Source organism: Cryobacterium sp. Hz9 (assembly GCF_004402825.1).
GTDB classification, from domain to species: domain Bacteria; phylum Actinomycetota; class Actinomycetes; order Actinomycetales; family Microbacteriaceae; genus Cryobacterium; species Cryobacterium gelidum.
Genome location: NZ_SOFC01000027.1, coordinates 1 through 51,273, shown reverse-complemented (window position 1 = coordinate 51,273; position 51,273 = coordinate 1). Strand labels below are relative to the sequence as shown.

At 65.5% G+C, this 51,273-nt stretch carries 44 protein-coding genes and 2 pseudogenes; 18 read left to right on the top strand and 28 right to left on the bottom strand.

All coding sequences use genetic code 11. From position 1 onward, the window contains the following. Window positions 1–533: 533 nt before the first annotated feature. Window positions 534–746 (top strand): DUF4158 domain-containing protein, encoded by a 213-nt coding sequence (locus E3N85_RS17210; protein WP_134465034.1) that lies wholly within the window; start codon window positions 534–536, stop codon window positions 744–746. A gap of 76 nt (window positions 747–822) precedes the next feature. Here the strand turns inward: E3N85_RS17210 and E3N85_RS16125 are convergent, their stop codons facing one another. Both E3N85_RS16125 and mmsB read right to left on the bottom strand, forming a co-directional pair. Continuing rightward, entirely contained in the window at window positions 823–2,307 is a 1,485-nt protein-coding gene (locus E3N85_RS16125) for a CoA-acylating methylmalonate-semialdehyde dehydrogenase (protein ID WP_134465018.1), read from the bottom strand. Window positions 2,308–2,366: 59 nt separating this feature from the next. Then, window positions 2,367–3,311, bottom strand: coding sequence for a 3-hydroxyisobutyrate dehydrogenase (gene mmsB, locus E3N85_RS16120; protein ID WP_134465016.1), 945 nt, complete (start codon window positions 3,309–3,311; stop codon window positions 2,367–2,369). A gap of 156 nt (window positions 3,312–3,467) precedes the next feature. Here mmsB and E3N85_RS16115 point away from each other — a divergent pair, with 156 nt between their 5' ends. Then, window positions 3,468–4,376: a LysR family transcriptional regulator gene (locus tag E3N85_RS16115; protein WP_134465032.1), complete on the top strand. Its 909-nt coding sequence runs from the start codon at window positions 3,468–3,470 to the stop codon at window positions 4,374–4,376. Window positions 4,377–4,887: 511 nt separating this feature from the next. Here the strand turns inward: E3N85_RS16115 and E3N85_RS16110 are convergent. From E3N85_RS16110 to thiM, 3 genes are all read right to left on the bottom strand, one after another. After that, entirely contained in the window at window positions 4,888–6,270 is a 1,383-nt protein-coding gene (locus tag E3N85_RS16110) for an MFS transporter (protein ID WP_304991385.1), read from the bottom strand. Between the two features lie 299 nt (window positions 6,271–6,569). Continuing rightward, entirely contained in the window at window positions 6,570–6,887 is a 318-nt protein-coding gene (locus E3N85_RS16105) for a bifunctional hydroxymethylpyrimidine kinase/phosphomethylpyrimidine kinase (protein WP_255453915.1), read from the bottom strand. Window positions 6,888–6,947: 60 nt separating this feature from the next. Beyond that, window positions 6,948–7,712 carry a hydroxyethylthiazole kinase gene (gene thiM, locus E3N85_RS16100; RefSeq protein WP_134465014.1) on the bottom strand — a complete coding sequence of 255 codons (765 nt, stop codon included), beginning with the start codon at window positions 7,710–7,712 and terminating at the stop codon, window positions 6,948–6,950. Between the two features lie 354 nt (window positions 7,713–8,066). On the opposite strand from thiM, the gene E3N85_RS16095 reads away from it, so the two are divergent. Next, window positions 8,067–9,434 carry an NAD-dependent succinate-semialdehyde dehydrogenase gene (locus E3N85_RS16095; protein ID WP_174722509.1) on the top strand — a complete coding sequence of 456 codons (1,368 nt, stop codon included), beginning with the start codon at window positions 8,067–8,069 and terminating at the stop codon, window positions 9,432–9,434. A gap of 150 nt (window positions 9,435–9,584) precedes the next feature. Here E3N85_RS16095 and E3N85_RS16090 read toward each other — a convergent pair whose 3' ends face one another. Beyond that, entirely contained in the window at window positions 9,585–11,177 is a 1,593-nt protein-coding gene (locus tag E3N85_RS16090) for an AMP-binding protein (protein ID WP_134465010.1), read from the bottom strand. 181 nt (window positions 11,178–11,358) lie between these two features. Between E3N85_RS16090 and E3N85_RS16085 the strand changes: the two genes are divergently transcribed. Next, complete coding sequence (locus E3N85_RS16085; RefSeq protein WP_241978567.1) at window positions 11,359–12,594, top strand: zinc-binding dehydrogenase; 1,236 nt, start codon at window positions 11,359–11,361, stop codon at window positions 12,592–12,594. A 117-nt stretch (window positions 12,595–12,711) separates the two neighbouring features. On the opposite strand, the gene E3N85_RS16080 is transcribed toward E3N85_RS16085, so the two are convergent. The 7 genes from E3N85_RS16080 to kynA all read right to left on the bottom strand — a co-directional run bounded on the left by E3N85_RS16080 (window position 12,712) and on the right by kynA (window position 18,169). Continuing rightward, window positions 12,712–13,146: a DUF3817 domain-containing protein gene (locus E3N85_RS16080; protein WP_241978566.1), complete on the bottom strand. Its 435-nt coding sequence runs from the start codon at window positions 13,144–13,146 to the stop codon at window positions 12,712–12,714. Between the two features lie 66 nt (window positions 13,147–13,212). Continuing rightward, window positions 13,213–14,508 (bottom strand): MFS transporter, encoded by a 1,296-nt coding sequence (locus E3N85_RS16075; RefSeq protein WP_134465006.1) that lies wholly within the window; start codon window positions 14,506–14,508, stop codon window positions 13,213–13,215. Window positions 14,509–14,511: 3 nt separating this feature from the next. Continuing rightward, window positions 14,512–15,210 (bottom strand): phosphoribosylformylglycinamidine synthase subunit PurQ, encoded by a 699-nt coding sequence (purQ, locus tag E3N85_RS16070; RefSeq protein ID WP_134465004.1) that lies wholly within the window; start codon window positions 15,208–15,210, stop codon window positions 14,512–14,514. After that, entirely contained in the window at window positions 15,210–15,494 is a 285-nt protein-coding gene (locus E3N85_RS16065; protein ID WP_134465002.1) for a phosphoribosylformylglycinamidine synthase subunit PurS, read from the bottom strand. The genes purQ and E3N85_RS16065 overlap by 1 nt, the downstream gene beginning before the upstream one ends. 85 nt (window positions 15,495–15,579) lie before the next feature. After that, window positions 15,580–16,890 carry a kynureninase gene (locus E3N85_RS16060; protein ID WP_134465000.1) on the bottom strand — a complete coding sequence of 437 codons (1,311 nt, stop codon included), beginning with the start codon at window positions 16,888–16,890 and terminating at the stop codon, window positions 15,580–15,582. Continuing rightward, a complete protein-coding gene (locus E3N85_RS16055) occupies window positions 16,887–17,318 on the bottom strand; it encodes a hypothetical protein (protein WP_134464998.1) in 432 nt (143 codons plus the stop codon). The genes E3N85_RS16060 and E3N85_RS16055 overlap by 4 nt, the downstream gene beginning before the upstream one ends. Then, the gene (gene kynA / locus E3N85_RS16050; RefSeq protein ID WP_134464996.1) at window positions 17,315–18,169 is read right to left on the bottom strand and encodes a tryptophan 2,3-dioxygenase; all 855 of its coding nucleotides are present in this window, start codon (window positions 18,167–18,169) and stop codon (window positions 17,315–17,317) included. The genes E3N85_RS16055 and kynA overlap by 4 nt, the downstream gene beginning before the upstream one ends. A 96-nt stretch (window positions 18,170–18,265) precedes the next feature. Here kynA and E3N85_RS16045 point away from each other — a divergent pair, with 96 nt between their 5' ends. Further along, on the top strand, window positions 18,266–18,982 hold the full coding sequence (locus E3N85_RS16045; protein WP_134464994.1) for a TetR/AcrR family transcriptional regulator: 717 nt from the start codon (window positions 18,266–18,268) through the stop codon (window positions 18,980–18,982). A gap of 4 nt (window positions 18,983–18,986) precedes the next feature. On the opposite strand, the gene E3N85_RS16040 is transcribed toward E3N85_RS16045, so the two are convergent. The 3 genes from E3N85_RS16040 to E3N85_RS16030 all read right to left on the bottom strand — a co-directional run bounded on the left by E3N85_RS16040 (window position 18,987) and on the right by E3N85_RS16030 (window position 21,668). Continuing rightward, window positions 18,987–19,832 (bottom strand): VOC family protein, encoded by an 846-nt coding sequence (locus E3N85_RS16040; RefSeq protein WP_134465024.1) that lies wholly within the window; start codon window positions 19,830–19,832, stop codon window positions 18,987–18,989. A 169-nt stretch (window positions 19,833–20,001) separates the two neighbouring features. Then, window positions 20,002–20,952 (bottom strand): phosphoribosylaminoimidazolesuccinocarboxamide synthase, encoded by a 951-nt coding sequence (locus tag E3N85_RS16035; protein WP_134464992.1) that lies wholly within the window; start codon window positions 20,950–20,952, stop codon window positions 20,002–20,004. Window positions 20,953–20,966: 14 nt separating this feature from the next. Further along, on the bottom strand, window positions 20,967–21,668 hold the full coding sequence (locus E3N85_RS16030) for a FadR/GntR family transcriptional regulator (protein WP_134464990.1): 702 nt from the start codon (window positions 21,666–21,668) through the stop codon (window positions 20,967–20,969). A gap of 126 nt (window positions 21,669–21,794) precedes the next feature. On the opposite strand from E3N85_RS16030, the gene E3N85_RS16025 reads away from it, so the two are divergent. From E3N85_RS16025 to E3N85_RS16015, 3 genes are read left to right on the top strand one after another with little or no spacing between them, the layout of a single operon-like run. Beyond that, window positions 21,795–23,162 carry an SLC13 family permease gene (locus E3N85_RS16025; RefSeq protein WP_134464988.1) on the top strand — a complete coding sequence of 456 codons (1,368 nt, stop codon included), beginning with the start codon at window positions 21,795–21,797 and terminating at the stop codon, window positions 23,160–23,162. Between the two features lie 38 nt (window positions 23,163–23,200). Next, window positions 23,201–24,409 (top strand): CaiB/BaiF CoA-transferase family protein, encoded by a 1,209-nt coding sequence (locus tag E3N85_RS16020; RefSeq protein ID WP_134464986.1) that lies wholly within the window; start codon window positions 23,201–23,203, stop codon window positions 24,407–24,409. 1 nt (window position 24,410) lies between these two features. Then, window positions 24,411–25,937: an acetyl-CoA carboxylase carboxyltransferase subunit alpha/beta gene (locus tag E3N85_RS16015; RefSeq protein ID WP_241978564.1), complete on the top strand. Its 1,527-nt coding sequence runs from the start codon at window positions 24,411–24,413 to the stop codon at window positions 25,935–25,937. 55 nt (window positions 25,938–25,992) lie between these two features. Here the strand turns inward: E3N85_RS16015 and purD are convergent, their stop codons facing one another. After that, on the bottom strand, window positions 25,993–27,258 hold the full coding sequence (gene purD, locus E3N85_RS16010; RefSeq protein ID WP_134464984.1) for a phosphoribosylamine--glycine ligase: 1,266 nt from the start codon (window positions 27,256–27,258) through the stop codon (window positions 25,993–25,995). A 52-nt stretch (window positions 27,259–27,310) separates the two neighbouring features. On the opposite strand from purD, the gene E3N85_RS16005 reads away from it, so the two are divergent. Beyond that, window positions 27,311–27,691, top strand: coding sequence for a sterol carrier family protein (locus tag E3N85_RS16005; protein WP_134464982.1), 381 nt, complete (start codon window positions 27,311–27,313; stop codon window positions 27,689–27,691). Here the strand turns inward: E3N85_RS16005 and E3N85_RS16000 are convergent. Beyond that, entirely contained in the window at window positions 27,688–28,623 is a 936-nt protein-coding gene (locus E3N85_RS16000) for a ribokinase (protein ID WP_134464980.1), read from the bottom strand. The genes E3N85_RS16005 and E3N85_RS16000 overlap by 4 nt on opposite strands. A gap of 38 nt (window positions 28,624–28,661) precedes the next feature. On the opposite strand from E3N85_RS16000, the gene E3N85_RS16440 reads away from it, so the two are divergent. From E3N85_RS16440 to purM, 3 genes are read left to right on the top strand one after another with little or no spacing between them, the layout of a single operon-like run. Further along, window positions 28,662–29,117 carry a hypothetical protein gene (locus E3N85_RS16440; protein WP_174722508.1) on the top strand — a complete coding sequence of 152 codons (456 nt, stop codon included), beginning with the start codon at window positions 28,662–28,664 and terminating at the stop codon, window positions 29,115–29,117. Window positions 29,118–29,129: 12 nt separating this feature from the next. Beyond that, window positions 29,130–30,719: an amidophosphoribosyltransferase gene (purF, locus tag E3N85_RS15990; protein WP_134464978.1), complete on the top strand. Its 1,590-nt coding sequence runs from the start codon at window positions 29,130–29,132 to the stop codon at window positions 30,717–30,719. Continuing rightward, window positions 30,716–31,837, top strand: coding sequence for a phosphoribosylformylglycinamidine cyclo-ligase (gene purM / locus E3N85_RS15985; RefSeq protein ID WP_134464976.1), 1,122 nt, complete (start codon window positions 30,716–30,718; stop codon window positions 31,835–31,837). Before purF ends, purM begins: the two co-directional genes overlap by 4 nt. Before the next feature lie 149 nt (window positions 31,838–31,986). Here the strand turns inward: purM and E3N85_RS15980 are convergent, their stop codons facing one another. After that, complete coding sequence (locus tag E3N85_RS15980; protein WP_134464974.1) at window positions 31,987–32,271, bottom strand: DUF3073 domain-containing protein; 285 nt, start codon at window positions 32,269–32,271, stop codon at window positions 31,987–31,989. 152 nt (window positions 32,272–32,423) lie between these two features. Here E3N85_RS15980 and E3N85_RS15975 point away from each other — a divergent pair, with 152 nt between their 5' ends. Further along, the gene (locus tag E3N85_RS15975) at window positions 32,424–33,509 is read left to right on the top strand and encodes an NAD(P)-binding domain-containing protein (RefSeq protein WP_134464972.1); all 1,086 of its coding nucleotides are present in this window, start codon (window positions 32,424–32,426) and stop codon (window positions 33,507–33,509) included. Between the two features lie 36 nt (window positions 33,510–33,545). Here the strand turns inward: E3N85_RS15975 and E3N85_RS15970 are convergent, their stop codons facing one another. From E3N85_RS15970 to E3N85_RS15955, 4 genes and pseudogenes are all read right to left on the bottom strand, one after another. Then, entirely contained in the window at window positions 33,546–35,675 is a 2,130-nt protein-coding gene (locus E3N85_RS15970) for an APC family permease (protein WP_134465020.1), read from the bottom strand. Between the two features lie 501 nt (window positions 35,676–36,176). Then, window positions 36,177–36,584 (bottom strand): annotated as a pseudogene (locus tag E3N85_RS16895) (PadR family transcriptional regulator); the annotation flags it as partial. Further along, on the bottom strand, window positions 36,581–37,480 hold the full coding sequence (locus E3N85_RS15960) for a DUF4097 family beta strand repeat-containing protein (protein ID WP_134464968.1): 900 nt from the start codon (window positions 37,478–37,480) through the stop codon (window positions 36,581–36,583). The pseudogene E3N85_RS16895 and the gene E3N85_RS15960, both read right to left, overlap by 4 nt. 88 nt (window positions 37,481–37,568) lie before the next feature. After that, the gene (locus E3N85_RS15955; RefSeq protein WP_134464966.1) at window positions 37,569–38,363 is read right to left on the bottom strand and encodes a CPBP family intramembrane glutamic endopeptidase; all 795 of its coding nucleotides are present in this window, start codon (window positions 38,361–38,363) and stop codon (window positions 37,569–37,571) included. Between the two features lie 96 nt (window positions 38,364–38,459). On the opposite strand from E3N85_RS15955, the gene E3N85_RS15950 reads away from it, so the two are divergent. Continuing rightward, on the top strand, window positions 38,460–39,626 hold the full coding sequence (locus tag E3N85_RS15950; protein WP_134464964.1) for a M20/M25/M40 family metallo-hydrolase: 1,167 nt from the start codon (window positions 38,460–38,462) through the stop codon (window positions 39,624–39,626). Here the strand turns inward: E3N85_RS15950 and E3N85_RS15945 are convergent. Both E3N85_RS15945 and E3N85_RS15940 read right to left on the bottom strand, forming a co-directional pair. Beyond that, the gene (locus tag E3N85_RS15945) at window positions 39,613–40,071 is read right to left on the bottom strand and encodes a pyridoxamine 5'-phosphate oxidase family protein (RefSeq protein WP_134464962.1); all 459 of its coding nucleotides are present in this window, start codon (window positions 40,069–40,071) and stop codon (window positions 39,613–39,615) included. The genes E3N85_RS15950 and E3N85_RS15945 overlap by 14 nt on opposite strands. A 120-nt stretch (window positions 40,072–40,191) precedes the next feature. Continuing rightward, window positions 40,192–40,815, bottom strand: a complete 624-nt coding sequence (locus tag E3N85_RS15940; protein WP_134464960.1) for a YitT family protein — start codon at window positions 40,813–40,815, stop codon at window positions 40,192–40,194. Window positions 40,816–40,878: 63 nt separating this feature from the next. On the opposite strand from E3N85_RS15940, the gene E3N85_RS15935 reads away from it, so the two are divergent. Together E3N85_RS15935 and E3N85_RS15930 are read left to right on the top strand one after the other, a co-directional pair. Next, window positions 40,879–42,339, top strand: coding sequence for a PLP-dependent aminotransferase family protein (locus tag E3N85_RS15935; RefSeq protein WP_134464958.1), 1,461 nt, complete (start codon window positions 40,879–40,881; stop codon window positions 42,337–42,339). Between the two features lie 50 nt (window positions 42,340–42,389). After that, the gene (locus E3N85_RS15930; RefSeq protein WP_134464956.1) at window positions 42,390–45,548 is read left to right on the top strand and encodes an efflux RND transporter permease subunit; all 3,159 of its coding nucleotides are present in this window, start codon (window positions 42,390–42,392) and stop codon (window positions 45,546–45,548) included. Here the strand turns inward: E3N85_RS15930 and E3N85_RS15925 are convergent, their stop codons facing one another. Beyond that, complete coding sequence (locus E3N85_RS15925; RefSeq protein ID WP_134464954.1) at window positions 45,549–46,730, bottom strand: M23 family metallopeptidase; 1,182 nt, start codon at window positions 46,728–46,730, stop codon at window positions 45,549–45,551. Between the two features lie 742 nt (window positions 46,731–47,472). After that, window positions 47,473–49,068, bottom strand: a complete 1,596-nt coding sequence (gene hutH / locus E3N85_RS15920; protein WP_134464952.1) for a histidine ammonia-lyase — start codon at window positions 49,066–49,068, stop codon at window positions 47,473–47,475. A gap of 98 nt (window positions 49,069–49,166) precedes the next feature. On the opposite strand from hutH, the gene E3N85_RS15915 reads away from it, so the two are divergent. Beyond that, window positions 49,167–49,934 (top strand): IclR family transcriptional regulator, encoded by a 768-nt coding sequence (locus tag E3N85_RS15915; protein ID WP_134464950.1) that lies wholly within the window; start codon window positions 49,167–49,169, stop codon window positions 49,932–49,934. A 96-nt stretch (window positions 49,935–50,030) separates the two neighbouring features. On the opposite strand, the gene E3N85_RS15910 is transcribed toward E3N85_RS15915, so the two are convergent. Further along, complete coding sequence (locus E3N85_RS15910) at window positions 50,031–50,492, bottom strand: GNAT family N-acetyltransferase (protein ID WP_134464948.1); 462 nt, start codon at window positions 50,490–50,492, stop codon at window positions 50,031–50,033. A gap of 260 nt (window positions 50,493–50,752) precedes the next feature. Between E3N85_RS15910 and E3N85_RS16435 the strand changes: the two are divergent. Then, window positions 50,753–51,273: pseudogene (locus tag E3N85_RS16435) on the top strand (ATP-dependent helicase); the annotation flags it as partial.

Sequence of the window (51,273 nt, the reverse complement as noted above, 5' to 3'; positions counted from 1 at the left end):
GCTCTACGACGGGGCCATCACGGCAGCGAAAGTCGGCCGCGACGCGGCTCTCGTCCGCGAAGCAAGCACCATGGCACAAGAACACGTCGACACTCACACACCCCCCCCGGGGGATACGCAACAAAGCCGATAGAGACGGTCTCTAGCGGTGGCTTGTGACTTCGTCAAATATCCGACGCTATGGATTTGCGACGAGGCGTTCGATAACGATCGTTCCGATGGCATTCCCAGCGCGCTGCTTATGACCGCCAATTCACGCGGACGAGGAATGTGTATCTCTTCTTACCCCGACCGCTCGGGACGAACGAAACCGCTCGAGCATCTTCGCGACGGCGACACTCTTGTCATCTAGAAACTCGACCGCCTCAGCCGCACCGTGAAGAACCACATCGACTTCCGAACAACACCACCTTGACGGAATCGGCTTCCGGTCCTGGACAGATCAATAGACACCACCACCCCCGCCGGGAGGTTCTTCTTCCACATCATGGCGGTTCTTCCATCTCGACGGCGCAGATTGAGAACATGTCAATATTCGTCGGGGCGAGCACAATCGTCTGGGAGATGCCGTCCGTCTGGGAACTGTCCGATCCTTAGGCTCTTTTCTTCTTGACCCCATAGGTGTCCCGGAGGTTGTCGCCGACTATCTGGCTGCGCATTTGGGCACCACAGATCATGGCGTTCTGGCGCAATATGCCCGTCGCGAGGCGACGAACCGGGAGCATTCTCGTGAGATCCAAGTCTGAGTACGATATTTTCGAAGGACAGCGGGGTGATTTTCCGTCCGAGTGTGCCCGAGACCACGGATGCTGGGACTGGAGATCAGCTGACTTGCGGAAACCCGAGGTCGATCTTACTCGTCGACGGGTCGGGCCAACGGGTGGTCACTACTTTGCTTCGAGTATAGAAACGTATGCTGTCCGGCCCATACATGTGGGTGTCGCCGAACAGTGATGACTTCCAGCCGCCGAAGGAGAACGACCCAACCGGCACCGGAATGGGTAGGTTGACTCCGACCATTCCGGCCTCAATCTCAAATTCGAATTGCCGCGCGGCACCGCCGTCACGTGTGAAAAGAGCTACTCCGTTGCCGAACTCGTTCTCGTTGGTCAACTGAACGGCCTCTTCAAAGGTGTCCACGCGGACGACTGACAGGACGGGGCCAAAGATCTCGTTGTCATACACCTTCATTCCTGGCTTCACGTGGTCGATCAGGCTGACGCCGATGAAGAAGCCGTCTGAATCAAACTGATGCTGGCGACCGTCCACCACAACGGTGGCACCTTCATTCGCTGCTCCGGCAACGTACGAGGCAACCTTGTCGCGGTGCGCGGCGGTGATCAGCGGGCCCATCTCTGAAGAAGCATCCGTCCCTGCGCCGATCGTTAGTGTGGCCATCCGCTGCTTGATGGCGTCGACGAGTTCATCAGCAATACCGCCGACGGCCACGAGCACACTGACCGCCATGCAGCGCTCGCCCGCTGAGCCGTAGGCCGCCGACACGGCTGCATCTGCAGCCATGTTGAGGTCCGCATCCGGGAGTACCACCATGTGATTCTTGGCGCCGCCCAGCGCCTGCACGCGCTTGCCATTTTCGGCGGCCCGCTTGTAGATGGACTTGGCAACAGGCGTGGATCCGACAAAGCTGATGGCTTTCACCTGTGGGTGTTCCAACAGCGCATCCACGGCTTCCTTGTCGCCTTGGACGACGTTCAGGACGCCGTCGGGCAGCCCTGCCTCGGAAAAAATCTCGGCAATGAAAATGGCCGTAGACGGGTCTTTCTCGCTGGGCTTGAGCAGAACGGTGTTGCCGCAGGCCAGCGCACTGCCGATCATCCACAGCGGCACCATGGCCGGAAAGTTGAACGGAGTAACGCAGGCAACCACGCCAACCGGCTGGCGAACCGAGTGAACATCGACGCCGGTCGACACCTGCTCTGAGTGCTCGCCCTTGAGCATGTGGGAAAGTCCGGTGGCGAACTCGATGTTCTCTAGGCCTCGGGTAATCTCGCCCTCCGCATCGGAAAGCACCTTGCCGTGTTCACTGGTGAGGATGGCCGCCATTTCCGACTTGCGCTCGGTGAGGAGCTCTCGAACCTTGAAAAAAATATTGGTGCGTTTGGCCAGACTGGTGGCCCGCCAACCCGGCAGTGCAGCACGGGCGGCCTCAATAGCTTCCTCGACCCGGGATGCTGAGGCCAGAGCGACCTCCTTGTTTTGCTCGCCGGTGGCGGGGTTGTAGACGGGGGCAAAACGCGCGGCGTCGGTGATCTTTTGACCATTGATGTAGTGCGGAATTCGCTGCATAGGAGTGCTCTCTGCGATTGCGGGACGCGGGTCAGTGGATGAGGTCACGACTGTTGTCATCAGTTGACCTGCGCCTGGGCCAGCGCCGGAACCTGTTCCGGTTCCTGGTCAAGAGCCAGGGTTCCGTCGACGAGCTTGACGATTATCGAGCAGTCTTTACCGCCCTGTTCCGCGTCAAGAACGCGCTGGAACATCTGCTGCACGTGCTCCCCAATTTCGAGTGGTGTATCCGTTGCCTGCGCGGCGGCGATAGCCAGGCCGATGTCTTTATTGGCCAACTCTGTTGTGAACGTCGGTGCAAAAGCAGTGTTAGCGGCGGAGGATGGCACGACTCCGGCAATCGGATACCACGTGCGAAGGGCCCAACTGTCACCGGAGGAAACCGAAGCGATGTCCCAGAACACTTGCTTGTCGAGGCCGAGGCGATCGGCCAGAACTGCACCTTCAGCGGCCCCCGCGAGATTGATAAATAGCATGAGATTGTTGCAGATTTTTGCGGCCTGTCCGGTGGTGGCACCGCCGGTAGGAATGATGTTGGCAGACATCGACTTGATGAACGTGCTGGCATCAGAGACGGCGCCGGGTTCCCCGCCGATCATGAACGTCAATGTTCCGGCCTGAGCCCCGCTGATCCCGCCGGAAACGGGAGCGTCAACAAAACGGAATCCAGCCTCGGCTGCTGCATCGTGCAGCTTTTGCGCAGATTCAACGTCAATGGTGGAGGAATCCACAAGAAGGGTGCCGGGACTCACCGAGGCCAGCACACCGCCTTCACCCATGTACACGGCGATGGCGTGCTCGCCCTTGGGCAGCATAGTGAAGACGACCTCGGCGCCAGAGACAGCATCCGCGATGCTGCTTGCCGGTATGAGGCCGTAGGCCGCCGCGGTCGCGAGCGCTCGCGGATTCAGGTCGAAGCCGCGCACTTCATGCCCGGCCTTCACCAAGTTTGCCGTCATCGGACCACCCATATTGCCCAGACCGATCCATCCAATTGCAGCCATTTGCAAGCTCCTTTGCTCTTTTCTGACGAAAACGCACGTCCTTTATATCCACCATCACACCGTGTTACGGTGCAATCAAGATAGAAAAATACAGAGGCCCTGTGCATTCATGCACAAATGCACTGGTGCACCCATTGATAGGAAGGCGGGCGCGTGATGGTTGATTTCAAGCGGTTTCCGAGCCCGGAGGACCTGCTCATCCTGCTCACCGTGGCGCGCCTGGGGCGATTCAATGCCGTGGCCGAGGCGTTGGAAACCACCCACACCACCATTTCCCGTCGGATCCTGGCGCTGGATAAGCGGCTGGGTGGGCGCACCCTCGAACGAACCCCGCACGGATGGGAACTCACGGAGCTGGGAAACCAGGCAGTCCGTGCAGCTGAGATCATCGAGGACAGTTTGGGCGCTCTCACCACAACGCTGGCGAATGACGCGGATCCGCTTTCCGGCCTCGTACGAATCAGCACACCCGACGGTTTCGGCGCGGCCTTTGTCGCCCCCGCCTTGATCAAGCTTCAACGAGAACATCCCAAGCTGAATGTGGAGATGATCAGCGTGACAAGAAAGATCAACCAGAACCGCTCAGGCGTTGACCTAGAGATCGTGGTGGGTCCAATCGACGCGAGTAGAGCGCAGACGATCTTTTTGACGAACTATTTCATCCGACTGTATGCCAGTCCGGAATACCTCGCGGTTAGAGGAACTCCGGAGGCTGTTGATGACATCAAAAACCACAATTTTGTGTCCTACGTTGAGTCATCTCTCCAAGTCGCCGAGCTGGGGCATCGCTCGTCACAGCTGCCCGAGCCGACCGCGAGCTTCCAATCCACCAGTATTTTCGCCCAGGTCGAAGCCGTGCGCCGCCACAGTGGCATCGGATTACTGCCGTCTTTCATGGTGTGGGGGCGGCCGGAGTTTGTCCCCGTGCTACCAGATTCCTTCCACCGAGAGCTGCCAATTAGGGCTGCCGCCCGCGCCGAGTCGCTTCGATCCATGGCAGTGAGGGCAGCAATTGTGGCCATCCGGCACGAGATCTCCGAGCGCCGGAGCGAACTGGCGGCCTGACTGGCACTGCGACCCCGCCCGGTCCGTGGGTCCACAGATGGCACAGTTGATCGCGGCCTGGGCTGTGCGGCTGAACGATCACACATGTAACGGTTCGCCCCGGTCTAAAAAATCCGCATGTGCGAGTCGACCATGATCGAAATCGAACAAGGCCTTGCCTTGACCGCGTTGTCAGAATCTCAACACTTCGATCCGCAATCGCTATGCCTGAAATAGCCGCCGAATAATGGTGCCAGCGGCTGGCGCATCCAGCCCCTCGTTGATTTCCGTCAGCGGTTCGGTGTTTGTGTGAAGCCGCTCCACCGCGAGGCTGCCCGCATGCCAATAGTCGAGGTGCAACTGGATGTCCCGAACGGGAACAGTGCGGCCGGAAATGGGCGTAGCTGACCGAGCTATCCCGGCCATCCATCGCCTGAAGCAAAATCACCGCGCTTACGAAGCCTTGAACTCAAGGGAACCCGGGCTGCGGGCAACAGTTCAGCCGCAGCCCCGGGATCGTCTACGTGACGCTTTACCTTGCGTCGGTGCTCACCTTCAGTGCCTCGGTCTTTTTTACATCGGCTGCATCGACCTCGTGAAGCGAGATTCCTCTCGTTTCTTTCATGGATACCACAGCCACAACTGTCACCGCACAGGTGATAAGCAGATAAACGGCAATCGGAACTGATGACCCGGTGCCCCTCAACAAGGCGGTGGCGATAATCGGGGCGAGCGAACCAGCCACGATCGACGTGACCTGGTAACCGAGTGAAACACCGGAATACCGCATACGGGTGGGGAACATTTCCGACATTATCGCTGGCTGCCCGGCGTACATCAGCGCATGGAACATGAGTCCGATCGTGACGGCGATCATAATGATCAGTTCATTCGCGGTTTCCATCATGGGGAAGGCAAAGAATCCCCAGGTCGCGCCCAGTACCGCGCCCGTCAGGTAGACAGGTTTACGGCCAACCGCATCCGAAAGTTTCCCGACCAACGGAATAACACAGAACTCGATTGCGTGCGCGATGAGCATCAGCAACAAGATCTTGGCTGTGTCCATCTTGACGATCACCACCAAGTACGTGATCGAGAAGGTAACGACGAGGTAATACAGCACATTTTCCGCAAATCGCAGTCCCATTGCGGTGAAGACACCGCGCGGGTAACGGCGGAGTACCTCAATGGCACCGTAGCCCGGCGTGGGAGCGGCTTCAGCCTTTAGGCGCGATTCTTCGAAGATCGGAGCATCCTGAACCTTCGTGCGAATGTAGTACCCGACAATGACGATTACCGCTGAGAGCCAAAATGCGACTCGCCAGCCCCAACTGAGGAATGCCTCCTCGGGCAGAGTCGCGGAAAGCCCCAAGAGAACGACCGTGGCCAGCAAATTCCCTCCCGGAACGGCTGACTGCGGCCAGCTGGCCCAGAACCCGCGGGATTTGTTGGGACTGTGCTCAGCGACCAGCAATACCGCGCCACCCCATTCGCCGCCGACTGCAAAGCCTTGAGCAAATCTCAGAAACACCAGAAGTGCCGGCGCCCAGTAGCCAACCTGGTCAAACGTTGGCAGACATCCCATCAGGAATGAGGATACGCCGACCAAAACAATGGCGACTTGAAGCAATCGTTTGCGTCCGAACTTGTCACCAAAGTGGCCAAAGATGATTCCGCCGATTGGACGTGCGAGAAAGCCGACGGCGTAGGTCAAAAAGGCCGCGAGGATGCCGTCAAGTTGCGAGCCGGCATTGGGGAAGAACACCCGGCCGAAGACTAGGGTCGCGAGCGAGCCGTACAGAAAAAACTCGTACCATTCGACGACGGTGCCGGCCATTGAGGCCGCCACGACCTTCTTCAGTCCTGTCGGTTTTGGTTCTGCGACGCCCTGGCTTGTGGGAACTTGCGTGCTCAATTGAGTCTCCTTTGGTGTCAGCTTTGACACTGCGTGGAATCCCGCATCATTCTAATAAATGCGACGACAAACACATCACGTGAAGCACTAAGAAGTATTACCGCGCTGTCAACGTCACACAACGTCAATTTGTGCAGAGGCCATCTGCACCAATGCACAACAGTGCCAGCTGAATTTCCAGTTGAGGCACACCACGCTGTGATGTTCATCTAGTCGTCAAGCTGCGATGCGGGGGAGTTTTTGTTTGTTGACCCACAATCCCTTTCGTTGACCTCGAATCTCCGGCCACCACGCCTACATCACCGAGCAGGCCTCGACGGTTCTCGTACACCGGGGATTAGACAACAGCCTTGGGGCGGCCCGCTTGCCCACAACCGATGAAAGTGGTGGATAGGACCACGCCCGGTACCGACCTCGAGTTCGTCGGCGTGTTCCAGACTCTCCTGCACCCAGGACTTAGTCATCGATAGCGAGGCGCTCCAACTCCCGAGCCGGGCCTGCGATGTCGCCATCGCCGACGACACCGACCGTCCGGTTCCGTGGGTATTGGCGGTGTCCACCCGATCGGCTGCAACCTCAATCGTCTGCCGGCCGGCGGACCACCCCGCGACTGCCACATAACGCCGTGTCGGTGACCAGATACACGCCTGACGTGAAAGTCTCCCTACTGAACTCAGTTATGAAATCGCTATCGACGCCCGGATCGCGGCCGTGTCAACGCTCGCCAATGCGTCAAGGAACGCGACGGCAAAACTCCCCGGACCGCCGTCACCCACCGCCGCCCGCTCGGCCGCGATCGTATACACGGCCGTCGCGGCGGCAGTGGCAACAAGACGATCGTCGCCGACCGCTAGGAGAGCCGCGGTTATGGCGCCAAGCGCGCACCCTCCACCAGTGACTTGGGTGAGGTAGGAATGGCCGTTGCTGAGGCGGATGACATCGATTCCATCGGTGACCGAATCGGTCGCCCCAGAGATCGCGACGACGCAGCCGAACCGGTCGGCAAGCTGGCCAGCGGCATCCAACGCCTGCTCCGCGGTGTCGACCGAGTCCACCCCCCGGCCGCCACGGCCCAGGCCGGTCAGGGTAATCACTTCGGAGGCATTGCCGGGGACTGCAGTGGGCGCGTATGCCAGCAGATCAGCGGCCAGCTGGGTGCGCACCGAAAGGACACCGACGGCCACCGGATCCAGTACCCACGGCGTGCCCGCACGCTGCTCCGCATGCGGAGTGCCCAGATTCACCAGCGTGGCCGAAGCGATATGGGCGAACTGGTCGGCCTCGATGGGGATGTCGGTCATCGCCGGCGCAGCCCCGATCGCCAGCAACGCGTTGGCCGTGAAGTTCGTCACCACCGCGTTGGTCAGGCGCTGCACCAAAGGTGTTCTCTCCCTCAACCGGGCCAGCAGCAAGCAGGCATCATCTGCCGTGAAACGCCTCATTCAACGTCCTCGCTCAGATTTATCAACTGGGTGTGTCGTGGAGAGGTTGCGAACCGCAGCAGGAAACCGTCCTCAGCAGGCGCATTCGGCCCGCACGCAGTCTAGAACACGGCCAAACGGCCTCCCCTTCATAGAGTGGACACCGGGCTGGTCACCCTTCGGTCGTTGCTGAAGTTTTTAAATTCCTTACCGTCTGGATCAACAACTCAGCAGCATAAGAGGACCACTCCGCGACGAAACCAGCCAGCTAGACGCTCACTGGCCTCATTCGCCTTGACAAATTCCGCGACCATGATTGGCTCGTACCACGCGATAATTTCCGGCAGACCACCCGATTGTGAAAGGAGGTGGCTCGTGAGCCACCACGCCGTTATCAACCCCGCCACAGGCGAGACCATCAAGACTTACCCCCAGATTTCGGAAAATGAACTCGAGCAGGTCATCGCAACGGCGGATAAGGCCCACGTTGGCTGGTCACGGAACTCTTCAACCGACGAGCGGGCCGCACTCCTGCGCAAGGTCGGCGATTTGCATGAGGAGCGCCGCGCCGAGCTGGCGTCCATGATCGTGCGCGAGATGGGCAAGCCCGTCGATCAAGCGCTCGGCGAGGTCGACTACGCCGCCGACATCTACCGGTACTACGCCGACAACGCGCAGGAATTTCTGAAGGACGAACCAATCACCCTGCTCAGCGGCGAGGGTTCCGCGTTTATGCGCCCCAAATCGCTCGGTGTGCTGATCGGTGTCATGCCGTGGAATTTTCCGTACTATCAGGTTGCGCGCTTCGCCGCACCGAACCTCATGACGGGCAACACGATCATCCTCAAGCATGCGTCGCAGTGCCCGGAGTCGTCCGCGGCGATTGAGCAAATCTTTCATGACGCAGGCTTTCCGGCTGGCGCCTATACCAATGTGTACGCGGACAGCGAGCAGGTCGCCACGATCATCGCCGACCCGCGGGTGCAGGGCGTCTCCCTCACCGGTTCGGAGGGCGCCGGCGCGGCCGTTGCCGAGGTGGCCGGTCGTCACCTCAAGAAGGTCGTGCTGGAGCTGGGCGGATCAGACCCGTTCATTCTGCTGAGCACCGACGACATGGCCGCCGCAGTGGATGCCGCCGTTGCCGGTCGCCTCCGCAATGGCGGGCAGGCCTGCGACGCCGCCAAGCGATTTATCGTGATCGATGAACTTTACGATGAGTTCACGGAGAAGTTCACCGCCGCCATCCTGGCGTGCTCTCCCAGCGACCCGACCGTCCCCGGGGCAGACTACGGACCCCTCTCGTCCCTCGACGCGGCCGATCATCTCGCGGAGCAGGTCGAGCGCGCAGTCGCACAGGGAGCGACCCTGGCGAGCACTGGCAAACGGTCTGGTAACTTCTATCCGTCTGGCGTGCTCACCGATGTCTCGCGAGATAACGACACATACCACGAGGAGTTCTTCGGACCCATAGCATTCGTCTACCGGGCAAGCTCCGAGGATGACGCCATCGCCCTCGCAAATGACACCCCGTTCGGACTCAGCTCCTACCTGTTCACGACCGATTCCGAGCAGGCACTGCGCGTTGCCGACCGCATCGATGCGGGCATGGTCTACGTCAACCTCGTCGACGCCGGCAGCGCGGAGCTACCGTTCGGCGGAGTGAAAAGAAGCGGCTTCGGGCGCGAACTCGGACGCTACGGTGCCAGCGAATTCGTGAACAAGAAACTCATCCGCATCGGCTGACCCATCGCTGCAGTTCAGGAAAAGCGACTCGATCGTCCACCCTCCTTCGCCTCGCTGTGGATCTTCACCACCTGCGCCGGATGCAGCAGCAGATTGCGCGCTTCACAAACGCATAACCGGGATCCACGCCACGCGTGACCGTGCTGGTCGCTAAACCGTCGCTGCACGCTCCTGTGCGCGCAGGTCCTTCCGCAGGATCTTGCCGGATGCCGACTTGGGAATCCGCTCGATGAACTCCACTGCCCGCACCTTCTTGTGCGGGGCGACCCGCTCGGTGACGAACATCATGACCTCGTCGGCGGTGAGAGCCGACTCGGCCACGATCACGACGAAGGCCTTGGGAATCTCTTGGCCGTCGGCATCCGCTACCCCGATCACGGCCGCATCCGCGATCTGCGGGTGGGTGAGCAGCAGCGCTTCGAGTTCGGAGGGCGCGATCTGATACCCCTTGTATTTGATCAGCTCTTTGCTGCGGTCGACGATGGTCACCTCGCCGAGTGCACTGACCGTGGCGATGTCGCCGGTGTGCAGAAAACCGTCGGCGTCGATGGTCTCGCGCGTGGCCTGATCGTTGTTCAGGTAGCCGAGCATCACGTTCGGCCCGCGTACGAGTAGCTCGCCGGGCTCGCTCACTCCGCTTTTTGGAACCTCGATCTCCGCGCCGGTTTCGGTCGAGACAAGCCTGCAGTCCATGTTCGGCACGGTCACCCCGACGGAGGCGCGTGACAGATGCAGGGCGTCGATGGGAATCAAATGGCTGACCGGGCTGACCTCGGTCATGCCGTAACCCTGCAGAATACGACAGTTCAGCCGGGTGGACACGGCGGCGGCGAGGGCCCCGTCGAGTGGGGCTGCTCCCGAGAGAATCGTGTGCACGCTCGACAGGTCGTAGCTTTCGACGAGCGGATGCTTCGCCACGGCCACCGCGATCGGCGGCGCGATAAAGACGTAGCTGCAGCGGTGATCCTGGATCATGCGCAGAAACTCGACGAAGTCGAACCGGGCCATGGTGACGAGGGCGGCCCGCTGTTTGAACGCGAGGTTCAGCAGAACCGTCATTCCGTAGATGTGATAGAACGGCAGCAGCGCGAGCACCTTGTCCTCGGGCACGACCCCGATCAGGTCACGGGCCTGCTGTACGTTCGCGACCAGATTGCGGTGGCTGAGCATGACGCCCTTCGGCGCCGCCGTCGTGCCCGAGGAGTACGGCAGAACCGCCACGTGCGTGGCCGGGTCGATGGTCACAATGGGCGCTGCGGCATCCGCTTGGAGCAGATCCGCGAGCGACGGATGCCCCGGCTCACCGTCGATCACCACGATGCACTCGTTCGGGATGCCGGCCGCGTCTGCGGCCGCGCGGGCACCGGGCAGCAGCGGTGAGATGGTCACGAGCCAGGTCGCGCCGGAGTCGTCGAGCTGGCGTTGAATGTCGTCGGGAGTGTAGAGCGAATTGAGGGTCGTGACTGTCGCTCCCGCGCGCAGGATGCCGTGGAAGACGGCGGTGAACTCCGGCGTGTTCGGGCAGAGCAATCCGATGACGGTGCCGGGGCCGACGCCTTTCTCGGCGAGGGCGCCGGCCACTCGGGTGATCTGATCGACCAGGGTGCGATAGCTCAGCGTGGCACCGCTGAACCCGTCGATGACGGCGGTGCGATCGAGTTCGCTCTCGCTGAGGTCGCCGAACAGGTAGTCGAAAATGCTCAGGTCGGGAATCTCAACGAGAGCATAGGGGCTCGTGAACACGGGGATCTCCTTTGATCGGGTGTGGCCTGCATACGCTACCGCCCGGTGCTGGCGTGAAACTGTGCATGTGGCCACAGTCGTTACCGCGCGTTCACCTACCGGTTACCCGCGACGCCATCGTTGTTGGCGTGGCCTGTCTAGCATAGCTACCCGTAACGCCCTCGACGCAGGAAGGTCTCTCGTGGCAATCACCAACTCACTCGACGAGGTGCGGCCGGTACCGGAGCGGGAATGGGAAGGTACGGGAATCGGCGCATCTGCCGCCCTGGCACAGGGTCGTGAGGTTGTCTTGCCGCGCGCCGCCGAGGCCATGGTTTGGTCGGGGATCGGCCTGCCATTGGAGTGCGTGGCGGTACCGGGCGTGCTGCTGCGGCCGGGCGACGTGCTTGTTGAAGTCGAATTTGCCACGGTCTGTGGCTCCGACGTGCACACGGCGCTGGGTCACCGCGCGGCCGCGAAACCGCTCGTGCTGGGGCATGAGCAGGTCGGGCGCGTCGTCGCCGTGGGGGAGCAGTCCTATGCCGTGAATGGAATGCCGCTGCGGGTGGGGCAGCGGGTGGTCTGGTCGGTGGCCGTGAGCTGCGGAACCTGCCCACGCTGCCGCCGTGGCCTGCCCCAGAAGTGCCTCGAGCTGGCTAGATATGGCCACGAACGGATGCAACGTGGCTGGGAACTCAGCGGCGGTTTCGCCACCCACGTGCAGGTGCGCGCGGGAACGGCGGTCGTGGTCGTGGACGAGCAGGTTCCGGCAACGGTACTCGCACCGGCCTCGTGCGCGACCGCGACGGTCGTCGCCGCGCTCGGGGCGGCCTCCGCTCTCGTGCCGCTGGCCGGAGCCACCGTGTTGGTGACCGGCGCGGGAATGCTCGGCGTCACTGCCTGCGCGATGGCCACGGACGCCGGCGCCGTCGTGGTCGTCAGCGACCCGGACGCTGCCCGCCGGCAGCTCGCGCTCGTGTTCGGAGCCGTCGCCGTCGTTGACCCGAGCGCACCGTGCGAGTCATCGACCGACGTCGTGAGCGTTCTCACCGGCCTGGCGCAAGCCGGTGTGGCCGAGCCGACGATTGCGCTCGAGCTGAGCGGTGACAGGTCCGCCGTGCAGACTGCCGTCGACCTGATCGGTATCGGCGGCGTGGTCGTGCTCGTCGGCAGCGTCTCGCCCGGGGCGCCCGTGAAGCTGGACCCGGAATCGATCGTGCGTCGCCTGGTCACCGTGCGCGGCGTGCACAACTACACACCGGGCGACCTGGAGCAGGCGGTGGCCTATCTCAGCGGGGCCTGGCATCGGCATCCGTTTTCAGCGCTCGTCGGCGCGACCTTTCCCCTCGAGAAAGCGGATGCCGCCCTCGCCACGGCCGCCTCCGCCCGCCACCCCCGCGTGGGAATCACGCCGCAGCCTCCCGCCACCCTCGGCTGAGTCGCCCCGGTCGTCCGGGGATCGGGTGCTCGATGGTGACCGCGCCAGTTGTGGGTGACCGCGCCAGCTATTGCTGGCGCGGTCACCCAGAACTGGCGCGGTGACACAACAATCGGGCTAGCTGACGCCGCCGGGCGGGCCGATCGTGAGCAGCATGGCCATGATCGCCACGAGTGCGACGCCCATGATCCCGGCGAGCAGCAGCGGGCGAGCCAGCATCCAGCGAAGCAGGGCGCTGACCCGGGTGTGATCGCGGGGGTCACTCGTGCGCGTGTGGCGCCAGCCACCGTCGAGCGCCCCGCGGCGTTCGAGGGCCCGGTCGAACGGAATCGTCGCGAACGGAATGATCGCCGTGAGGCAGGCAACGGCGATCAGCCGCACTGTCCAGTGCTGGTTGACACCGACGAAGACGGCCGTCATGCCGTAGGCGATGAAGACAAGACCATGCAGGAAACCGCCGATCTGCACGCCCCACTCACCGGCCTGCACGACGTATTTCAGCAGCATGCCGATGATCAGCAGCGACCAGGTGATCGCCTCGGCAATAGACACGAAGCGGTACAACGAGCGGGGAGACACGGGAACACTCCAGAAGTCGGCAGAGGGGGTGGGCGCGAACTACGCCCGAGGAAGAGTCTGGGGTGGTAGACCATTCACGGCCTGGGCCGGGTGTTGGTCAAGGCCAGCCGCACGAATCGATCGCGGCTGCTGTACAACCTTGGCCAGCACCGGGGAGAACAGCACCACGAGCAGGCCAGCCGCCGGAACGATGAGCAAGCCCAATCGGAGGGAAGAGGCATCTGCTATCGCACCGACGAGCGGCGGCGACAAAAGAAACCCCACCCGCAGGAGCCAACTCACGATCGTGAGGCCCGTGCCGGGCTTGAACCCGGGGAGTTCATTGGCGGCATGCATCGCCGCCGGGATGAGCGTTGCCACACCAAGGCCGGCCAGGCCTAATCCGATCACCGTTCCGACGATCGTCGGGAAGATCAAGGCAACGCCCATTCCGACAAAGACGATCACGCCACCGGTGCGTGCCACTGCGCGCTGGCCGAAACGGTCCACCAGTCGGTCGCCGAAAATCCGCCCGACAAACTGCATTCCTTGCAGGGCGATGAAGCCGACTCCAGCGACGAATGCCGACGCGCCGAGGGAGTCTGACAGGTAGATCGCTGACCAGGAGCTTCCCGCATCTTCCACGACAGCGCCCGATGCCGCGATCAAGACCAGAGCGGCGAGGACCGCGTATTTGGCCAAGGATCCCCGCGTGAGCCCGGCTGCTCTCGGTCGGTTGCTCTCCGGAGCCAGAAACGGAGTGACCTCGGAAGGCTCTGGACCGTCCAGGAGCAACCGGTACGCAACGGCAGCCATGAGACTGAACAGAACGGCGGAGGCGGTGAGGTGAGTGGACAGCGGGATGGCCAGTTGCGCCGCCAATGCGCCGAGAATACCCCCGCACACCGCTCCGACGCTCCACACCGCGTGGAAGGAGTTCAGGATCGACCGTTGGTAGAGTCGCTGCACTCGTAAACCGTGCGAGTTCTGCGCGACGTCGGTGATCGAATCCATCGCTCCGGCGAGAAAGAGGCTGGCGGCCAGGGCGACCCAGACAGGGGCAACTCCGGCGAGAAGTATTCCGATGGCCGTCAGTGCGGTGGCCACGATCGCCACTCGGGACGAGCGGAAGCGGCGAACCAGTACTCCGGCCGTCAACCCCGCGATGAGCGCCCCCAAAGGGAACGCGGCGACAGCGAAGCCAAACGCCGCGTTTGTCAGATCGAGGTCGGCTTTGATCCCGGGGTACCGCGGCAAGAGATTGGCGCAGAGAGCCCCATTCGTGAAGAACAGCAGCCCCACGCCGGCGCGAGCCCGACGCACACGGGTGGGGGGTTGCAGGGAGGGACCTGGCATGAATTAGCGCGCGACGAGCGCTTGGGCGATCACCGAGGTGAAGAAGGTGAGGCCGTCGACACCGCTCGCCATGGCGTTGTCGGTGTCGGGGCCGAACCCGGCCTCGACGGCGTGCTCGGGGTGCGGCATGAGGCCGACGACATTGCCGCGGGCGTTGGTCACGCCGGCGATGTCGTTCAGCGACCCGTTCGGGTTGCCGCCAATGTAGCGGGCCACGATGCGGCCCTCGCCCTCGAGTGCCTTGAGGGTCTCAACGGAGGCCATGAACGAGCCCTCGCCGTTCTTGAGTGGAATGACGATCTCGGAGTTGGCGGCGAACCCGGTGGTCCAGTCGCTCGCGTTGTTCTCGATGCGCAGGCCCTGGTCGCGGCAGATGAAGCGGCCCTTGTCGTTTCGAATGAGCCCGCCGTCAAGCAGGTGCGCCTCGGTGAGCATCTGGAATCCGTTGCAGATCCCGAGCACGGGCATGCCCTTGTTCGCGGCGTCGATGACCTCGGTCATGATCGGCGAGAGGCTCGCAATGGCGCCGGCCCGCAGGTAGTCGCCGTAGCTGAACCCGCCCGGCAGCACGAGGGCATCGACACCATGCAGGTCGTGGTCGCCGTGCCAGAGGGCCACGGCATCGGCGCCGGCCAGGCGAATCGCGCGCGCAGCGTCGCGATCATCGAGCGAGCCGGGAAAGGTCACGACGCCGATGCGCATCAGGCGACCGCTGACGAGGGAGCGTCCTGCACGTGGATTCCGACGACATCTTCAATCACGGAGTTGGACAGCACCGTGTCGGCGAGCTCACGCACGGCGGCGAGGGTGGCGGCATCCGCAACGCCTTCGATGGAAATCTCGAAACGCTTTCCGACGCGCACGCCGCTGACGTTGGCCAGCGCTGACTGGATCTGACCGAGGCGACCGAGGGCGCCGGCGACGGCCTTGCCCTGAGGGTCTAGTAACTCGGCCTTGGGCATTACTTCGACGACGATCGTTGGCACAGGGCACTCCGCATACAGTCTGGGGCTTATAGTCGTGGCAAATCCCTGCAATTCTACAGGCCGGGCTCGACCGGACCGGCCCTCTTTACTGAGTGACCCCGCTCTGGCCGAGCAGAATGCCGCGCAACACGTCGCGCACGGCGGCGACACCATCGTAGGTTTCGACGAAACTCGTGCTGAGCGGGGCGAGGCCAAGCCGCAGTCCGTTCGGAGCCCGAAAGTCGGGAATCACGTCGTTGTCCCACAGAATCTTGGTCACTTGACGCATCAGCGGATGGTTGATCGTCACGTGGCCGCCGCGATGTGTCTGCTCCCGCGGCGAAGCTACCGTGACGCCCATCGGCGCGAGCCACTCATCGACCAGGGTGATCGCGAACTCGGTCAGCGCCACCGACTTGGCCCGAACCGACCCGATCGTGGCTTCGTCGAGCATGGCGATGGTGTCTTGCATGGCCAGCATGCCCACGACGGCGGGCGTGCCGCTCATGAATCGACGGATGCCGGTGGCTGGCAGATACCCCGGCCCCATCTCGAAGATGGCTTGGGCTCCCATCCAGCCCTGGATCGGCTGAGTCAGCACGTCGTGCAGGTCGCTCTTGACGTAGCCGAACGCTGGCGCACCCGGGCCGCCGCTCAAATACTTGTAGGAACAGCCCACCGCGAGGTCGACGTCGCAGTTATCGAGCTCGATCGGAACCGACCCGACCGAGTGACTCAAGTCCCAGAGCACGAGGGCGTCGTGCTCATGGGCGATGGCGGTGATGGTCTTCATATCGGCGAGATAACCGGAGCGGTAGGCCACGTGGCTGAGAAGCACGAGGGAGGTCTGCGGACCGACCACGTGGCGCACCTGTTCCGCGGTGACGCCGCCTTCGGTGTTGGAGTCGATCCAGCGCAGGGTGAGGCCGCGCTCTCGCGCTATGCCCTCGAGAATGTACCGGTCGGTGGGAAAATTGTCGCTGTCGAGCACGATTTCGGTGCGGTGCGGGCGAGAATCCACGGCGGCGCGGGCCAGTTTGTAGAGCAGCACGGTGGTGGAGTCGCCGACGAAAACCTGCCCGGGAGCAGCGCCGAGGCAGGCGCGGCCGAGGTCGTCGCCGATCTGCAGGGGGAGCTCCATCCACTGCTCGTCCCAGCCGCGGATAAGCCGGGTACCCCAGTCCTGCTGCAGAAAGTCGGCGATGTGTTCGGCGCTCGCCCGCAGCGGGCGGCCGAGGGAGTTGCCGTCGAGGTAGGAGCGGGGGTTGGCCGTCTCGGGGTCGGCGTCGGTGCCCAGAAACCGGGCGCGGTAGTGTGCCAAACCGTCGATGCGATCCATCCGTCGCGCGAAGGCCAGGTGGGCGCCGTGGCCGGTCGAGGCCGTCGAGCCGGAAGCGCTGGTGAAACTGGGAGTCATGCGAGAACCTCGCGTTCGGGACGGGTGAGGGCGCGTTCGTGTGCCCGGCCGACGGCGGCCAGCGCCTCGACGGCGAGGACTGGCCCGGCGGCCGAGTTGAGGGTGACCTTCAGAACGGATGCCCCGGCCCGGCGTTGCCGATCAACCGCGGTAACGGCCTCCGCTGCGGTTGTCACCTCGCAGCTCCAGCCGGGTGCTGCCCAGCGGGCACGGCTGGGGTAACCTCCGGGAGCGGTAATGAACTGATGCGCGTATGCCAGATCGGGCATAGACGCGCGAGGGCCGTCGGGCAGCCAGCCGCCGAGGTCGAGCACCCGGGCGATGCCGCCGCCGGGCAGGTGAGTTGGGTCGATCAGCGCCAGGTGCACCTGCGCATCGAGAAAGCCGGCCAGCACGGTTCCTCGACCAACCAAAAAATGGATGGTCACGCGCCGATCTCCATGCGCACCGCGAACAGCTCCGGAAAAAAGGTGAGCTCGAGGGCCTTCTGCAGAAAGGCCGCACCATTGGAGCCTCCGGTGCCGTGCTTCATCCCGATGATGCGCTGCACGGTTTTAAGATGGCGAAAGCGCCAGAGTTGAAAATTGTCTTCGAGGTCGACGAGCTCTTCACAGGCCTCATAGGCGGCCCAGTGCCCGCTGGCGTTCTCGTATATTCCGCGGAAGGTGCGCACAAGTTCGGGGTGGAATGTCCAGGCCTCGGTCACGTCGCGCTCGAGCACATCGGCAGGGATGTGGAAGCCGGCCCGGTGCAGGTAGTGCAGGAACTCGTCGTAGAGGCTGGGTGCTTCGAGCGTGGCGGTCAGCAGCGCGTGGGCCGGGGCATCCGCTTCGAAAACCGTGAGCATGCGGCGATTCTTGTTGCCGAGAGTGAACTCGACCGCGCGGTACTGGTAGGACTGAAAGCCGCTGGAGTTGCCGAGAAACTTGCGAAACTGGGCGTATTCGGTGGGGGTGAGGGTCGCGAGTACCGACCACTGCTCGGTGAGGGTGCGTTGAATGTGCTTGACCCGGGCGATGCCCTTGAGGGCGGGCGCGAGCCGGTCCTGGCGCAGCGCCTCGATGGCCGCTTGCAACTCGTGCAGCACGAGCTTGAGCCAGAGCTCGGTGGTCTGGTGTTGAATGATGAAGAGCAGTTCATCGTGGTGTTCCGGAACGCTGACCGGCTTCTGGGCATCGAGCAGCGTCGGCAGGTCGAGGTAGGAGCCGTAGCTCATCTTCTCTCGAAAATCGGTGACGATCTCGGGGTCGAACTCGCGGGTGTTGTTCTTGAGGGTCATCGGGTTCCGTTCGGCTTGTTCAAATTGTGCGCAGGTTGCGGCGGTGGGCGCAACACCGGGGCGAACCGTTCAGGTCAAAGTTCTAGACTGAGTCGCATGACCTCGCCGACCCGAAAGCCCCAGGATGGCGTGCCAGCCTCGTCTGCACCCGAGAGGTCCCTGCCGCCATCCCGCCGCCGAGACGCCCGGCTGAACCGCGACCGTCTCATCGTCTCGGCTCGCGCCCTGTTGGCGCAGAACGGAGTCGACGCCTCACTCGAGGCGATCGCACGTCAGGCCGAGGTCGGTGTGGCCACGCTGTACCGCAACTTTCCGACCCGGGATGATCTGGTGCGCACGCTGTATGACCTGTCGCTGGCGGAGCTGCACGCCGTGCGGGCCGAGATCGAGGCTGCGCCCACCTCCTGGGACGCTCTCGTCGTCTATACCGAACGGGTCGCCGAATGGCTCGTCGCGGATCCGTCTCTGCCGCCGATCCTGCGGCGCATGGCCCAGCTCGACCCGTCGGCCCGGCCAGCCGCTGAGTTTGACGGCTTCATCGCGAGCCTTGTGGCCCGGGCGAAGAAGGACGGCACGCTGCGACCGGACGTTGACGCGGTCGACCTCGCCGTGCTCGTCACCATGGTCGGGTCGCTCGGCAGCCTCGGCGCCGGCTATGCCGGTCAGTGGCGTCGTCAGCTGTCCATCGTTCTCGACGGCCTGCGCGCGGCCGACGCTCCCCGGCCCAAGCTGCCCGGTCGCCCGTTCCACGTTCGGGACTATCAAGCCACCGTGCACGGACTGACCCGGCGGGCAGCCCGCGCCGCCCGCTGACCGATTACGGCGTCGCGATCGGTGTCGCAACGTCAGCCGCGCGCACCAGGATGCGGTTGGACCACGGGTCCTCGAAGCTGAGGGTGTGCCCGTCGTGACGGGTGTCGACTTTGTAGTGGCTCATCCGCTCGTCGAGGGCACCGATGTCGTCGGTGCCGGGCACGATGATGCTGACCTGGCCGAGCCCCAGGGCTAGGCGGCGCTTGCCGCTGCCCGAGCTCTCCCAGGTGTTCATGGCCATGTGGTGGTGGTAGCCGCCGGCCGAGACGAACAGAGCGGAGGGGCCGAAGTTCGCGGTCGTCTCGAAGCCGAGACGGTTCACGTAGAATTCGCGAGCGCTCGCGACGTCTCCGACCGAGAGGTGCACGTGGCCGACGATGGCGTGACCGGCGGTCGGTGATTCTGGCCGCATATGCTCAGAAATGAATGCGTTCGGGTCGAGAAAGAGCGAGGCCATTTCAACCTGGCCGTGGGACCAGCTCCAGAGGTCGCGGTCGCGGTCCCAGTACAACTCGATGCCGTTGCCCTCGGGGTCGGTGAAGTAGAAAGCCTGGCTGACCAGGTGGTCGGCGCTGCCGGTGAACGTTCCGGGGGATTTCGTGCCGATTGAGTAGACGGCGGCGGCGAGGTCGGCCTGCGTGTCGAACAGAATGGCCGTGTGGTACAGCCCGGCCGAGCGCGGTTCGGCGGTGGTGAGTTCAGGGGCGTGCTGCAGAATCACGAGCGGGGTCTGTCCACGCCCGAGCACGGCAACCGGACCGTCGTGGCTCTGTAACTCGAGCGTCACGACGTCGCGGTAATACGCGATCATGGCGTCGAGGTTGCCCACGCGCAGGGTCACCGCACCCATGCCGGTTTCGGCGGCCAGCAGGTCCTTCGCAGTAGGGGTCACACCAGAGGCAACTCGGGTGCCGCCCCGGCTATTCCGCGAGCCGGAGCGCATCCGTCGCCCGGCGCGCGTGCGGACACATTGGCCAGGCCGCGTGCAGCGCGCCGCCCAGCACCGGACGGCGTACAGGTCAGGCGCTGGTGAGGCGCTCGAGCAGTGCGCGATAGCGGGCCGCGGTCTGCTCCACGATCTCGGCCGGCAGCTCGGGCGGGGCACCGGTACCGTCCCAGTGGGCGGCGAGCCAGTCGCGCACGATCTGCTTGTCGAAGCTCGCCATGCGCTCGTCGGGCGTCATGCCGGTGTGCCAGGCGTCGGCGTCCCAGTACCGACTGGAGTCGCTCGTGAGCACCTCGTCGGCGAGCACGGTCATGCCGGTCTGCCGGTCGGCGCCGAATTCGAACTTGGTGTCGGCGAGAATGACGCCGGCCTTCTCTGCGATCGCTCCGGCGGTGGCGAAGAGGGTGAGGGAGAGGTCGCGGAGCTCGGCGGCAATGCCCGGCCCGACGAGTTCGATCGTGCGCTCAAACGTGATGTTCTCGTCGTGCTCGCCCAGTGGAGCCTTCCACGCGGGGGTGTAGATGGGTTCCGGCAGACGGTCGCCGTTCTGCAGGCCGGCCGGCAGTGCGATGCCGCACACCGACTGGGACTCAACGTATTCCTTCCAGCCGCTGCCCGTCAGGTACCCGCGCACAACGCACTCGATCGGGTACATGTCGAGGGTGCGGCAGAGCATTGCCCGGCCAGCGACGGGCGCGGGGATGAGCGCGCGCACGGTGCTGCCGACCTGTTCGTGGTCGGCGACGAGGTGATTGGGGATGCCGGTCAACCGGTCGAACCACCACAGGCTGAGAGTCGTAAGCAGCTCGCCCTTGCCCGGGATGCCCGGCTCCAGCACATGGTCGAACGCGCTCACTCGGTCGCTGGCGACCACGAGCACACGGGAGGCGCTCAGCAGGTCGGCCGAAGTATCCATCGTCCCGTCGGTGGGAATATAGAGGTCCCGCACCTTGCCCGAGTAGGCATGAAGCCATCCGGGCAGATCGCGGGCGACGGATGCTGTGGGCTGCGCGGATTCGGTCACGCTTGTATTCTCTCCTACTTCAGCAGGGCAACGTCGGAGACGAGCTCGATGTGCGAGAGCATCGCGTCGCTCGCGGCCGAGACGTCCTGCGCCCGGATCGCCGCGATGATCGTGCGGTGCGAGGCCAGGGACTGCTCGGGCCGGCCGGGCTGGGCCAGGGACTCCAATCTCGTTTCGAGAATCATCTCGGCGATGAACGTCATGAGCTGGGCCAGTACGGGGGAGTGGGCGGCGGCCGTGACGGCCTGGTGGAAGAGTTCGTCGCCGTGCGCGCCGCGGTCGCCGACCGCGATTTCCTCGGCCATGATCTGCACGGCGTTCTCGATCGCCGCCAGGTCGGCATCGGTTCGACGCAGCGCCGCGAGCTCGGCCAGCTTCACCTCAAGGGTGCTGCGGGCCTCGACGATTTCCGGCAGCCGGTTCCGGTGGTCGCGGAGTCCCTTGATCACCGTCGCGATGCTGGGCCGGTACACGAGCACGGCGCCGGTGCCGTGCTGAACATCGATGACTCCGAGCACCTCGAGGGCGACGAGGGCCTGCGCCAGGGTGGCGCGCGAGACGCCGAGACGTTCCGCGAGATCGCGTTCGGCGGGCAACAGGTCGCCGGGGCCAAGGCGAGCCGACTCGATGTAAGACAGAAGCTGCGCCACGAGTTGTTCGTACAGCCGAGGTTTCGACACTCGCGACAGGGGCTGGGGTTCTAGTTCCTGGGCCACGCGTGTGCCTCCCGCATCGAAGTGTGACCCTTAGGGTACACGGGCGTTGACAAACTCACCTACTATCTAGGAGGCTAGTCCAGTGAGCCAATAGCCCACATTCGCTTGAATCATGGAGGAACAAGGATGTCCGCTCCCATCATCTCGATCATCATCCTGGCGGTGATGTTTCTCACCGCCACGCTACTGCCCGTCAACATGGGGGCGCTGGCTTTCGTTGGCGCTTTCCTGCTCGGCGCCGTCTTCCTCGGCATGGAGACCACCGACATTCTCGCCAATTTTCCCGGCGGGCTCTTCCTGACACTCGTGGGAGTCACGTACCTCTTCGCGATCGCGCAGGGCAACGGCACGATCGACCTGCTCGTGCGCGGGTCGGTTCGACTTGTCGGTGGACGGGTAGCTCTCATCCCCTGGATCATGTTCATCATCACGGCCGTGATTACCGCCGTTGGTGCACTGTCCCCGGCCGCGGTGGCGATCGTGGCGCCGATCGCGCTCGGCTTCGCCCGCAAGTACAAGATCAGCCCCCTGCTCATGGGCATGATGGTGATTCACGGAGCGCAGGGCGGCGGATTCTCGCCCATCGCCGTCTACGGCGTGATCGTCAACAGCCTCATCTCGACCACGGGGCTCGACGCGAGCCCCACGGCGGTGTTCCTGTCGAGCCTCATCTTCAACTTCCTGATCGCCGTCGTATTGTTCATCGTGCTCGGTGGCCGGGGGCTCCTCTCGAGCCGGGTCGGACACTTCGTGGAGCAGGCAGCCGAGGCTCGGATGGCGGTCAGCGTGGGTGCCAGGGCCGGCGGCGACGTGGCATTCAAGGGCTTCGGCTCCGGCATCTACGGCCCCCGCGACCCCGCCGGTGATGGCGCGCAAGAGGCGCCGACCCGTGCGGAACGCATTCCTCAGCTGATCACCGTGGCCGGCCTCATCGCCCTGGCCGTCATCGCACTCGGCTTCAAGGTCGATGTCGGCTTCGTGGCCATCACCATCGCCGTCATCCTCGCCCTGGTCTCGCCCGCGGCGCAGAAGGGCGCCGTCAACAAGATCAGCTGGTCGACCGTGCTGCTCATCTGCGGCATGCTCACCTTCGTGGGCGTACTCGAAGAGGCCGGCACCATCGAATACGTGTCGGATGCCGTAGCCAACCTGGGCATGCCCCTGCTGGCGGCGCTGCTGATTTGCTACATCGGCGCCATCGTCTCGGCGTTCGCCTCCTCGACCGCCATCCTGGCCGCCCTGATCCCCCTCGCCGTGCCGTTCCTGGCCAGCGGCGAAATCGGAGCGATCGGCGTGATCTGCGCCCTCGCCGTGGCATCGACCATCGTGGACGTGTCGCCGTTCTCCACGAACGGTGCTCTCGTGCTGGCCAACGCCCCCGACGACGTCGACAAGGACCGTTTCTACAAGCAGATCCTGGCCTACAGCGGCATCGTCGTAGTGGCCGGTCCCGCCATCGCCTGGGCGGTGCTGGTCCTGCCCGGCTGGCTGTAGACGCACACCGCATACCGCAGATCGAAAGAGGACTGAATATGAGCACGGACACTCAGACCCGAGCGCGAGGTCCACTCGAGGGCTATCTGGTCGTCGACCTGAGCCGTGCCCTCGCCGGGCCACACGCGAGCATGATGCTCGCCGACCTCGGTGCACGCGTCATCAAGGTGGAAAATCCCGGAATGGGAGACGATACCCGGGGCTGGGGTCCGCCGTTCGTCGGTCCCGACGACAACCTGCAATCCACGTATTTCCTCTCCTGCAACCGCAACAAGGAGTCGATCGCCCTCGACCTGAAGAGCGACGACGGCCGCGCCGTGCTGCGTGACCTGTTGCTGCGCGCCGACGTGGTGGTCGAGAACTTCCGCCCCGGTGTCCTGGACCGCCTCGGATTCTCGCCCGAGGCGATGCACGAGCTCAACCCATCGCTCGTTATCCTCTCGATCACCGGTTTCGGCCACGACGGCCCCGAGTCGAGCCGCAGCGGCTACGACCAAATTCTGCAGGGCGAAGCCGGCCTCATGTCACTCACCGGATCCAGCCCCGACGACCCGCAGCGGGTAGGGGTACCGATCGCCGACCTGCTCTCGGGCATGTATGGCGCCTTCGGGCTCCTCGCGGCCTTACTGCAGCGCGAGCGCACGGGGGAGGGACAGATTGTTCGTACCTCGCTTTTGGCCGCGCTCGTGGGAGTGCACGCCTTTCAGGGCACCCGCGCCACGGTGGCGGGCGAGGTGCCAGAGGCCCAGGGCAACCACCATCCGTCGATCGCACCCTACGGCCTGTTCGCATGCCGCGACGGCAGCGTGCAGATCAGCATCGGCAGTGAGAAGCTCTGGGCCACCTTCGCGGCTGAGTTCGGCCTCGATCCCGCCCAATCCGAGTGGGCCACCAACGCGCACCGCGTGCGCAACCGGGACGGCCTCACGGCGGCGATAACGGATGCCTTCGCTCATTTCGATGCCGCTTTGTTGCTGCAGAAACTCGCGGAAGCCGGAATTCCGGCCGGGAAAGTGCGCTCATTGGATGAGGTCTATCAGTGGGACCAGGTGTTGTCACAGGGACTGTTGATCGACGTCGAGCATGACGTGCTCGGCAAGATCAGTCTCCCGGGCCCGCCGCTGCGGTTCTTCGGACCCGCCGACACCGCCGAAACGACCAACACCACGCACTCTGCTCCGCCGGTGCTCAACCAGCACGGCACTGAGATACGCGACTGGCTCAATCGCGCCGTGGAAGGGATCTAACGTGCCGAATAGAGACGTGGTGTCGGAACCGACAACCCGCCACCTCAGCGCTACCGAACTCATTGGGGTCGTACTCGACAACGGATCGTTCTCGAGCTGGGACCGGCCCGTGGTCGATCCCGACCCGGACGAGACGTACCGGCTTGATTTGGTAAAGGCTCGGCAGAAGAGCGGCACCGACGAATCCGTGCTGACGGGCGAGGGCCTGATCCGCGGGCATCGGGTAGCGATCGTGGTGAGCGAGTTCGCGTTCCTGGCCGGATCGATCGGGCTCTCCGCCGCGGATCGTATCGTCGACGCGATCGAGCGCGCGACCCGCGACGGGTTGCCGGTACTGGCCGGGCCGGCCTCCGGCGGTACTCGCATGCAGGAGGGCACGCTCGCCTTTCTCTCGATGGTGAAGATCACCGCCGCCGTGCGGGCGCACCGAGAGGCGGGGCATCCGTATCTTGTCTACCTGCGACACCCCACCACGGGCGGGGTCATGGCGTCGTGGGGATCGCTCGGACACGTCACGGTGGCGGAGCCGGGCGCGCTGCTCGGCTTCCTGGGCCCGCGGGTCTATGAAGCGCTCTACGGAAAGAAGTTCCCGGAGAACGTGCAGGTCGCCGAAAACCTGTTCAATCAAGGCCTGATCGACGCCGTTGTTCCACCCGAACAGCTGCCGGAAATCGTCCACCGGGCGCTCACCATCCTCACCGGCAAAGCGGCCATCCCGATGGCGGCCCCGGAGACCATGCAGGTGCGGCCCTCTCCTGTCGGCGCGTGGGAATCCATCCAAATCTCGCGAAACCCGCGCCGGCCCGACCTGCGCCAGCTGCTCGCCTATGGCGCCCACGACGTGCTGCCGCTCAACGGCACGGGCGAGGGCGAGAACGACCCGGGACTCATGCTCGCCATGGCGCGCTTTGGGCAGCAGAGCTGCATCGTTCTCGGCCACATCCGCCCGCGGCCTTCGCGCGACACCCCGATGGGCCCGGGGTCGCTGCGCGAGGCCCGCCGGGGTATGCGCCTCGCCGAAGAACTCGGCCTGCCGCTGCTTACCGTGATCGATACGGCCGGGGCCGCGCTGTCGAAGGAGTCCGAGGAGGGCGGGATGGCCGGTGAAATCGCCCGCTCCCTGCACGAGCTCATCGGTCTGCGCTCGGCGAGCGTGTCGGTCTTGCTCGGCCAGGGAGCTGGCGGTGGGGCGCTCGCCCTGTTACCGGCCGACCGCATCATTGCCGCGCAGCATTCGTGGCTGTCACCGCTGCCGCCCGAGGGCGCGAGCGCCATCAAGCACCGCACGACGGAATTCGCCCCGGCCATGTCGGAGGCGCAGGGCGTGAACGTTGCGTCGCTCTTTGCCAACGGGATCGTCGACCACATCGTCGACGAGCGCCCGGACGGAGCGAAGGAAGGCCGGGCATTCTGCCAGCGGATGGCGACGGCCATCGAGTACGAGCTGTCCACGCTCGCAAGCGTGCCGGTAGCCGAGCTGCTGCCGCGCCGGGTGTCGAAGTTTCGTGCACTGGGCCGCCGCACCTGAGCCCGCTGATGGGCGATGCCCCGCCATCGACGTTCGCGCGGCGTCGGGGCGTCACTCAGGCGACGCGTGCGGCGATGTCTGTTCGATAGTGCGAACCCTCCAGGGACACCTGCCCGAGCGCCTCGTAGGCGCGGGAGCGGGCCTTGTGGAATGAGGCGCCCACGGCGACGACGCTGAGCACTCGGCCGCCGGTAGACACGAGCGTGTCGCCCCTGGCCGCGGTCGCGGCGTGTGCGATCGAGACGCCGGGCACCCGCAGCGCTGCGTCCAATCCGGTAATCTCGCGCCCGACCAGCGGGTCTTGTGGGTAATTTTCGCTCGCGAGCACCACGGTCACGGCGACATCGGCGGAGAACTCCGGCCGGGGTAGCGTGCCGAGTGTGCCGGTCGCGGCCGCGAACAGCAGGCCCGACAGGGGCGTGAGCAGGCGCGGCAGCACGACCTGCGTCTCGGGATCTCCGAAACGTGCGTTGAATTCGATGACGCGGATGCCGGCATCCGTCAAGATAAGTCCGCAGTAGAGCAGCCCGACGAACGGGGTGCCCTCGGTGGCGAGCTGGCGGACGGTTGGCAACGCGACCGTCTCGATGATCTCGTCGATGAACTCGTTCTCGCTGCCGAACTGGGCGTCGAGCCAGGGCAGCGGCGAGTAGGCGCCCATGCCGCCGGTGTTGGGCCCGGCGTCATGGTCGAGGGCGCGTTTGTAGTCCTGGGCGGGCGAGAGCGGTAACACACTGTGGCCGTCGCTGAGCAGGAACAGCGAGATCTCCTGGCCGTCGAGAAACTCTTCGATGAGCACGTTGCCGTGTTCGAGCCAGAAGGTGGTGTGGTCGACGGCTGCGGCGCGATCCGATGTGACCAGCACGCCCTTGCCGGCGGCGAGGCCGTCGGCCTTGATAACGTAGGGCGCTCCGAACTCGTCGAGCGCAGCCTCGGCTTCGGCGAGGGAGCCAGCGCGCACGGCGCGGCCGGTGGGAACTCCGGCCTCATTCATGATGCGCTTGGCGAAAGTCTTGCTTCCCTCGAGGGCAGCGGCGGCCCGATCGGGACCGAATACAGCGATACCGCGGGTGCGCAGTGCGTCGGCGACGCCGGCCACGAGCGGGGCCTCCGGGCCGATGACGACGAGTTCGATGTTGTTCAACACGGCATAGTCGGTGACGGCGACCGGGTCATTGGGATCGAGCGCTACGACCGGAACTTCGGCGGCGATACCGGCGTTGCCGGGGGCGCATTCGACACTCGGTCGCGGCTGCTCACGGAGCAGTGCGGTAATGATGGCGTGCTCGCGGGCACCGGAACCAAGGACCAGAATTTTCACCGTTTCAGGCTACCCGATGCCCCGGGCCCGGCGGATCGGGCAGACTGGAACCATGGCACGAGCGCGCATTGACGACGGAGCCGGCCGGGCGGCCGTGCGGGTGGCGCTCGCGGCGCTCGCCGGCGGCACCCCCGCGAGCCGAGACATTCGTGCGCAGGCGGTGCGCTACACCCTGCAACTGCTCGCCGAACAGGCCGAGGGGAACACCGTGGAGGTGCGCGTGCCGCCGTTCGGCGCCGTGCAGTGCGTCGCCGGCCCCCGCCATACCCGCGGTACCCCGCCCAACGTGATCGAAACGGATGCCGCCACCTGGCTCGCTCTCGCCACCGGCGCGCTGCCCTGGGCCGACGGACTCGCGAGTGGCAGCATCCACGCCTCGGGTGCCCGGGCCGATTTGACCGGCCACGTGCCGGTGTTGCCGGGGCGGTTCTAGCCGTGTCGTAGAGACTGCGCGAGAATCGCGTCGACCTCGGCGCGGGTAGGCATCGAGCTCGTGGCCCCGGTTCTGGTCACCGAGACCGAGGATGCTACCGTGGCGAAACGTACGGCCTCGATCATGTCGTCGCGGGTCAGCGCCGTTCCGCGCACAAAATTCACCGCCAGGTGCGCCACGAGGGCTCCGACGAAGGTATCGCCCGCCGCCGTGGTGTCGACCGCCGTCACCGGGCGGGCCGGCGCGAGCCCGAGGGCCTCACCGTCATAGGCCACGACCGATCCTTCGGCACCCAACGTCACGATCGCCCAGGTCTGGCCGGCGCTGAGCGTCTCCGCAGCACGTACCGGGTCGCTCTCCCCGGTGAGCTCGGCGGCTTCGATCTGGTTCGGTATGACGAGATCGACCGAGGCGAGAAAGCCGGCGGGCAGTGGCACCACCGGTGCCGGGGTCAGCACGGTGAACACGCCCGCTGCGCGAGCGACGGCGATTCCTTCTGCCAATGCCCGGGTCGGCAGTTCGCACTGCATCACGAGAAAGGCCGCATCGGCGACGACCGCGCGTTGTTCCACGCTCAGGGTGGTGACGCTGGCGTTGGCCCCCGACACCACGACGATCGAATTCTCGCCGCTGTCCACGACGGAGATGTGGGCGGTTCCGGTGGGGGCATCCGCTGTGGCCAACTCGGTCGAACGGATTCCCTCGGTCGTCAGCAGCGTGCGCAGCTCGGCCCCGTAGGCGTCCGCCCCCACCGCTCCCAGAAAGGTCACGTCCGCTCCCAGACGGGCGGCGGCGACCGCCTGATTCAAGCCTTTGCCGCCCGGAACCGTGCTGAAACCGGCCCCGAAAATCGTTTCGCCGGGCAGCGGCAAACGCGCCTGACGCACGACGAGATCCATGTTGGCGCTTCCGAGTACCGCAATCGTGTTCATAGAGTCAGTCTCGCATCTGCCCGTGGGACAATGAGGGGGTGAGTTCTTTTGAGCAGGCCCAGGACCCGTCGGCCGATAACGGCGCCGACAACGAGAGCGCCAGTGAGAGCGTGTTGGCGAAGGCGACCGTGACCGTGCATCGGGCCCCGCGTTACCGCAATTTCATGCTGCTCGGCGCCGTCGTCGGGGTGCTGCTCGCCCTGATTCTCACGGTCGCCTTCCCGGAGAACGGCGAGTACGACCGGGTGCAGATTTTCGGTTTCCTGCTGCTCGGCGGCCTCGCCATCGGCACCACGCTCGGCGCGATCGTCGCCCTCGTGATCGACCGGATCATTGGTCGATCACGAACGACGGTGGTCGTCGATAGACTGGGAGCGAGCGAACCCAGTACCAACGAATTCAGTACCAATGAACCCAGTACCAACGAGTTGCCTGCCGCTGAGCCTGACTCCGGCATCCCCAACGACGATTTCCAAGCGTTCAACGAGAAGTAAAGAGGCTGCGGCTTGCCCGGTGGCGATGGACTGTTAAATCACGATCTTCTTCCCAATGAGAAGGGCCCACAGGACGCCTGTGGTGTCTTCGGCGTCTGGGCTCCCGGTGAAGAAGTAGCCAAACTGAGCTACTTCGGCCTCTATGCCCTGCAACACCGCGGTCAGGAATCGGCCGGCATCGCTACGAGTGACGGCAGCAAGATTCTCATCTACAAAGACATGGGACTCGTCTCGCAGGTCTTCAATGAGGCCTCGCTGAGCACCCTGCTCGGGCACATCGCCGTCGGTCACACGCGTTATTCCACGACCGGCTCATCGAGCTGGCAGAACGCCCAGCCGACCCTCGGTCGCACCTCGAGCGGAACGGTGGCCCTCGGCCACAACGGCAACCTCACCAACACCGCCGAGCTGCTTGAACTCGTGCGCGAACGCTACCCGCAGGTTGACGGCGAACTGGCCCGCGGCAACACGACCGATACCGCCGTGATCACCGCCCTGCTCACCGGCGACCTCGACCACACCCTCGAGGCCACCGCGCTCGAGGTGCTGCCGCGTCTCCGCGGCGCCTACTGCCTCGTCTTCATGGACGAAACCACCCTGTACGCGGCCCGCGACCCGCAGGGCGTGCGGCCGCTCGTGCTCGGCCGCCTCGAACGTGGTTGGGTCGTCGCCTCCGAGACCGCCGCCCTCGATATCGTCGGTGCGAGCTTCGTGCGTGAGGTCGAACCCGGTGAGCTCATCACCATCGACGAGAACGGGCTGCGTACGCAGCGCTTCGCGAAGGCCGACCCCAAGGGCTGCGTTTTCGAGTACGTCTACCTCGCTCGCCCCGACACCACCATCGCGGGCCGTGGCGTGCACGAGGCCCGGGTCGAAATGGGGCGCCGGCTAGCCGCCGAGCACCCCGTCGAGGCCGACCTCGTCATCCCGACGCCGGAATCCGGTACCCCTGCAGCCATCGGTTACGCGCAGGCGTCGGGTATCCCGTTCGGCCAGGGCCTGGTCAAGAACTCCTATGTCGGCCGCACGTTCATCGCGCCGTCGCAGACCATCCGGCAGCGCGGCATTCGTTTGAAATTGAACCCGCTCAAGAACGTGATCAAGGGCAAACGGCTGATCGTGGTCGATGACTCGATCGTGCGCGGCAACACGCAGCGCGCCCTCGTGAGCATGCTGCGGGAGGCCGGCGCCGCCGAGGTGCACGTGCGCATCTCGAGCCCGCCGATCACCTGGCCGTGCTTCTACGGCATCGACTTCGCCAGCCGCGCCGAACTCGTCGCGACCGGCCTGGAGATCGACGAGGTGCGCCAGTCGATTGGCGCCGACAGCCTCGGCTACCTCTCGGAAGACGGCATGATCGAAGCCACCGAGCAGCCGCGCGAACGCCTCTGCACCGCGTGTTTCACGGGCATCTACCCGATCGCATTGCCGGAATCGCAGCACCTCGGCAAGAACCTGCTCGAGCGCCCGGCGGCATCAAACGGATGCGACCCCGGCCCGGATTCCGACCTGGAATCGGTGCTGGCGCCCGCCGTACGCAGAGTAGAAGCCCTCGCCCGTCTGGGCCAGGTACCGTTCGGTGACCCGGGAAGACCAGAATGAGCAACGCCTCCATCACTGCCAACGACTCATACGCAGCAGCCGGAGTCGACACGAGGGCCGGTGACCTCGCGGTCGAGCTCATGAAGTCGGCCGTTTCGAAGACGCATGGCCCGGAAGTCTGGGGCGGTGTCGGCGGCTTCGCCGGACTGTTCGACGTGTCATTCCTCACCAAGTTTCGCCAGCCCCTTCTGGCCACGTCAACGGACGGCGTGGGTACCAAGGTCGCCATCGCGCAGGCGATCGACAAGCACGACACCATCGGGCAAGACCTGGTCGGCATGGTTGTCGACGACATCATCGTCGTCGGTGCCCGCCCGCTCTTCATGACCGACTACATTGCCTGCGGCAAGGTCGTACCCGAGCGCATCGCCTCGATCGTGGCCGGCATCGCCCGCGCCTGCTCCGAGACCGGAACCGCCCTCGTCGGCGGCGAAACGGCCGAACACCCCGGCCTGCTCGGCCGGGACGACTACGACGTGGCCGGCGCGGCCACCGGGGTTGTCGAAGCCGATCAGGTGCTCGGCGCTGACAAGGTTCTCTCCGGCGACGTCGTCATCGCGATGGCGTCGAGCGGCCTGCACTCCAACGGTTACTCGCTCGTACGCCACATTCTGGCGCAGCGCGGCATCGGCTACACCGACATGTCGGCTGAACTCGGCGGCATGGTCGGCGAAGTCCTGCTGGAGCCGACCCGTCTGTACACCGGCCCGCTGCTCGACGTGCTCGATGAGCCCGAACTGGCCGGTGCCATCCACTCGCTCAGCCACGTCACCGGAGGCGGCATCGCGGCGAACCTCGCCCGCGTGCTGCCCGTCGGGTCGTGGGTGGAGGTCGACCGCTCTACCTGGTCGCCCGCCCCCATCTTCCGGGTGCTCGGCGATATGGCCGGGTCCACGCTGGAAAGCGCGGAGGGAACCTGGAACCTCGGAGTGGGCATGTTCGCGGTCGTCGATGCGGCATCCGCGTCGTCGGTTATCGCGCGTCTGGCGACGAGCGGAATTCCCGCTTGGGTGACCGGCCGCGTCTCTCGCGCCGCGCATGATCTGACCGGGTTCGAGCAGGGCGCCAAGGGCGTCAACGGCGGCGCTGTGCGCCTCGTCGGAGCCTACGCGAGCTAACCCAGCTCGAGCCTGCGGTGCACACGTACCGCAGGCCACACTCGCAGACGCCCGCGGCACATGGTGATGGTTCCGGCGCTCGCTGAATGACCGCCGGACCGCCTCGCCAATAGCAGAGGCGCGCGAAGAGCGCACGCCGCAAACGGAGCCTAGGCGCGCTTCTTCTCGTCTTCGGTGGCGTAGTGGTCGACGTAACGATCGTCGTCGCCGTCGGGATCGTCGTCGTCAGCCGAATCCGTGGCGCCATCACTGGCGGCACTCCTGGCCTTGTCCGCTTCGTACTCGGGCCACTTGGCGAGGTCTTCGTCGAGGCGCGGATCGGACGGATGCCCGGTCAACTCGCGTTCAAGCGCGTTGTAGTTGGTATCCGGGCTGAAATACTTCAGCTCCCGAGCTACCTTAGTGTGCTTTGCTTTTTGACGGCCGCGCCCCATGCGTGACCCCCTTACGATGCCAGGCCGAGCGAGTCGTGAGACCCTCGGGATTTGCCGAACGGAATGTGTAAAAACTAGAGTTTAGTTTAGCATGGTGGGCCTTGCGCCCCGCGGACGCCGTTCGCACGGCTAATCCGTAGGAATGGGGTGGCATGACGGGCAATGTCAGCGTGCCCATCGTCATCATCGGCGCCGGCCAGGCCGGGCTGTCCGTTGCCTTCTACCTGCGTCGGTTTGAGCTTGTTGCGGGCCGGGACTTCATCATTTTCGATCGAGGCCCCGGCACCGGCGGGGCCTGGCAGCACCGCTGGCAGGCTCTGCAGCTCGGATCGGCGCACCGCGTCAACGATCTTCCCGGCATGAAAGAACTCGGCCTGAGCTTTGACACGGCCGATCACACCCTGCCGGCACGTGACGTCGTCAGCGACTATTACAGCGACTATGAGCGGCACTTCGAGCTCAATGTCGTGCGCCCCGTGACCGTGACCAGCGTCGTTCCGATTCAGTCCAACCTGGTCGTGGCCACGAGTTCCCCTGTTTTCGGCGATCAGAAGACCGACGCGAAAATAATCGTGAACGCGACCGGCACCTGGGGCGCGCCGTTCGTGCCGCATTACCCGGGCGCGGATACCTTCGAGGGAACGCAGGTGCACACGGCGAACTACGTGTCGAGCGAAGCATTCGCCGGCCAGCGTGTGGTGGTGGTGGGCGGCGGCACGTCGGCGATCGGTTTTCTGCTTGAGCTCGAGGGGGTGGCGAGCGAGTTGACCTGGGTGGCGCGTCGTCCGATTGATTTCAGTCACACCGACGAGCTCGCGGAGGTGACCGCCGTGGCGGCCGTGATGTCGCAGGATCGCGCGGCCCGGGCTGGCAAAGCACTCCCGAGCATTGTCAGCGGAACCGGGGTGCCGGTCACGCGCCGCATCGCGGCCGGCATCGACCGGGGACTGCTCGTGGCTCGCCCCATGTTCACGAGCATTGAGCCGGCCGGTGTGCGCTGGAGCGATGGAACCTTCACCGAGGCGGACGCGATTGTGTGGGCTTCCGGTTTTCGGCCGGAGCTGCGACATCTGGCGCCGCTCAATCTGCGGGAAAAGGCCGGCGGCGTCGTGGTCGCCTCCGGTGTGTCGTGGACCGACCCGCGCATTTTCTTCGCCGGTTACGGCCCGCAGGCGAGCACGGTCGGCGCCAACCGTGCCGGTCGCATCATCGCCCGGCAGATCATGGCCCGGCTCTAGCCCGACGCCCACCGCGCTGTGGAATCGGCGACGCTGCTACTTGCGCTTGCGGCGACGGGATGCCGACGGTCGCGACTGCGGCGGAACGGCTCCCACGAGCGTGGTCGACTTCGTCGCGGTCTCGGGAGTCACCGTGGGTGGCGCGAGCGGTCGGCGCGACACCGGGCGCGAACGCACGGGCTCGCCGCGACGGTCCTGACCGGGGATCGGGCGGGAGCGGCGGCCGTAGATGAGCTCCGAGGAGTCGAGCAGCCACGGCACCAGGGCAATCGTGACGCCGTGAACGAGCATGAGCTTCTGGCGCAGCCGGCGTGCCTTATGGTTGTGCAGCAGGCCTTCCCACCAGTGCCCGACGATGTAGATCGGTGTGTACACGGTGATGACCTCGGAACCGTGATCCTGGCGACGCTCCTTGATGTAGTTGATCAGTGGCCAGCTGATGTCGCGGTAGGGCGAGGCGACGATGCGCAGTGGCACCTGGATGTTCTGCTTGACCCAGGCACGTTTGAGTTCCTTGGTCTCGGCGGTGTCAATGGAGACATGCACCGCTTCGAGACTGACATGCCGCGCGGCGATGGCGTAGTCGAGGGCCTTCAGTACGGGCTTCTGCATCTTGCCGACGAGCACGATCGCATGGTCGCCCTGCGACCCGAAGGTCGTGACCGGATCGACTTCGATCTCCTTTGCGACGTCGCGGTAGTACCGGTTGACGCCCATCATGAGAAAGAACAGGATCGGCATCATCACGAAGACGAGCCAGGCACCGTGGGTGAATTTCGTGATGGTCACGACGATAAGCACCACTCCGGTCAGTGCGGCTCCGAAACCGTTGATCGAGAGGCTCAGAATGATCGAACCCCGGTTCGGCGGGTTCTTCCCCAGCAGTTTCAGCCAGTGCCGCACCATGCCGGTCTGGCCAAGGGTGAACGACACGAACACGCCGATGATGTAGAGCTGGATCAGCACGGTGAGGTTGGCCTGGTAGACGACCATGATCGCCACTGCGGCCAGGGCCAGGAGAACGACACCGTTGGAGTAGATGAGCCGGTCGCCGCGGGTGCTCAGCGACTTGGGTGCGTAGGAGTCCCGGGCGAGGACGGAGCCCAGGAGCGGGAAGCCGTTGAAGGCCGTGTTCGCGGCCAACAGCAGCACGGCCGCTGTGGCCGCTTGCAGCACGAAGAACATGATGGAGTAGTCGCCGAAGGTTGCGGCGGCGACCTGGGCGATCAGGCTGCGCTGCGGAGCCGTGGCGCACTCGGCCCAGCCGATCAGGTCGCAGGCACGTTCTGCGTAATGCACTTGGGAGATGAGTGCGAGGGCCGTCAGCCCGACGAACAGTACGATGGCGATGCCGCCCATGAGGGTGAGCGTGCGCTGGGCGTTCTTGACCTTGGGGTGTTTGAACGCGGGCACCCCGTTAGCGATCGCTTCGACCCCGGTGAGGGCGCTGCATCCGCTCGCGAAGGAACGAAGAAGAAGCAAAATGAACGCGGCCTGAGCCAGGTTCTCACCTTGAACGTCGTACCCGGCGGACTCCGCCACGGGGGCGTCGCCGAGGAGGGCCCGCACGAGTCCGACGATGATCATCAGCAGCACGCTGCCAATGAACAGGTAGGTCGGCACGGCGAAGGCCTTGCTCGACTCCCGAACGCCGCGCAGGTTGGCTGCCGCGAGCAGGATGATGAATACGACGGCGAGTTCGACGCGCAGAGGGGCCAGCGCGGGTATCGCCGAGATGATGTTGTCCACGCCGCTCGCGACCGATACGACCACGGTCATCACATAGTCGACCAGCAGGGCGGATGCGACGACCAGGCCGGCTTTCTCACCCAGGTTCTTGTGGGCGACCTCGTAGTCACCGCCGCCCGAGGGGTACGCCTTGATCAACTGGCGGTACGACGCGACCACGACGACGAGCAGCACGACGACGACCGCGGCAACCCACGGCGCGAAGCTCAAGAATGCGAGCCCACCGAGGGTCAGGATCATGAGGAGTTCTTGCGGCGCGTACGCCACACTCGACAGCGGGTCGCTCGCAAAGATGGGCAGGGCGAGGTGTTTGGGTAGCAGTTGGCCGTCCAAATGCTCGGTGGGGAGTGGATCGCCGATGATCCACCGCTTAGGTGAACGGTTCTCTGGTACGGGGGCATTCGCCTCGGGTGTCACGAGGGTCGACACTACACCTACCCGGTTCCGTGTCAAATCGATTGGTCCACGTAAAACCGGCAAAATTGTGACACTTCGTGCTTTTCGGCCGAAAAAACGGCGTGTCCCGAACATTGCCGGTCTTACGCAGCAGGTTGAGCAGGGCTACGGGTGCAGGGTGGCGAGGATGCTCGCGCGCACGTCGGCGAGCTGTCGGCGGAGTGACGAAACGGTGTCGGGCGGGAGGATCGACCGGTAGGCCTGCGTACGCAGGTCGGCGCGCAACTGCTGCCGGAACTCATTCAGCACCATGTCGGCCTCGCGCAGAGCCTGCGTGGAGTCGTGGCGCGGGGTCGATGCCGACGCGGTCGATGCGCCGGTACTCGAGGTCTCGGCACTCGAGGTCTCGGTACTCGAGGTCTCGGCGGGCGGTTCTTCGGCGGCTGTCGGCGTCGGGCGGGGTCGCTCCCAGGTCGACGAGCCCGCGGGGTCCCACGAATCGGCTGTACCGTCGTAGCCGCGCGGGTCGACCCTGGTGGAATCTCGGGCCTGGCGGGCGGCCGAGGCGAGGTCGGCGCGCAGGGTTTTCATAGCGGAGTTGACGCCGGTGCGCACCTGGTCGGCGAGTCGCCGCACCGAGTCGGTCACCTCGTCTTCGATCGCGCCGAGTTCACCGTCGCGAACGAGCAGCTCGGCGCGGCCGGTATCGGTGATCTCATAGACGGTTTTGCGTCCGTCGGTCGACTTGGTGACGAGGCCCTCCTCCTCGAGTTTGGCCAGCCGCGGGTAGATCGTGCCGGCGCTCGGACTGTAGGTTCCGCCGAAACGGTCGCTCAGCGATTGGATCAGCTCGTAGCCGTGTCGGGGCCGCTCGGCGAGCAGGCTCAGCAGGTAGAGGCGCAGGCTGCCGTGGGCGAACATGGCGCTCATGCCGGGTCCTCGTGGGCGCGAGCGTCGGACGAAGCGGGCGCTGCGGCATCCGCTGCACCGGCCGATGCTGCACCGGCCGATGCGGCGCTGGCGCCTTCGCTGCGCACTACCGAGATGTCGCCCGACACCGAGTTGGCGCGCATGTCGAGCCAGCTGCCATCGAGGGTGCCGGTGGATCCCTCGTAGCCCTTGCCGAACGCGGTGCGCACGGTGTGATCGTCGAGCTGGAGCGTGCCGGAGATGGTATTGAGGTGGTAGCGCGCGGCGACGCCCGGCTCGACCCGCACGGTGAGGTTGCCGTTGACCAGGTTGGTCACGATCTGATCGGGCGTTCCGGTCAGGTCAAGAAAAACGTTGCTCGTCACGCCGTCGAGCGAAAACCTGCGGATTCGCCCGCTCGCCGTGATATCGCCCGATATGGTGTGCACGACCAGCGCCCCAACGTGGTTGCGCACCGAGATCTCCCCGTTCACCGCGTTGAGTTCGAGGTCACCTGCGACATCGTCGATGACCAGATCGCCCGACACGGTGCTGAGCTTGGCGTCGCTGCAGAGGCCCGACACGAGGGCATCGGCCGAGACGACCCCGAAGTGCAGCGCGACGTCGCGGGGAACCGAGATGCTCACTTCGGCGCGTGCGGTGCCGCGAAACGCGGCGAACACCTCGATGAAGTTGTCCCAGCGCAGGTGCGGGTGATCGATCGCGAGGCGGTCGCCGTCCATCGAGATCTTGAGGTCTTTGCCGGTGACGCCGTGCACTTCAATGCGAGCTCCTGGCTCGTCGTGGCCGATGATGTCGACCGTGCCGCCGATCAGGCCGACCTTGAGCTTGCGCACCAGTTCGATATCGATAATCCTGGTCTGACCGGGGGTGACCAGCCATTTTTCCAATGACACCGTGTTGTCCTTTCAGGGATGAAAACTCACGCTATATCGCGTGTTATCAAAGACACGCTATATCGCGTTCTTGAGAGGGGCAAGGGTCTCAGTACAGAAAGATGGCCAGCCAGTCGCGTGTGTGGGCGTGCACGAGTACGAGAAACACTACGAGGTCGAAGAGCAGGTGCACGCAGACCACGTAGGTCAGCGACCGCGTGCGGGCAAAGGTGTAGCCCTGCAGCAGTGCGAACGGCACGGTCAGTAGCGGCCCCCACGACTGGTACCCGAGCTCCCACAGAAACGACGAGAAGATCACGGCCTGCAAAATGTTGGCCTGCCAGTCGGCAAAATGCCGGCGCAGGAGGGCGAAGGCGATGCAGATGAAGAATAATTCGTCCCAGATTCCCACGAAGCCCACGCCGACGAAGAGGCGGGCGATTTCATCGGGTGCGGTGACCGCTGGCCAGTTCTGGTAAGCGCCGGAGCCGATGAAATAGCTCGGCAGGATGAGGTAGCCGAGCAGCACGACCATGGGCAGGTAGGCGCGCTCGAGCCGGGTCCAGCGTTGCCCCGTGCGAATCGGAAATCGGATTGCGTGATCCTTGAAGTAATAGCGCGACAGCAGGTAGGGCACCAGCACCGACAGGCTCAACACCGTTCCCATGAGCGCAATGTTCGGATAGCTGATGTTCGCCTCGACCGAGATGGAGCTGATGATCAGCAGACCCACGGATAGCAGCAGCAGATCGCGAAACAGCGCCCGATTGACCATGAATGCGCCCATGAGAGCTGCGGCCAGCAGGAGATAGCCGGGCAGTGGCATCCGCAGCGCAAACAGCAGCACAGCGGAGGCGCTCACCAACGCCGCCGGAATCAGTCCCCATCGGGAAGTGGAACCCATGCTGCACCTTATCCAAAGCGGCTCCCGTCGCGGGCAATTGACAGACATCCGCGACAGCGATTCACCCGCTTCCGAGGCAGGGCCTAGATTCGAGGGATGACCCGTCTACCCTCTGAGACCGACCCCGTCGCGATTTTGCAGCAGCTCGTGCGCATCGATTCGGTCAACCCCGGCCTCGTGCCCAATGCAGCGGGTGAGGCCCCGATCGCCGCGTGGTGCCGTGATTGGCTGCTCGAGCAGGGTTTCGACGTCACAGTGCTCGAGCAGACTGCCGGGCGGCCCTCGGTGGTCGGCCTGAAGCGCGGCACCGGCATCGGCCGCTCGCTTATGCTCAACGGTCACCTCGATACGGTCGGCGTGGCGACCTACGCGGGCGATCCGTTCAGCGGCGATTTCCGTGACGGCCGGGTGTACGGGCGCGGGGCCATCGATACCAAGAGTGGGCTCGCGGCTATTCTCGTGGCGGCAGCGCGGGCATCCGCGCAGGGGCTGGCCGGGGATGTGATCGTCACGCTGGTCGCCGACGAAGAATTCGGGAGCATCGGCACCGAGGAGGTGCTGCGGAGCTTTCGGGCCGATGCCGCCCTCGTGATCGAGCCGAGCAGCCTCGAACTCACCATCGGCCACCGGGGATTCGCCTGGTTCGAACTCGAGCTGACCGGGCTCGCCGCGCACGGCTCGCAGCCCGAACTCGGCGTCGACGCCATCTGGCATGCCGGCCTCGTCTTACGCGCCCTCGACGGCCTGCGGCAACAGCTGAACGCGGCCCCGGCGCATGCCACGCTGGGCCACGGCGCCGTGCGGGTGTCGCAGATTGCCGGCGGCGACGACGCGGCCACGGTCGCGGCCCGCTGCGTACTCACCCTCGAACGACGGACGCTGCCCGGTCAGTCGCCCGAGAGCGTCGAGGCCGAACTGCGCGCCCTGTTCACCGAGCTGGAGCGCACCGAGCCCCAGTTTCAGTTCACACTGACCCGGCTGGTCGCGCGGGCGGCCTTTGCGGCCGAGCCGCACTGGCCGATCGTGCGTGCGCTGTCCGGCCATGCCGAACGAGTGCTCGGCCGCCCGGCGGCCACCCGCGGCGAACCGTTCTGGACCGACGCCGGTCTGATTCTCGAAGCCGGCATCCCCTGCGTCGTGTTCGGCGCCGATGGTGATGGCCTGCACGCCGATACCGAGTGGGCAGACGCCCAGTCGGTGCGGGCCCTTGCCGACATCCTCGAGGCCACCATCACCGAGTTCTGCGGCCCTACAGCCGGCTGATCCGTTCCCAGCCCCGCCCCGGGTGCCACGACTCGATCACCAGATGGGTGTTGTCGGGGTCGATGTAGGTGAGCACGACCTCGTGCAGCCGCAGGTCGAAGCTCGACGTGCCCGGCGGATCGGCTGACGTCGGCTCGGTGACGACCAGCGTCCCGGCCAGTTTTGCGTCACCGGCCCAGTCCGACGGCTGTCCGGCCGGCGGTTCCAAGGTCGGCGAGTGGATGGCGACACGTGGGTCTCGCAGCACATCATGCAGCTTGAGGGAATCGGGCATCATCCCCAGGGTGATGCGCTCGGGCTCGAAAACGAGCTCGGTGCCGCTGATCCGCGGGGAGCCGTCCCGCCGCAGGGAGGCCATCGTCTTGTTGGTGCCGGCGTCGAATCGTGCCCGCACCCGTGCCGCGAATTGCGGCGCATCCTGTTCCACTTCTCGCCACGTTGCCATGTCGTAAACGGTACTCCGGTGCGCCGATGCTCAGGCGTGACCCTGAGGGGGCGCAGTGTGTGCGCGAAGCGATGTTGTTCCACGCCGACCGCAACCGTGAGCCCACGCTTGAGCGGACCCTCAGACGGTCGCGGCGGGGGCGGGATCGGCCGCCCGGACCGCGCGTCCGGGGCGTTTGATCGCGAAGAACGGGATGGTGCGTTGGCAGAGCGGCCCGATCAGCACGGCGAACAGCACTGTGCCGATTCCCACGTTGCCGCCGAGGGCCCAGCCGATGCCGAGCACGGTGACTTCGATGCCCGTGCGCACGATCCAGATCTTCCAGCCGGTGCGCTTGTGCAGGCCGGTCATCAGGCCGTCGCGGGGACCGGGCCCGAAGTGCGACCCGATGTAGAGGCCGGTGGCGACCGCAATCAGCAGCAGCCCTGCGGCGAAGAGCAGAATGCGTGCCCACAGGTCGAGATCAGCGGGAATGAGCCACAGGCCAACATCGGCTGACGGGCCCACGAGCAACGCGTTCAGCACCGTGCCAGCACCGGGCTTCTGCCGGATGGGGATCCACAGCAGCAGCACGACCCCGCTCAGCAGAATCGTGATCAGCCCGAAGCCCAGGTGCGTGTGGTTGTCGATGCCCTGGGTCAGCACGTCCCAGGGGGCTACGCCAATGCCGCCGCGAACAATCAGGGCAATGCCGATGCCGTAGAGGAAGAGGCCAATAAGCAGTTGCGTGATTCGACGGGTCATAGTTGCCCATCCAATTGCATAACTGGCCTGTTATCAAGTAGCCAATCTGACTAGGGTGGCCTCATGAGCGACAACCATGTCAGTGCGCGAGCGCTGGACACACTGTTGGGACAGTGGCGCGGCGGAGCGAGCGCCTATCTTGCCTTGAGCGATCGCATCCGCTTGCTGACCCTCGACGGACGGATCCCCACCGACAGCCGCCTGCCGGCCGAGCGCGATTTGAGCCTGCGCCTCGGCGTGAGCCGCACCACCGTCACAGCGGCCTATCGCCAGCTGCGCGACGCGGGCTACCTGCGCAGCGTGCGCGGGTCGGGCAGCGTCGTTCGGTTGCCGGGGGCGACGGTGGCGGCCTCCGCGGGCACGGCCGACGACATCCTGGATTTCAGCAAGGCTACGATGCCGGCACTGCCCGGGCTGGCGGATGCCGCGGCGCACGCCGTCGCCGAGCTGCCGCGGCACCTCGGCGACGCCGGTTTCGACCCGGTGGGTATTCCCGAACTGCGGGCGGCCATCGCCGACCGCTATACCGTTCGCGGGCTGCCGACCGCGCCCGAGCAGATCATGGTGACGCTCGGCGCCCAGCACGCCATCGCCCTGCTGGCCCGCGTGCTCATCGGACGCGGGGACCGCGTCCTGATCGAGACACCCACCTACCCGCACGCAGCCGAGGCGCTGCGCGCGGCCGGTGGCCGCCTGGTAGCCGTGAACGTGTCGGCGGGTGGGCCGGACGAAGACCCGGCTGCCCGCGGCTGGGACGAGACCACCCTGCTGCAGACGCTGCAGCGCAGCAGCCCCGTGGTCGGCTACCTCATGCCCGATTTTCACAATCCCACCGGTCAGAGCATGCCGGCCGAGCAGCGTGCGCGGGTGGCCGCCGCCGCCGCGGACTCGTGCACGACACTCGTCATCGACGAGACCATCGCCGAGCTCGCCATCGACCGGGAAGGCGAGTTTCCGCCCTTCGCGGCCTGCACCGACGCCCGGTCCGCTCCGCGTGTCGTCAGTGTCGGTTCGGTGGGCAAGACCGTGTGGGGCGGCATCCGCATCGGCTGGATCCGAACCGAACCGGCGCTCATTCACAAACTCGTGGCCGCCCGCTGTGCCAACGACCTTGGCACGCCCATTCTCGAACAACTCATCGTGACGCGGCTGCTCGCCGAGATGCCCAGCGTCCTGGACGGGCGCCGGGAGCTATTGCGCGTTGGACGCGACCATTTGGAGCGCCGACTCGCCGACACTTTCCCGGATTGGCAGGTGCCGCATGTCGACGGTGGAATCACCACCTGGGTCAACCTCGGCGCTCCGGTGAGCTCGCAGCTCGCGCTCGCCGCGCGCAGCTACGGCCTGCTCGTGCCGGCCGGTCCACGCTTCGGCATCGACGGCGCTTTCGAGCGGTTCCTGCGACTGCCGTTTTCGCACTCCGTCGACGACACCAACCGAGCCGTCGACGCTCTGGACGCCGCCTGGGGGTCGCTGCTGCGGCATCCGTTTGTCGATACCGGCTACCTGGCCGAAGTGGTCTGACCCACCCGACCGCTGGCCGGGCGGTCTGCGTGCACTGGCATAATGAACTGGTGCATTTTCTCGCGGTAGTGAGCATGAAGAATCGGGCGCTGATCGCCCTCATCACCATTGTGGCGGCCGTGTTCGGCAGCCTCGCCCTGACCGGACTCAAGCAGGAGCTGATTCCGTCACTGCAGCTGCCGCAGCTGCTCGTGTCGACGAGCTACCCGGGTGCTTCGCCACAGGTCGTCAACGACAACGTGTCGACCCCGATCGAAACCGCCATTCAGGGCCTCGCCGGCCTCGAATCGACATCGACGACCAGCACCACCGACTCCTCGCTCGTGAGCGCCACCTTCACCTACGGCACCGACCTGGTCAAGGCTGAATCCCGCATCGACCAGGCCATCAACCGCATCCGGAACGTGCTGCCGGCTGACGTCGACCCGCAGGTGATCAGCGGCAGCATCGACGACTTTCCGGTGATCTCGCTCGCGGTCGCTTCGAGCGACACTGTGACGCTCGCCGATCAGCTCAAACGCAGCGTGCTCGGCGACATTCGCGACGTGGCGGGCGTGCGTGATGCCGCCCTGGCCGGAGATATCGGCCGTAGGGTCACGATCACACCCAATGTCGACGAGCTCGCCGCGCGCGGCCTCAGCGCTTCGAACATCACGTCGGCGCTACAGCAGAATGGGTCGCTGATACCGGCCGGCGCGATCACCGAGAACGACACAACTTTGTCGGTGCAGGCCGGCGGGAAGCTCGGCTCGGTCGACGACATCGCCGCGTTGCCGCTCGTAGCGAGCTCGACCGCGTTCTCCGGCGGCGCAGCGGATGCCCCGGCCACAACGATCGGCGATGTCGCCACGGTAGCCCTCGTGGAGAACCCGGTCACGAGCATTTCCCGGGTGAACGGCGAGCCCGCCCTCACTATCGCCGTCACCAAGGTGCCGGCCGCGAACACGGTTGACGTGTCCAGGGGGGTGCGCGCGATCCTGCCGCAACTCGAGGCGGCCGTCGCTCCCGCTACGTTCACGGTCGTATTCGACCAGGCGCCGTTCATTCAGCAGTCGATCGACGCGCTCACCCAGGAAGGCCTGCTGGGCCTCGGCTTCGCGGTGCTCGTGATTTTGTTGTTCCTGCTTTCGGTGCGGGCCACGCTCGTCACGGCGATCTCGATTCCCACCTCGGTGCTCATCACCTTCATCGGCTTGCAAAGCGTGGGATATTCACTCAACATCCTCACCCTAGGAGCCCTCACAATAGCCATCGGCCGGGTCGTCGACGACTCGATCGTGGTCATCGAGAACATCAAACGGCATCTCGTTACGGGATCGGACCGCGCCGCGACGATCGTCTTCGCCGTTCGTGAAGTGGCCGGGGCCATCACGGCGTCGACCGTCACGACGGTCACCGTATTTCTACCGATCTCCTTCGTCGGCGGCTCGACCGGCGAGCTGTTTCGGCCGTTTGCGCTCACCGTGACGATCGCGCTCCTGGCCTCCCTGCTCGTCTCGCTCACCATCGTTCCCGTGCTCGCGTACTGGTTTTTGCGGGCGCCCAAGGTTGTGGCCGGCCTCGATGGCGTCTCCCCGCGTGAGTCGGCCGCAGAATCGGCGATCGTGCCCCGCGGGCCCGATGCCGCGGTGGTAGCCGGCGCGGGGGCGACCGGTGAGAACCCGGGGCGGCTGCAACAGAGCTACCTGCCGATCATTCGCTTCACCCTCAAGCATGCCGTTGCGACGCTGCTGCTCGCGGTACTCGTGCTCGGCGGAACGGCCGCGCTCGTGCCGTTCATGAAGGTGAACTTTCTGGGGTCGACCGGGCAAAACACGTTCCGGGTGACGCAAACGCTACCGGTCGGCAGCAGCCTGGCCACAAGGGATGCGGCTTCTACTGCGGTGGAGACGGCGCTGCGGAACCTCGAGGGCATCGACATCGTGCAGCTGTCGATTGGTGGCGGCAGCGCGGCGAGCGCGTTCCGTGGTGGGACACCCAGCTCGAGCGCTGTGACCTACTCGATCACGACCGCCGACGGTGCCAACGCCGATGCGGTACAAAACGAAGCGCGCACGACGCTCACCGACCTCACCGATGTAGGTGAGATTTCGGTGGCAGCGGCAAGCGGGTTCGGAGCCTCCTCCGACATCGCCGTCGACATCACGGCGGCAACGGATGCCGACCTCCAGTCTGCGACGACGTCCATTCTCAGCGCTGTACAGAATCTGAGCGCCATCAAGGAGAGCGCCAGCACCCTTGCCGTGTCGCTGCCGTACCTGGCTGTCACGGTGAACCGGTCGGCGGCGGCCGCGGCGGGTCTCAGCGAGCTTGCCCTCGGAACCCTCGTCGCGCAGGCCATGCAGCCCAGTTCGATCGGGTCGATCGTGATCGATGAGACCAAACTGACCGTGTATCTGTCGGCGGAGTCGCCACCGACGACATCCGCTGCTCTCGCGGCACTGCAGATTCCCACGCGTACCGGATCAGTGGCCCTCTCGACTCTCGCGACCGTTGAACAGGTGGATGGTCCGAGCACGCTCACCACGGCGAAGGGACTGCGCACGGCGACCGTCTCGGCCACGCCCGCCAGTGACGACCTGGGCGCGGCGAACGCGCAGCTGAGCCAGGTGCTCGTCGACACGGCGCTGCCGACCGGGGCCACCGCGACGCTCGGCGGCGTCAGTGCTGACCAGGCAGAGGCTTTTGCGCAGCTCGGAGTGGCGATGCTCGTGGCCATCCTTATCGTGTACATCGTGATGGTGGCGACGTTCCGCTCATTGCTGCAGCCACTACTACTGCTCGTGTCGGTGCCGTTCGCGGCGACCGGGGCAATCGCGCTGCAGGTGGCGACCGGCATTCCACTCGGGGTGCCGTCACTCATCGGTGTGCTCATGCTGATTGGAATCGTGGTCACCAACGCGATCGTGCTGGTCGACCTGGTCAACCAGTACCGGCGACGCGGTCTGTCGGTGCCCGACGCCCTCGTCGCCGGTGCGAGCCGCCGGTTGCGGCCCATTTTGATGACGGCGCTCGCCACGATTTTTGCTCTGCTGCCGATGGCGGTCGGCCTCACCGGCCACGGCGGTTTCATCTCGCAGCCGCTGGCTCTCGTTGTCATCGGCGGGCTGGTCTCGTCGACGGTTTTGACGCTGATCGTGCTTCCGGTGCTCTATCTGCTGGTCGAGGGCACCCGTGAGCGACGTGCCGCGCGTCGGGCTGCTGCGTAGTCAGTTGCCGAGGTCGACTCCGCGATTCAAGAAGAACGGTTGGGGGTTGACGCGCACGCCGTCGACTCGAACCTCGATGTGTGTGTGACAGCCGGTGGACAGACCGGTACTGCCGACGCTGGCAATTTGTTGACCGGCGGCGACGTGATCGCCGACAGCGACCAGGGTGTCGCCGGCGGCGAGGTGGGCATAGCCCGTCTCAACTCCCGCACCGTGATCGATGAGGATCCAGTTGCCGTAGCTGCCGAGGGCGCTGGCCGCCCGCACGATTCCGGCGGTGGCAGCGAGGACGGGGGATTTGCAGCTCGCCCCAATGTCGGTGCCGAAGTGGAAGGCGCCGACGCCGGGGATCGGACGGACCGGGCGCGGCCCGTAGGCATCCGATATTGCACCGTGTGCCGGGTTGGCCCAGCCCTGATCACTGAGCTGGCCGACGTCGGCGAGAGTGATCGGGCGCACGCCGAGTGCGGCGAGGGTTGCGGCGGCGGTCGCAGCCTGCGAGGCTGCGGTGACCAGCGCCAGTCCTGCGGCCTCGAAGTCGCTTGTGGCCGCGTCGAGTGTCGCCTGGCTGGCGTCGACGGATGCCGTGCTCGCGGCCGTGCGCGTCTCGGCGTCTTGCTGATTCAGCTTGACCGCTCGCGCCGTGTCGGCCTGGGCGCGAGCCTGGATCGTCTGGATGTTTTCGGTGACGTGGTTCAGCTGGTCGAGCGTGCTGAGCTGGTCGAGCATGTTGCTGAGTGAATGCCCGCCGAGAAAGACGTCGGCGACGACGGCGCCGCTTTGTTGCTGGGCTAGCTTGCGCGCGAGTGCGGCGAAGCTGCGGGTGGACGCGGCGGCGGTCTTGGAAGCTTCAACGGCCAGCCGGTGCACGAGGGAGACACGACCCTGCGCCGTTACCTGGCTCGCCCGCCTTGATTCCAAGTCGACGTGCGCGGTGTTGAGCACGGCTTGCGCGGATTGCGAGCGGGTGAGAGCATTCGCCAGCGCTGCGCTTCGTTCCACGGACAGTTTTTGAGCGGTTGCACGGTTAGCGGCAACGCGCGCGGCGGCGGCCAGCTGCGCCTTGAGGGCCTGTGCGGCTGCTGCGCGGGCATTACCCGACTTCTGGGCCGACGCCTGAGCCGCTGCTTGGGCGGCTGCCTCTGCCGCGGCCCGCGCGACGCCATCGGTGGGCGTGGACATGACCGGGTTCGGGCCTGTGGATAGCCCGGGAGTCTCGCTCGTCGGTGGGATGGGGCCGTCGGTCGGTTCTGGGGCGGGTTTCACTGTCGGTGTCGGTGTGACTGTAGGTTCCGACGTGGGTGTGGGTGTGAGCAGNGGGTGTGGGTGTGAGCAGGATCGGGGGTTCGGGTGTGGGTGTGAGCAGGATCGGGGGTTCGGGTGTGGGTGTGAGCAGGATCGGGGGTTCGGGTGTGGGTGTGAGCAGGATCGGGGGTTCGGGTTCGGGTGTGGGTGTGAGCTGAGCCGGGGGCGTGGGCTGAGCGGGGGATTCCGGTGTGGAGCCGCCGCTCGGTGGCAACGCGGGTTGCGGCGTTGGCGTTGGTTCGGGGGAGGGGTCCGGTACCGCTTCTGGGGTCGTGCTGGTGATCGGCGTCGGCGTGGAGGGGGAGCGGGTGGGCGCGTCGTCGGCGCTCGCCGTGATCGGTGCGCCGAACAGAACGAGTGCCGTGATGACGACCGCCGCCAGCCAGCCATCGCGGCCTTTCGGTGCTCGATGCTCGCCACTTCGATGCTGCGGTTTCGCTCGCCCGATCCGCAGGATGCGACGGCGGTTTTCGGGGAGCACCATTGCGAGACCTTTTCCATTCGGGTAATGGATGCACGTGGCTCGGGCGGGCCAGCGTGGCGCAAGTATGGCACGGCACCGGTGTGCCCACAACAGGGTGAATTCGTTGTTCAAGGTCACTACAAGGTCGGTCGAGCGTCACACCAAATCGATGGCCGCAGCACCGCGCACCGCGCCCGACGCGACGAGAGCGACGACCCCCTCGATTTCAGGGGAGAGAAAGCGGTCGTGCCCGGGGCCGGCGGCTACGGTGCGCACCAGATCGCGAACCGCTGCGGTCGCCACGGCGGGGGTGAGTGGCGCGCGCAGATCGAGCGATCGTGCGGCGGTCATGATTTCGATTGCGAGCACCCGGCCGAGCCCGTCAAGCGAGCGGCGCAGCTTGCGGGCGGCGTGCCAGCCCATCGACACGTGGTCCTCCTGCATCGCAGAGGAGGGGATCGAATCAACGGATGCCGGCGCGGCGAGACGCTTGAGCTCCGACACGATGCCGGCCGCCGTGTACTGCGCGATCATGAGCCCGGAGTCCACGCCCACTTCGTGCGCGAGAAACGGTGGCAGGCCCTTGCTTCGGCTGGCATCGAGGTGGCGGTCGGTGCGTCGCTCACTCATGCTCGCGACATCCGCCGACGCTATGGCGAGAAAGTCGAGCACGTAGCCGAGTGGGGCGCCGTGGAAGTTGCCGTTCGAGCAGACGCGTCCGTCAACGGTGACGACCGGGTTGTCGATGGCGCTGGCCAGTTCGCGACCGGCCACGAGGGCGGCGTGGGCGGCAGTGTCCCGAGCGGCGCCGTGTACCTGCGGGGCGCAACGCAACGAGTAGGCGTCCTGCACCGACGTGTCTTCCGGGCCGGCGTGGCTCGCGAGCAGGGCGGAGCCGTGCAACAGCCGGCGTAGGTTCGCGGCGCTGTCGGCCTGGCCGAGCTGGGGCCGCAGCTGCTGCAGATCGGCCGCGAAGGCGGCATCCGTTCCGAGTAGGGCTTCAACGCTCATCGCCGCAGCGATGTCGGCGGTGGTGAGCAGGCGGGCCAGGTCATCGAGGGCGAGCACGAGCATGCCGAGCATGCCGTCGGTGCCGTTGATCAGGGCGAGGCCCTCCTTTTCGGCGAGTACGACGGGCGTGATGCCGGCAGCGGAGAGGGCGTCGCCTCCGCCGAGCAGGGTGCCGGTCGCATCGCGCGCGCGGCCCTCGCCCATCACGACGAGGGCGCAGTGCGCGAGCGGGGCGAGGTCGCCGGAGCAGCCAAGCGATCCGTATTCGTGCACGACCGGGGTGATCTGCGCGTTCAGCACGGCGGCGTAGGTCTCGGCGGTGGCCGGCCGCACGCCGGTGCGTCCGGTCATCAGGGTGCTCAGCCGTAACAGCATGAGGGCGCGTATGACCTCGCGTTCCACCTCGGGACCACTGCCGGCGGCGTGTGAGCGCACCAGGCTCGATTGCAGGTGGGCGCGCCGGTCGGGGCTGATGAACGTTGTCGCGAGGGCGCCGAACCCGGTAGAGATACCGTAGTGCGGCTCGGTATCGGCCGCGAGGGCCTCGATGATCGCGCGGGTCGCGGCGACCTCCGTCAGGCTCACCGGGTCGAGAGTGACCCGCGCGTTGTGCCGAGCGACGGCGATCACATCGGTAAACGAAAGCGCGGCGGTTCCAACGACGACGCTCGCTGTGACAGCGGATGCCCCGCTCCCGTTGTGTGCGGAGGTGGGGGTGCTCGGGGAGGTCGTGATGGTCATGCTTCGATTGCACACCCTCGCGGTGCGCGGCGACAGGGTGAGACAAAGGCCGGTGTCTGGTATACCGGACATAAGCATCCGCTCTGAAAGGAACAGCGATGGCGTCGAAGGTTCCGGCAGCATGGAGCACCCTGCGGGTTCTCACGCATCTCGCCGCCCAGCGCGGTCCGATTCCGGCGGCCGCCCTGGCGAGCGCCCTCGACCTGCCGCGGTCAACCGTCTACCAGTTGCTCGACGTGCTCATGGCCCAGGGGTTCGTCGTGCACCTGCCCGAGGAACACCGCTACGGGCTCGGCGTCGCCGCCTTCGAGCTGAGCTCCGGGTTCAGTCACCAGGAACCGCTTTCCAGGCTCGGCCGCCCTCTGATTGCCCAGCTCGTCGACCGGTTGGGGGAGAGTGCTCATCTCGTGGTGTTGCACGGGCGTGACGTCATCTACCTCGTGGAGGAACGCGCCGCGCATCGCCCCTCCCTCGTCTCCGACGTCGGGGTGCGGTTGCCCGCGCACCTCACGGCCAGCGGACGCGCCCTGCTTGCGGCGCTGCCCGCAGCCCAATTGCGCGCGCTTTATCCGACCCCGGCGGCCCTCGAACAACGCGACGGCCGGGGTCCGCGCACAAAGCTCGAGCTGCGGGCGGTACTCGATCGCGTCAGAACGGATACCTACGCCACCGAAGACGGTGAGATCACGCCCGGTATCGCCTCGGTCGCGCTCGCCGTGCGCGACCATGCCGGCTGGCCGGCCGCCGCGATCGCCGTGACGTTCGCGCACGACCGGTTCGACGAGGCCCACTGGCCAGAGATTGCCCAGGTTGTGGCGGCGACCGCCGCAGAACTGTCCCGCCGGATCGGCGGTCGGCTGCGCTGAGGCGCGGCCGGGCCCCGCCGCGCCTCGCGGCACTCTTTCGCGAAGGGGGCGCTCGTTCCTCGGGGTGCCCACTACTCGAGTGAGTGCCGCGAGCGGTTACAGGCTTTTAGCGAAGCAGACGCTGAGTTCTTCGCCGACATAGGGGCCGAACAACTCGATCTGCTCGTAGCCGCGTCCACGGTACAGCGCCATCGCCGCGTGTTGCAGCGTGCCGGTTTCCAACGCGAGAGAGCGGATGCCGCGGCCAGCGGCATCCGCTTCGATGCGGTCGAGCAGGCGGCCGGCTACACCGCGGCCCCGAGCCTCTGTGTGTACGAATAGTCGTTTCAATTCAGCGCGGGTATCCGGGCCGAGCGGAACGAGAGCGGCCATGCCGCAGGTCACCCCGTCTTGGTCGCGAGCCACGTACACGTCGACGCCGGGACGTTCGAGTTCGTCGGTGCTGAGCAGAAACGTGTTCTCCACTGGGTACAAGGAGTGCGCAAAGACGGTGCCGGCGGCGAGAAGCGCTTCAACGTCGGCCTGGCGTGGCGGCTCAATACTGATCGAAATCGTCATGAGACCAGAATAGAGCGAGACAACCTGCACCCTTTTGCGTGACTTTTCAGCACGCATCGGGTAGCGTGTACAAGTCGGCTCTTGACACCGTGCTGTGCGCGGATGGGTTTGTAAGTCAAGTTGGGCCGGTTTCCCAGTAATCCGCTGGTGAAAAATCACTGTATGTGAACGGCCCCGGCCATAGACTGCCCGGGTTCTCAGTTACGTCGCATGTGCGATGTTGTTCTGCCATGTACTGAACACAACCCAGAAATGTTTTTATGCCTCAAGGCAATTCGCACAACCCCGCCGCCGGTCGCGGCGGCAAGAACTTCGATCCCAAGTACGCCTCCAAGGGCGGATCGGGCCACGGCGGTTCCAACAACGCCGGCAGCAAGAGCCCCGGACACCGCGGATACCGCGCGGACGAGGGTGCCCCCAAGAAGCAGCGTTGGAACGCCGACGAGCGCGCCGCGCGCTCGAACGAGCGTCCGTCCAACGAACGCCCGGCCTATGGCTCGCGTTCCGTTCGCCCCGAAAACGGTGGCCGCACCAACAGCGAGCGCAACGAGCGTCCGGCCTACAACAACGACCGTCCGGCCCGCACCGAGCGCCCCTCCTACGGCGACCGCAGCAGTGCTCCCCGCACCGAGCGTCCGTCCTACGGCGACCGTGCGCCGCGCACCGACCGTCCCTCCTACGGCGACCGCAGCAGTGCTCCCCGCACCGAGCGTCCGTCCTATGGTGATCGTGCGCCGCGCACCGATCGTCCGGCCTACAACAATGACCGTCCGGCCCGCAC

What these genes read in the sequence shown, in the direction of transcription:
- E3N85_RS16125 (WP_134465018.1), bottom strand. Translation starts at nt 2,307, where the DNA reads ATGCAGCGAATTCCGCACTACATCAATGGTCAAAAGATCACCGACGCC.
- mmsB (WP_134465016.1), bottom strand. Translation starts at nt 3,311, where the DNA reads ATGGCTGCAATTGGATGGATCGGTCTGGGCAATATGGGTGGTCCGATG.
- E3N85_RS16115 (WP_134465032.1), top strand. Translation starts at nt 3,468, where the DNA reads ATGGTTGATTTCAAGCGGTTTCCGAGCCCGGAGGACCTGCTCATCCTG.
- thiM (WP_134465014.1), bottom strand. Translation starts at nt 7,712, where the DNA reads ATGAGGCGTTTCACGGCAGATGATGCCTGCTTGCTGCTGGCCCGGTTG.
- E3N85_RS16075 (WP_134465006.1), bottom strand. Translation starts at nt 14,508, where the DNA reads ATGCCAGGTCCCTCCCTGCAACCCCCCACCCGTGTGCGTCGGGCTCGC.
- purQ (WP_134465004.1), bottom strand. Translation starts at nt 15,210, where the DNA reads ATGCGCATCGGCGTCGTGACCTTTCCCGGCTCGCTCGATGATCGCGAC.
- E3N85_RS16060 (WP_134465000.1), bottom strand. Translation starts at nt 16,890, where the DNA reads ATGACTCCCAGTTTCACCAGCGCTTCCGGCTCGACGGCCTCGACCGGC.
- kynA (WP_134464996.1), bottom strand. Translation starts at nt 18,169, where the DNA reads ATGACCCTCAAGAACAACACCCGCGAGTTCGACCCCGAGATCGTCACC.
- E3N85_RS16045 (WP_134464994.1), top strand. Translation starts at nt 18,266, where the DNA reads ATGACCTCGCCGACCCGAAAGCCCCAGGATGGCGTGCCAGCCTCGTCT.
- E3N85_RS16040 (WP_134465024.1), bottom strand. Translation starts at nt 19,832, where the DNA reads ATGGGTGCGGTGACCCTGCGCGTGGGCAACCTCGACGCCATGATCGCG.
- E3N85_RS16025 (WP_134464988.1), top strand. Translation starts at nt 21,795, where the DNA reads ATGTCCGCTCCCATCATCTCGATCATCATCCTGGCGGTGATGTTTCTC.
- E3N85_RS16020 (WP_134464986.1), top strand. Translation starts at nt 23,201, where the DNA reads ATGAGCACGGACACTCAGACCCGAGCGCGAGGTCCACTCGAGGGCTAT.
- E3N85_RS16005 (WP_134464982.1), top strand. Translation starts at nt 27,311, where the DNA reads ATGGCACGAGCGCGCATTGACGACGGAGCCGGCCGGGCGGCCGTGCGG.
- E3N85_RS16000 (WP_134464980.1), bottom strand. Translation starts at nt 28,623, where the DNA reads ATGAACACGATTGCGGTACTCGGAAGCGCCAACATGGATCTCGTCGTG.
- purM (WP_134464976.1), top strand. Translation starts at nt 30,716, where the DNA reads ATGAGCAACGCCTCCATCACTGCCAACGACTCATACGCAGCAGCCGGA.
- E3N85_RS15980 (WP_134464974.1), bottom strand. Translation starts at nt 32,271, where the DNA reads ATGGGGCGCGGCCGTCAAAAAGCAAAGCACACTAAGGTAGCTCGGGAG.
- E3N85_RS15975 (WP_134464972.1), top strand. Translation starts at nt 32,424, where the DNA reads ATGACGGGCAATGTCAGCGTGCCCATCGTCATCATCGGCGCCGGCCAG.
- E3N85_RS15955 (WP_134464966.1), bottom strand. Translation starts at nt 38,363, where the DNA reads ATGGGTTCCACTTCCCGATGGGGACTGATTCCGGCGGCGTTGGTGAGC.
- E3N85_RS15950 (WP_134464964.1), top strand. Translation starts at nt 38,460, where the DNA reads ATGACCCGTCTACCCTCTGAGACCGACCCCGTCGCGATTTTGCAGCAG.
- E3N85_RS15945 (WP_134464962.1), bottom strand. Translation starts at nt 40,071, where the DNA reads ATGGCAACGTGGCGAGAAGTGGAACAGGATGCGCCGCAATTCGCGGCA.
- E3N85_RS15940 (WP_134464960.1), bottom strand. Translation starts at nt 40,815, where the DNA reads ATGACCCGTCGAATCACGCAACTGCTTATTGGCCTCTTCCTCTACGGC.
- E3N85_RS15935 (WP_134464958.1), top strand. Translation starts at nt 40,879, where the DNA reads ATGAGCGACAACCATGTCAGTGCGCGAGCGCTGGACACACTGTTGGGA.
- E3N85_RS15925 (WP_134464954.1), bottom strand. Translation starts at nt 46,730, where the DNA reads ATGTCCACGCCCACCGATGGCGTCGCGCGGGCCGCGGCAGAGGCAGCC.
- hutH (WP_134464952.1), bottom strand. Translation starts at nt 49,068, where the DNA reads ATGACCATCACGACCTCCCCGAGCACCCCCACCTCCGCACACAACGGG.
- E3N85_RS15915 (WP_134464950.1), top strand. Translation starts at nt 49,167, where the DNA reads ATGGCGTCGAAGGTTCCGGCAGCATGGAGCACCCTGCGGGTTCTCACG.
- E3N85_RS15910 (WP_134464948.1), bottom strand. Translation starts at nt 50,492, where the DNA reads ATGACGATTTCGATCAGTATTGAGCCGCCACGCCAGGCCGACGTTGAA.